Annotated in this window: 56 protein-coding genes (1 of these 56 only partly in view); 22 read left to right on the top strand and 34 right to left on the bottom strand. The window is 71.8% G+C overall.

Features of this window, described 5'->3' with window-relative positions; genetic code table 11:
- The coding region (locus OO54_RS46780; protein WP_209440899.1) for a hypothetical protein at positions 1-210 on the top strand (210 nt) is incomplete at its 5' end.
- Positions 211-358: 148 nt separating this feature from the next.
- Here the strand turns inward: OO54_RS46780 and OO54_RS17475 are convergent.
- A complete protein-coding gene (locus OO54_RS17475) occupies positions 359-1,021 on the bottom strand; it encodes a DNA-3-methyladenine glycosylase (protein WP_033204148.1) in 663 nt (220 codons plus the stop codon).
- A gap of 78 nt (positions 1,022-1,099) precedes the next feature.
- On the opposite strand from OO54_RS17475, the gene OO54_RS17470 reads away from it, so the two are divergent.
- The 3 genes from OO54_RS17470 to OO54_RS17460 all read left to right on the top strand — a co-directional run bounded on the left by OO54_RS17470 (position 1,100) and on the right by OO54_RS17460 (position 3,149).
- Positions 1,100-1,882: a sporulation protein gene (locus OO54_RS17470; RefSeq protein ID WP_017238509.1), complete on the top strand. Its 783-nt coding sequence runs from the start codon at positions 1,100-1,102 to the stop codon at positions 1,880-1,882.
- A gap of 56 nt (positions 1,883-1,938) precedes the next feature.
- The gene (locus tag OO54_RS17465) at positions 1,939-2,478 is read left to right on the top strand and encodes a YbhB/YbcL family Raf kinase inhibitor-like protein (RefSeq protein ID WP_033204147.1); all 540 of its coding nucleotides are present in this window, start codon (positions 1,939-1,941) and stop codon (positions 2,476-2,478) included.
- Between the two features lie 164 nt (positions 2,479-2,642).
- The gene (locus tag OO54_RS17460) at positions 2,643-3,149 is read left to right on the top strand and encodes an HNH endonuclease (RefSeq protein WP_017238511.1); all 507 of its coding nucleotides are present in this window, start codon (positions 2,643-2,645) and stop codon (positions 3,147-3,149) included.
- Positions 3,150-3,227: 78 nt separating this feature from the next.
- Here the strand turns inward: OO54_RS17460 and OO54_RS17455 are convergent, their stop codons facing one another.
- From OO54_RS17455 to OO54_RS17440, 4 genes are all read right to left on the bottom strand, one after another.
- On the bottom strand, positions 3,228-4,001 hold the full coding sequence (locus OO54_RS17455; protein ID WP_200146639.1) for a sulfite exporter TauE/SafE family protein: 774 nt from the start codon (positions 3,999-4,001) through the stop codon (positions 3,228-3,230).
- Between the two features lie 92 nt (positions 4,002-4,093).
- The gene (locus OO54_RS17450; protein ID WP_033204144.1) at positions 4,094-5,035 is read right to left on the bottom strand and encodes an SPFH domain-containing protein; all 942 of its coding nucleotides are present in this window, start codon (positions 5,033-5,035) and stop codon (positions 4,094-4,096) included.
- 93 nt (positions 5,036-5,128) lie between these two features.
- Complete coding sequence (locus OO54_RS17445; RefSeq protein WP_033204143.1) at positions 5,129-5,557, bottom strand: NfeD family protein; 429 nt, start codon at positions 5,555-5,557, stop codon at positions 5,129-5,131.
- 76 nt (positions 5,558-5,633) lie between these two features.
- Positions 5,634-6,431: an ABC transporter ATP-binding protein gene (locus tag OO54_RS17440; RefSeq protein WP_017238514.1), complete on the bottom strand. Its 798-nt coding sequence runs from the start codon at positions 6,429-6,431 to the stop codon at positions 5,634-5,636.
- Between the two features lie 135 nt (positions 6,432-6,566).
- On the opposite strand from OO54_RS17440, the gene OO54_RS17435 reads away from it, so the two are divergent.
- A complete protein-coding gene (locus tag OO54_RS17435; RefSeq protein WP_017238515.1) occupies positions 6,567-7,358 on the top strand; it encodes a hypothetical protein in 792 nt (263 codons plus the stop codon).
- A gap of 625 nt (positions 7,359-7,983) precedes the next feature.
- Here OO54_RS17435 and OO54_RS17430 read toward each other — a convergent pair.
- The 3 genes from OO54_RS17430 to OO54_RS17420 all read right to left on the bottom strand — a co-directional run bounded on the left by OO54_RS17430 (position 7,984) and on the right by OO54_RS17420 (position 10,162).
- Entirely contained in the window at positions 7,984-8,226 is a 243-nt protein-coding gene (locus OO54_RS17430) for a chaplin (protein ID WP_017238516.1), read from the bottom strand.
- A gap of 153 nt (positions 8,227-8,379) precedes the next feature.
- A complete protein-coding gene (locus OO54_RS17425) occupies positions 8,380-9,024 on the bottom strand; it encodes a response regulator (RefSeq protein WP_033204141.1) in 645 nt (214 codons plus the stop codon).
- Complete coding sequence (locus tag OO54_RS17420; protein ID WP_033204139.1) at positions 9,017-10,162, bottom strand: GAF domain-containing sensor histidine kinase; 1,146 nt, start codon at positions 10,160-10,162, stop codon at positions 9,017-9,019. Before OO54_RS17420 ends, OO54_RS17425 begins: the two co-directional genes overlap by 8 nt.
- A gap of 434 nt (positions 10,163-10,596) precedes the next feature.
- Here OO54_RS17420 and OO54_RS17415 point away from each other — a divergent pair, with 434 nt between their 5' ends.
- Positions 10,597-11,394: a transglycosylase SLT domain-containing protein gene (locus OO54_RS17415; protein ID WP_033204137.1), complete on the top strand. Its 798-nt coding sequence runs from the start codon at positions 10,597-10,599 to the stop codon at positions 11,392-11,394.
- A 100-nt stretch (positions 11,395-11,494) separates the two neighbouring features.
- Here OO54_RS17415 and OO54_RS17410 read toward each other — a convergent pair whose 3' ends face one another.
- On the bottom strand, positions 11,495-14,071 hold the full coding sequence (locus OO54_RS17410) for an ABC transporter ATP-binding protein/permease (protein ID WP_033204136.1): 2,577 nt from the start codon (positions 14,069-14,071) through the stop codon (positions 11,495-11,497).
- Between the two features lie 197 nt (positions 14,072-14,268).
- Here OO54_RS17410 and serB point away from each other — a divergent pair, with 197 nt between their 5' ends.
- Positions 14,269-15,483, top strand: a complete 1,215-nt coding sequence (gene serB, locus OO54_RS17405; protein ID WP_033204135.1) for a phosphoserine phosphatase SerB — start codon at positions 14,269-14,271, stop codon at positions 15,481-15,483.
- 190 nt (positions 15,484-15,673) lie between these two features.
- On the opposite strand, the gene OO54_RS17400 is transcribed toward serB, so the two are convergent.
- The 4 genes from OO54_RS17400 to OO54_RS17390 form a co-directional block, all read right to left on the bottom strand.
- Positions 15,674-16,192: a SixA phosphatase family protein gene (locus OO54_RS17400; RefSeq protein ID WP_033204134.1), complete on the bottom strand. Its 519-nt coding sequence runs from the start codon at positions 16,190-16,192 to the stop codon at positions 15,674-15,676.
- 35 nt (positions 16,193-16,227) lie between these two features.
- Positions 16,228-16,431, bottom strand: coding sequence for a hypothetical protein (locus tag OO54_RS17395; protein ID WP_026058080.1), 204 nt, complete (start codon positions 16,429-16,431; stop codon positions 16,228-16,230).
- A gap of 158 nt (positions 16,432-16,589) precedes the next feature.
- Positions 16,590-16,706: an SGM_5486 family transporter-associated protein gene (locus OO54_RS48330; RefSeq protein ID WP_267888962.1), complete on the bottom strand. Its 117-nt coding sequence runs from the start codon at positions 16,704-16,706 to the stop codon at positions 16,590-16,592.
- A gap of 17 nt (positions 16,707-16,723) precedes the next feature.
- A complete protein-coding gene (locus tag OO54_RS17390; protein ID WP_033204133.1) occupies positions 16,724-18,073 on the bottom strand; it encodes a CynX/NimT family MFS transporter in 1,350 nt (449 codons plus the stop codon).
- A gap of 63 nt (positions 18,074-18,136) precedes the next feature.
- Between OO54_RS17390 and OO54_RS17385 the strand changes: the two genes are divergently transcribed.
- Complete coding sequence (locus tag OO54_RS17385; RefSeq protein ID WP_017238526.1) at positions 18,137-18,838, top strand: FadR/GntR family transcriptional regulator; 702 nt, start codon at positions 18,137-18,139, stop codon at positions 18,836-18,838.
- Here the strand turns inward: OO54_RS17385 and OO54_RS17380 are convergent.
- The 3 genes from OO54_RS17380 to fabG form a co-directional block, all read right to left on the bottom strand.
- Positions 18,795-19,190 carry a hypothetical protein gene (locus tag OO54_RS17380; protein WP_033204132.1) on the bottom strand — a complete coding sequence of 132 codons (396 nt, stop codon included), beginning with the start codon at positions 19,188-19,190 and terminating at the stop codon, positions 18,795-18,797. The genes OO54_RS17385 and OO54_RS17380 overlap by 44 nt on opposite strands.
- Before the next feature lie 163 nt (positions 19,191-19,353).
- Positions 19,354-20,130, bottom strand: coding sequence for an enoyl-ACP reductase FabI (fabI, locus tag OO54_RS17375; protein ID WP_017238528.1), 777 nt, complete (start codon positions 20,128-20,130; stop codon positions 19,354-19,356).
- Positions 20,131-20,135: 5 nt separating this feature from the next.
- Positions 20,136-20,852 (bottom strand): 3-oxoacyl-[acyl-carrier-protein] reductase, encoded by a 717-nt coding sequence (fabG, locus tag OO54_RS17370; RefSeq protein WP_033204131.1) that lies wholly within the window; start codon positions 20,850-20,852, stop codon positions 20,136-20,138.
- Positions 20,853-21,080: 228 nt separating this feature from the next.
- On the opposite strand from fabG, the gene OO54_RS17365 reads away from it, so the two are divergent.
- The 3 genes from OO54_RS17365 to tyrS all read left to right on the top strand — a co-directional run bounded on the left by OO54_RS17365 (position 21,081) and on the right by tyrS (position 25,408).
- On the top strand, positions 21,081-22,604 hold the full coding sequence (locus tag OO54_RS17365; protein WP_033204130.1) for a TldD/PmbA family protein: 1,524 nt from the start codon (positions 21,081-21,083) through the stop codon (positions 22,602-22,604).
- An 82-nt stretch (positions 22,605-22,686) separates the two neighbouring features.
- Positions 22,687-24,078, top strand: a complete 1,392-nt coding sequence (locus OO54_RS17360; protein ID WP_033204129.1) for a metallopeptidase TldD-related protein — start codon at positions 22,687-22,689, stop codon at positions 24,076-24,078.
- A gap of 55 nt (positions 24,079-24,133) precedes the next feature.
- A complete protein-coding gene (gene tyrS, locus OO54_RS17355; RefSeq protein ID WP_017238532.1) occupies positions 24,134-25,408 on the top strand; it encodes a tyrosine--tRNA ligase in 1,275 nt (424 codons plus the stop codon).
- Between the two features lie 120 nt (positions 25,409-25,528).
- On the opposite strand, the gene OO54_RS17350 is transcribed toward tyrS, so the two are convergent.
- Entirely contained in the window at positions 25,529-25,804 is a 276-nt protein-coding gene (locus tag OO54_RS17350; protein WP_033204163.1) for a GlsB/YeaQ/YmgE family stress response membrane protein, read from the bottom strand.
- A gap of 169 nt (positions 25,805-25,973) precedes the next feature.
- On the opposite strand from OO54_RS17350, the gene OO54_RS17345 reads away from it, so the two are divergent.
- Both OO54_RS17345 and OO54_RS17340 read left to right on the top strand, forming a co-directional pair.
- On the top strand, positions 25,974-26,318 hold the full coding sequence (locus OO54_RS17345; protein ID WP_033204128.1) for a DUF3099 domain-containing protein: 345 nt from the start codon (positions 25,974-25,976) through the stop codon (positions 26,316-26,318).
- A gap of 125 nt (positions 26,319-26,443) precedes the next feature.
- Positions 26,444-26,776 carry a hypothetical protein gene (locus OO54_RS17340; protein ID WP_234439480.1) on the top strand — a complete coding sequence of 111 codons (333 nt, stop codon included), beginning with the start codon at positions 26,444-26,446 and terminating at the stop codon, positions 26,774-26,776.
- 4 nt (positions 26,777-26,780) lie between these two features.
- Here the strand turns inward: OO54_RS17340 and moaA are convergent, their stop codons facing one another.
- From moaA to OO54_RS17325, 3 genes are all read right to left on the bottom strand, one after another.
- Positions 26,781-27,770: a GTP 3',8-cyclase MoaA gene (gene moaA, locus OO54_RS17335; RefSeq protein WP_033204127.1), complete on the bottom strand. Its 990-nt coding sequence runs from the start codon at positions 27,768-27,770 to the stop codon at positions 26,781-26,783.
- A gap of 165 nt (positions 27,771-27,935) precedes the next feature.
- Positions 27,936-29,576, bottom strand: coding sequence for a solute symporter family protein (locus OO54_RS17330; protein WP_033204126.1), 1,641 nt, complete (start codon positions 29,574-29,576; stop codon positions 27,936-27,938).
- Positions 29,573-29,947 (bottom strand): DUF485 domain-containing protein, encoded by a 375-nt coding sequence (locus OO54_RS17325; RefSeq protein WP_033204125.1) that lies wholly within the window; start codon positions 29,945-29,947, stop codon positions 29,573-29,575. Before OO54_RS17325 ends, OO54_RS17330 begins: the two co-directional genes overlap by 4 nt.
- A 271-nt stretch (positions 29,948-30,218) precedes the next feature.
- Between OO54_RS17325 and OO54_RS17320 the strand changes: the two genes are divergently transcribed.
- Both OO54_RS17320 and OO54_RS17315 read left to right on the top strand, forming a co-directional pair.
- The gene (locus tag OO54_RS17320; protein WP_033204124.1) at positions 30,219-31,754 is read left to right on the top strand and encodes a S8 family peptidase; all 1,536 of its coding nucleotides are present in this window, start codon (positions 30,219-30,221) and stop codon (positions 31,752-31,754) included.
- An 84-nt stretch (positions 31,755-31,838) separates the two neighbouring features.
- Positions 31,839-33,137, top strand: a complete 1,299-nt coding sequence (locus OO54_RS17315; protein WP_033204123.1) for a CoA transferase — start codon at positions 31,839-31,841, stop codon at positions 33,135-33,137.
- A gap of 296 nt (positions 33,138-33,433) precedes the next feature.
- Here OO54_RS17315 and OO54_RS17310 read toward each other — a convergent pair whose 3' ends face one another.
- The 8 genes from OO54_RS17310 to OO54_RS17275 all read right to left on the bottom strand — a co-directional run bounded on the left by OO54_RS17310 (position 33,434) and on the right by OO54_RS17275 (position 41,192).
- Entirely contained in the window at positions 33,434-34,477 is a 1,044-nt protein-coding gene (locus OO54_RS17310; protein WP_017238541.1) for a zinc-dependent alcohol dehydrogenase family protein, read from the bottom strand.
- Between the two features lie 17 nt (positions 34,478-34,494).
- The gene (locus OO54_RS17305; protein ID WP_033204122.1) at positions 34,495-35,145 is read right to left on the bottom strand and encodes a lysoplasmalogenase; all 651 of its coding nucleotides are present in this window, start codon (positions 35,143-35,145) and stop codon (positions 34,495-34,497) included.
- A gap of 65 nt (positions 35,146-35,210) precedes the next feature.
- Positions 35,211-36,101: a sterol desaturase family protein gene (locus OO54_RS17300; protein ID WP_033204121.1), complete on the bottom strand. Its 891-nt coding sequence runs from the start codon at positions 36,099-36,101 to the stop codon at positions 35,211-35,213.
- 114 nt (positions 36,102-36,215) lie between these two features.
- On the bottom strand, positions 36,216-36,941 hold the full coding sequence (locus OO54_RS17295; RefSeq protein WP_033204120.1) for a VIT1/CCC1 transporter family protein: 726 nt from the start codon (positions 36,939-36,941) through the stop codon (positions 36,216-36,218).
- A 24-nt stretch (positions 36,942-36,965) separates the two neighbouring features.
- Positions 36,966-38,189, bottom strand: coding sequence for an amidohydrolase family protein (locus OO54_RS17290; protein ID WP_234439479.1), 1,224 nt, complete (start codon positions 38,187-38,189; stop codon positions 36,966-36,968).
- Between the two features lie 14 nt (positions 38,190-38,203).
- Entirely contained in the window at positions 38,204-39,484 is a 1,281-nt protein-coding gene (locus tag OO54_RS17285; protein WP_033204116.1) for an amidohydrolase family protein, read from the bottom strand.
- Positions 39,485-39,496: 12 nt separating this feature from the next.
- Positions 39,497-40,381 carry an SDR family NAD(P)-dependent oxidoreductase gene (locus OO54_RS17280; RefSeq protein WP_033204114.1) on the bottom strand — a complete coding sequence of 295 codons (885 nt, stop codon included), beginning with the start codon at positions 40,379-40,381 and terminating at the stop codon, positions 39,497-39,499.
- Positions 40,368-41,192, bottom strand: coding sequence for an acetoacetate decarboxylase family protein (locus OO54_RS17275; protein WP_017238547.1), 825 nt, complete (start codon positions 41,190-41,192; stop codon positions 40,368-40,370). Before OO54_RS17275 ends, OO54_RS17280 begins: the two co-directional genes overlap by 14 nt.
- Before the next feature lie 96 nt (positions 41,193-41,288).
- Here OO54_RS17275 and OO54_RS17270 point away from each other — a divergent pair, with 96 nt between their 5' ends.
- The 6 genes from OO54_RS17270 (at position 41,289) to OO54_RS17245 (ending at position 46,716) form a co-directional block, all read left to right on the top strand.
- Positions 41,289-41,957: a TetR/AcrR family transcriptional regulator gene (locus OO54_RS17270; RefSeq protein WP_033204112.1), complete on the top strand. Its 669-nt coding sequence runs from the start codon at positions 41,289-41,291 to the stop codon at positions 41,955-41,957.
- Positions 41,954-42,928 (top strand): DEDDh family exonuclease, encoded by a 975-nt coding sequence (locus OO54_RS17265; protein WP_033204110.1) that lies wholly within the window; start codon positions 41,954-41,956, stop codon positions 42,926-42,928. Before OO54_RS17270 ends, OO54_RS17265 begins: the two co-directional genes overlap by 4 nt.
- Before the next feature lie 64 nt (positions 42,929-42,992).
- On the top strand, positions 42,993-43,226 hold the full coding sequence (locus OO54_RS17260; RefSeq protein ID WP_078905232.1) for a hypothetical protein: 234 nt from the start codon (positions 42,993-42,995) through the stop codon (positions 43,224-43,226).
- Positions 43,227-43,321: 95 nt separating this feature from the next.
- Complete coding sequence (locus OO54_RS17255) at positions 43,322-44,137, top strand: SURF1 family cytochrome oxidase biogenesis protein (RefSeq protein ID WP_033204106.1); 816 nt, start codon at positions 43,322-43,324, stop codon at positions 44,135-44,137.
- Positions 44,138-44,171: 34 nt separating this feature from the next.
- Complete coding sequence (locus OO54_RS17250; RefSeq protein WP_033204104.1) at positions 44,172-45,956, top strand: glycoside hydrolase family 15 protein; 1,785 nt, start codon at positions 44,172-44,174, stop codon at positions 45,954-45,956.
- A gap of 4 nt (positions 45,957-45,960) precedes the next feature.
- Entirely contained in the window at positions 45,961-46,716 is a 756-nt protein-coding gene (locus tag OO54_RS17245; RefSeq protein ID WP_017238553.1) for an SDR family oxidoreductase, read from the top strand.
- Positions 46,717-46,899: 183 nt separating this feature from the next.
- On the opposite strand, the gene amaP is transcribed toward OO54_RS17245, so the two are convergent.
- Genes amaP through OO54_RS17220 form a run of 5 tightly spaced genes read right to left on the bottom strand, consistent with a single transcriptional unit; the run spans position 46,900 to position 49,349 of the window.
- Positions 46,900-47,487 carry an alkaline shock response membrane anchor protein AmaP gene (gene amaP / locus OO54_RS17240; protein WP_033204102.1) on the bottom strand — a complete coding sequence of 196 codons (588 nt, stop codon included), beginning with the start codon at positions 47,485-47,487 and terminating at the stop codon, positions 46,900-46,902.
- A 36-nt stretch (positions 47,488-47,523) separates the two neighbouring features.
- On the bottom strand, positions 47,524-48,291 hold the full coding sequence (locus OO54_RS17235) for a DUF6286 domain-containing protein (protein ID WP_033204100.1): 768 nt from the start codon (positions 48,289-48,291) through the stop codon (positions 47,524-47,526).
- Positions 48,288-48,632, bottom strand: a complete 345-nt coding sequence (locus OO54_RS17230; RefSeq protein ID WP_033204098.1) for an Asp23/Gls24 family envelope stress response protein — start codon at positions 48,630-48,632, stop codon at positions 48,288-48,290. Before OO54_RS17230 ends, OO54_RS17235 begins: the two co-directional genes overlap by 4 nt.
- Positions 48,633-48,638: 6 nt before the next feature.
- On the bottom strand, positions 48,639-48,830 hold the full coding sequence (locus OO54_RS17225; RefSeq protein ID WP_033204096.1) for a hypothetical protein: 192 nt from the start codon (positions 48,828-48,830) through the stop codon (positions 48,639-48,641).
- Positions 48,831-48,872: 42 nt separating this feature from the next.
- Positions 48,873-49,349 (bottom strand): Asp23/Gls24 family envelope stress response protein, encoded by a 477-nt coding sequence (locus OO54_RS17220; protein WP_033204094.1) that lies wholly within the window; start codon positions 49,347-49,349, stop codon positions 48,873-48,875.
- 93 nt (positions 49,350-49,442) lie between these two features.
- On the opposite strand from OO54_RS17220, the gene OO54_RS17215 reads away from it, so the two are divergent.
- On the top strand, positions 49,443-50,189 hold the full coding sequence (locus OO54_RS17215; protein WP_033204092.1) for a hypothetical protein: 747 nt from the start codon (positions 49,443-49,445) through the stop codon (positions 50,187-50,189).
- 13 nt (positions 50,190-50,202) lie between these two features.
- Here OO54_RS17215 and OO54_RS17210 read toward each other — a convergent pair whose 3' ends face one another.
- Positions 50,203-50,379, bottom strand: the end of a protein-coding gene (locus OO54_RS17210; protein ID WP_033204090.1) for an enoyl-CoA hydratase/isomerase family protein. The gene runs 624 nt beyond the window's last position; 177 of the gene's 801 nt are visible here — the last part of the coding sequence; its start codon lies beyond the right edge, outside the window — the gene reads right to left on this strand; it ends in the stop codon at positions 50,203-50,205.

The following is a 50,379-nucleotide window of genomic DNA, read 5'->3' as shown; positions in this document are numbered from 1 at the left end:
AATCTGGCGTTGATTTTTGGCACGCTGTTGAGTTCTCAAGGAACGGACGCTTCCTTCGTACTCACCCTCTCGGGCTTTCCTCCGGGCTTTCCCTTCGGTATTTCGTGTTTCCAACCTTACCAGATCGTTTTCCGTTCCGTTTCCGGTTCGGAGTTTGTATCCGGTGGCCTGTTGGCTGCCTTTCGCCTTTCGGCGTGGTCACTACTTTAGCTGATTTCCGTGGAGGCTCATAATCGAGTCATTCGAAACGAATTTCGGAATGCCGAAATGAACCCCGATCGGGGTGTCATCTTGAGTAGTGGATGGCCACTGCGGGGTGCTCGAACAAGCAGGCCCGGATCCAGCGGCTCGGGCTACGTTAGTCGGTCGGTCGGGCAGAGTCAAGGCGGCGCTTGCGGGGGGTGTGGGGGCGGTAGGGGCTGACGGTCGGGTCGTCGGTGAGCCAGAAGCGCCAGGGGTGGGAGGCCCCGTCGCCGCCGACGCCGGTACGGGGGCCGGTGAGGATGCGGTCCGGGAGCGCTGGGGTGCCGGTGAGGAGGGCGAGGGGGGCATCGGAGCCGGCGCAGACGTCGGTGCCGTTGAGGGAGAGGACGACGTCGAGAGACGTGGCCAGGCGGGCCGGGCCCTTGGCCAGCTCGCGGTCGGACCGGGCCGAGCGGCGGCGGGAGCGGGCCTGGTCGGCGCCGCGGAGGATTTCACCCGCGCGCAGCAGGACACCACTCGCGTGGCCCTCGGGTCCGCACACCAGGTTCAGGCAGTGCCACATGCCGTAGGTGAAGTAGACGTAGGCGTGACCGGGCGGGCCGAACATGACGGCGTTGCGCGCTGTGCGGCCGCGGAAGGCGTGGGAGCCGGGGTCGATCGCGCCGGCGTACGCCTCCACCTCCGTGAGGCGCAGCTCCATGCGGCCTTGCTCGGTGTTGCGGACGAGTGTGCGGCCCAGGAGATCGGGGGCCACTTCCAGAACGGGGCGGTCGAAGAAGGTCCGCGGGAGCGGCGTACGGTCTGAACTCTCGCTCATGGCGCCCGAGCGTAGTAGGGGAACCGGCTACGGTCGTCGCGCGTATGTAGGGGTCAGGACTGAGAAGGAGTGGAAGTCATGGGATTCAAGAAGCTGCTCGCGAGCCTCGGTGCCGGTGGGGCCAGTGTGGAGACGGTGCTCACCGAGGAGAACGTGGTCCCGGGCGGGGTCGTCCAGGGTGAGGTGCGGATCCAGGGCGGCAGCGTCGACCAGCAGATCGAGGGGCTGTCCATCGGGCTGCAGGCGCGCGTCGAGGTCGAGGGCGGCGATCAGGAGCACAAGCAGGACATCGAGTTCGTCAAGGTGCGCCTGGGTGGGGCCTTCGAGGTCAAGGCGGGAGCGGTGCACGTGGTGCCGTTCGGTCTGGACATCCCGTGGGAGACGCCGATCACGTCGGTCTCCGGGCAGCAGCTGCGCGGCATGAACATCGGTGTGACCACCGAGCTGGAGATCGCCCGGGCCGTGGACTCGGGTGACCTGGACCCGATCAACGTGCACCCGCTTCCGGCGCAGCAGGCGATCCTGGACGCCTTCCTCCAGCTGGGCTTCCGGTTCAAGAGCGCGGACATGGAGCGCGGGCAGATCCGGGGGACGCGGCAGAAGCTGCCGTTCTACCAGGAGATCGAGTTCTTCGCGCCGCAGCAGTACCGGGGGCTCAACCAGGTCGAGGTCAGCTTCGTCGCGGACGACCGTGAGATGGACGTCGTGCTGGAGATGGACAAGAAGCCGGGTCTGTTCGGAGAGGGCAGCGACTCCTTCCGTGCGTTCAAGGTGGGGCTGCACGACTTCCACACCACCGACTGGGCGGCGTACCTGAACCAGTGGCTCGCCGAGGTCGGTGGGCGGCGCAACTGGCTCTAGGCTCGGCCGGAGAGAGCTGCCGAGGCAGTAGCAACACGTGATTCGGAGGATTCGACGTGTCCGAGGGCAAGAGGGCGCCGCTCCCGCATGACTTCCATCCGCCGGTGGCGTCGTTCACCGTGGTGAGCGACGACGTCGCGCCGGGCGGGGTCCTGAAGGACGCTCAGGTGTACGCGGCGGGGAACACCTCGCCGCAGCTTCGCTGGGAGGGGTTCCCGGCGGAGACGAAGAGCTTCGCCGTCACCTGCTTCGACCCGGACGCCCCGACGGGGAGCGGGTTCTGGCACTGGGTGCTGTTCGACATCCCGGCGTCGGTGACGGAGCTGCCCGTCGGTGCGGGGTCGGGGTCGTTCGAGGGACTGCCGGCCGGTGCCGTGCACGTGCGGAACGACTACGGGTCGAAGGAGTTCGGCGGCGCCGCTCCCCCGGCCGGGGATCCGGCGCACCGCTATGTGTTCACGGTGTACGCGGTGGACAGCGAGAAGCTCGGTCCGGACGGTGACGCGTCGCCTGCGGCGATCGGCTTCAACCTGCGCTTCCACACGCTGGGGCGCGCCCAGTTGATCGGTGAGTACGCGGCTCCCGGGGCGGTCTGATCGTTCGTTTGTTGTTTGCCCGCTTCTGGTCTTGGAGAGATCAGAAGCGGGCACCTTTTGTTTCGCGAGAAATTGCGTTGTCCGACCCGGCCGGCCCGGCCATCGTTGATCCAAGCCCGCAGCCCCGCACCGGGACTGGGGCCGGCATACGGGAGGTGGGCAACATGCGGGACACGCTGGTTCTCAACGCGAGCTTCGAGCCGCTTTCGACGGTCACGCTCAATCGTGCGGTGGTGCTCGTCCTGCAGGACAAGGCCGTCGTCGAGCAGGCCCATCCCGAGCTCAGGGTGCGAGGTGCCGCCGTCGATCTTCCGGTGCCGCGGGTGATCCGGTTGTGCCGCTACGTCCGGGTGCCGTTCCGAAGACAGGCCCCGTGGTCGAGGAGGGGGGTGCTGGTCCGGGACCAGCACCGGTGCGCGTACTGCGGGCGGAGGGCGACGACCGTCGACCATGTCGTGCCTCGGGCGCAGGGCGGTGGGGACAGCTGGCTGAACACGGTCGCCTCGTGCGCCGAGGACAACCACCGCAAGGCGGACCGGACACCCGAGCAGGCCGGGATGCCGTTGCTTCACCAGCCGTTCGAGCCGACGCCGGCGGACGCCATGCTGCTCGCGTTGCGAGCGAGCGAGCGGTCGGAGCTGCCGGAGTGGCTGGCGAACTCGGCCGCGTAGACTCGTGATCCGCGGACAGGTGGAAGGGCCCGTCTCCCCGGGTGGGGAGGCGGGCCCTTCCCGTCGGCCGGACGCGGGCTACTTGAGCGTGAGTTGGAGGATCGCGACCACGCCGACCACGATGATCACTCCGCGCAGGACCGAGGGGGGCAGTCTCCGGCCGACCTTGGCGCCGATCTGGCCGCCGAGGGTGGAGCCGACGGCGATGAGGAGGACGGCGGTCCAGTCGAAGTCGGCGACGAAGAGGAAGAAGACGGCGGCGATGCCGTTGACGAGGGCGCCGAGGATGTTCTTGACGGCGTTGATCCGCTGCAGGCTGTCGTGGAGCAGCAGGCCCATGAGGGAGAGGTAGAGCACTCCCTGTGCGGCGCCGAAGTATCCGCCGTACATGCTGGCGAGGAAGAGGCCGACGAGGAGGACGGGGCCTCCGTCGGGGTGTGCCTCGGTGCCGGTCTGCTCGCGCCGGCGCTTCACCGCGGCGGAGATGCGGGGCTGGAAGAGGACCAGGACGAGGGCGAGGCCGATGAGGACGGGGACGATCGCGTCGAACGCCTTGGACGGCAGTGCGAGGAGCAGGATCGCGCCGATGAGTCCGCCGAGGAGGGCGACGCCGCCGAGTCGGATGATCCGGGCCTTCTGACCCTTGAGTTCGCGGCGGTAGCCGATGGCCCCGCTGACGGAACCGGGTACGAGGCCGAGGGCGTTGGAGACGTTCGCGGTGATCGGCGGGAGTCCGGTCGCGAGGAGGACGGGGAACGTGATCAGCGTGCCCGATCCGACGATGGTGTTGATGGTGCCGGCGCCGATGCCGGCGGCGAAGACCGCCAGTGCTTCCCAGATGGACAACGCCATCTCCTTACATGGTCAGTGGCTCGCCTCCCCGCCCTGAGGTCGTCAGGGTCGAGGGGCTCGCACCGATCATGCACGAGGATTACGTGTACGTGTCAGTCAACCTGCGGTTCGTCTCGCCGCGCGGACGGTACGTCGCCCTTGACGTTGAAGCCGGGGGCGCCGGGGGCCGCGTTGCCCAGGGCTCCGGAGAGGCCCTTGAGGGCGTCGCCGATCTCGCTGGGCACGATCCAGAGCTTGTTGGCGTCGCCTTCGGCGATCTTCGGGAGCATCTGGAGGTACTGGTACGACAGCAGCTTCTGGTCGGGGTCGCCCGCGTGGATGGCCTCGAAGACCGTGCGGACGGCCTGGGCCTCGCCTTCGGCGCGGAGGGCGGCGGCCTTGGACTCGCCTTCGGCGCGGAGGATCGCCGACTGCTTCTCGCCCTCGGCGGTGAGGATCGCGGACTGGCGCGTTCCCTCGGCGGTGAGGATCGCGGCGCGCTTGTCGCGCTCGGCGCGCATCTGCTTCTCCATCGAGTCCTGGATGGAGGTCGGCGGCTCGATCGCCTTCAGCTCGACGCGGTTGACGCGGATGCCCCACTTGCCGGTGGCCTCGTCGAGGACGCCGCGCAGGGCCGCGTTGATCTCCTCGCGGGAGGTGAGGGTCCGCTCCAGGTCCATGCCGCCGATGATGTTGCGCAGGGTGGTGACGGTGAGCTGCTCGATCGCCTGGATGTAGCTGGCGACCTCGTAGGTCGCGGCCCTGGCGTCGGTCACCTGGTAATAGATGACCGTGTCGATGTTGACGACCAGGTTGTCCTGGGTGATCACCGGCTGCGGCGGGAACGGGACGACCTGTTCACGGAGGTCGATCCGGTTGCGGATCGAGTCGATGAACGGGACGACGATGTTCAGTCCGGCGTTGAGAGTGCGGGTGTAGCGGCCGAAGCGCTCCACGATCGCCGCGCTCGCCTGCGGGATGACCTGGATCGTCTTGATCAGGGCGATGAAGACGAGCACCACCAGAATGATCAGGACGATGATGACTGCTGACATCGTGTTCCCCGTGCCCTTCGCTGCCTGTTGACTGCCGGGTGGCCTTGCATGATCGAGTTTCCCAGATGGCGTGGCGTCATGGGCGAGGTTCGGTCACATGACGACGGCTGTCGCCCCGTCGATCTCTACGACATCGACCTGTTCGCCCGGTTCGAAGCTCTGGCCCGTGTCGAGCGCCCGGGCGGACCAGACCTCGCCGGCGAGTTTGATGCGCCCTCCACTCCCGTCGACCCGTTCCAGGACGACGGCCTGACGCCCCCTCAGGGCGTCGACGCCGGTGGCGAGTCCGGGCCCGCCGTCGCGGTGCCGGGCCGCGATCGGTCGGACCACCGCGATGAGCGCCACCGAGACGACGACGAAGACGAGCACCTGAGGGACGACGCCGAAGCCGAGCGCGGCGGTCACCGCGCCGGCGACCGCTCCCACGGACAGCATGCCGAACTCCGGCATCGCGGTCAGGACCAGCGGAATGCCGAGCCCCACCGCGCCGATCAACCACCAGACCCATGCGTCGATGTCCACATGGTCATGGTAGGGCGGGTGGGGCTCTCCGGGACAGGGCGCGGGCGACTGTGCGGGACGCCGGCACTCCGCTCGGTCACTTCAGGGGCAGACCGTGGGCGGTCCAGCGGTCGCCGACGCGCTCGACGACGAGCGGCAGGCCGAAGCAGCGCGAGAGGTTCCGGGAGGTCAGCTCGGTCTCCACGGGACCGGCCGCGAGGACCTTGCCCTGACGGATCATCAGGACGTGGGTGAAGCCGGGCGCGATCTCCTCGACGTGGTGGGTCACCATGATCATGGAGGGGGCGTACGGGTCGCGGGCCAGGCGGCCGAGGCGGCGGACCAGGTCCTCGCGGCCGCCGAGGTCGAGACCGGCGGCGGGCTCGTCGAGGAGGAGGAGCTCCGGGTCGGTCATCATCGCGCGGGCGATCAGGGTGCGCTTGCGCTCGCCCTCGGAGAGCGTGCCGAACTTGCGGTCGAGGTACTCGTTCATGCCGAGCCGGTCGAGGAAGGCCTTGGCGCGGTCCTCGTCGACCGGGTCGTAGTCCTCGTGCCAGGTGGCGGTCATGCCGTACGCCGCGGTGAGGACGGTCTGGAGAACGGTCTGGCGCTTCGGGAGCTTCTCCGCCATCGCGATGCCGGCCATGCCGATGCGGGGGCGGAGTTCGAAGACGTCGGTGCCGACGCCGCCGAGCTGCTCGCCCAGGACGTGGGCGGTGCCCTTGGTGGGGAAGAGGTAGCTGGAGGCGATGTTCAGAAGGGTCGTCTTGCCGGCGCCGTTGGGTCCGAGGATCACCCAGCGCTCGCCCTCCTTGACCGACCAGGAGACCTCGTCCACCAGAGCCCGTCCGTCGCGGACCACGGATACGTCCACCAGCTCCAGTACATCGCTCATGAGCGCGTTGTCTCCCCTTGCGGTCGAGTCGTGTCGTCGCCTTGCGCCGATGGGCGCGGCGTCCAGGGGAAAACCTACGTTATCGACGGAGCGGGCCGGTCCTTAGGGCTTCCTTGGAGTGCCTAGTCTGGGGAGATGCTTTCGGAACCACGCTCAGGACGCCTGGCCGCTTGGGGCAATGCCCTGCTGGCCGGGGCGGTGTCGCCGGACGACGCGGCACTGGCCATTGTCGGGGAGGACGCGGTGCACCGCGTGGAGGGGCTGCCGGGTGAGGCGGGACCGGTGGGGCTGACGCTCGCCCTCGGCCGGCTGCGGCGGCTCGGGGTGACCGGCTGGCGGGTGGCGCTGCCCGCGCCGGGGCATCCGCTCGGGTTGAGCGGGCCGCCCGACTTCAACGCGCGCGCGTTGGAGGCGGAGGAGGCCGTGGTCGGCTTCGGCGCGCCCTACGGGCTCGTACCGGAAGTCTCGGAGGCCGGGCCGGACGGTGACGTGCACGTCTCGGTGGTCTGGCACTGCCTCGGCGTACGAGAGGCCCCGCCGGCGGACGTGCCGTCGCTCGGCGAGGCCGAACGGGAACTGGCGGAGGCCCTGCGGGACGCGACCGCGGTACTGACCCGGCTCGACGTGGCGGCCTCCGGGCCGGCCGCGGAGGCGGCGCGCGAGGCGTACCGGGCGCGGGCGGAGGTCGGGCGCGAAGTGCTGGCGCCCGGGTATCCGCCACGTGCCGTGCGGGTCCTGGAACTGGCGCAGCGGATCGGTCTGCTGGTGAACCTGGCGTACGGCCACGGGCACGGGGGTGCGGTGAGCGCGTCGGAGATCGCGGCGCGGGGGGAGGCGTTGCGGCCGGTGGAGAGGGTGGCGCGGAGGGCCCAGGTGGCGGCGTACAACGCGTATGTGGAGGAGAGGGAGCGGGAGCGGGGGGTCTGAGGTCGGCTGTGCGCGTCGCCCGCTGCCGTGGTCGTCGCCCACCGCCCCTTCGCGGGGGCTGCCGCGGCGCGACCCCGTGCGGGCCTGCGGCCGCTGCCGCGCGTGGCTGCCACGCCGCCGTGTGGGCCTTCGCCCACCGCACCCCCCGTGTGGGCCTTCGCCCGCGTGGGCCTGCGCCCACCGCCGTGTGGGCAATCGTCCCGCTGGGGCGGGACGGGTGGGCACACGGGACGGCGCGCTTGGCGGCGCCCCCGCCCCCTGCGCCCTGACCCGCACCGAGTTGCGCGCCGAGCATCGGGTGCGGGTTCAGGCGTGGAAGCCTGGGCCCGGCAAGGGGCGCCGTCCGTTGTGCCCACCCGTTCCGCCCCAGCGGAACGAATGCCCACAACGAGGCGGGGCCGGGGGTTGCGGGTGGGCACCGCCCCAGCGGAACGACTGCCCACAACGAGGCGGGGCCGGGGGGTGCGGGTGGGCACCGCCCCAGCGGAACGACTGCCCACAACGGGCGGGGCCGGGGGGTGCGGGTGGGCACCGCCACAGTGGAACGAATGCCCACAACGGGCGGGGCGCGGGCCCACAACGGGGTGGGCGGGCGCAGCTCGCAGTGGGGGGAGGGGGCCGGGGGTTAGTTGTTGAGGGCGGTGTTGCCGAAGGCGGGGTTGAGCAGGCCGATCACGTTGACCGTGTTGCCGGAGACGTTCACGGGGACGTGGACCGGGACCTGCACCAGGTTGCCGGAGGCGACGCCCGGCGAGTTGAGGGCCTTGCCCGAGGCCTCGGCGCCGTGGGCGGAGGCGACACCGGCACCGGCGGCGACGATGCCACCGGCGACCATGGTGAGGGCAGCGGCCTTCTTGAGGTTCTTCACTTGGTACATCCTCCTGGTCATCGCTGCGGCAGGTCCGCCGCAGCACGCTCTGGAGAACGCCTGATCCCCCGCCGGGTTGCGCCGAACGGGGGATATACACACGACGGTATGAAGTACTGAACGGTCGTGCGCCCGGCGCATGAGGGGGGCGCGTCAGTCGGTGAGGCCGTGGCGTACGGCCCAGAGGGCGGCCTGGGTGCGGTCCGCCAGGTCGAGCTTCATGAGGATGTTCGAGACGTGCGTCTTGACGGTCTTCTCGGAGAGGACGAGGGCGCGGGCGATCTCGCGGTTGGAGCGGCCGTCGGCGATCAGGCCGAGGACCTCGCGCTCCCGCTCGGTGAGGGTGGTGCCCCGGCCCGTACCCCCCGGTGAGTCGTCCTGGGCGAGGAGCGCGCCGGCGACCTCGGGCTGGAGGAGGACGTGCCCGGCGTGGACGGAGCGGATCGCGGCGGCCAGGGCGTCGGGGTCGATGTCCTTGTATACGTAGCCGCAGGCTCCGGCGCGGAGCGCGGGAACGACGGTGCGCTGCTCCGTGAAGCTGGTGACGACGAGGACCCTGGCGGGGTTGGCGTGCTCACGGAGCCGTCTGAGCGCCTCGATGCCGTCCGTGCCGGGCATCTTCACGTCCATGAGGACGACGTCGGGGCGGAGCTCCTCGGCGCGTGCGACGCCTTCGGCGCCGTCGGAGGCCTCCCCCACCACCTCTATGTCGTCCTGCACCTCCAGGAAGGTGCGCAGGCCTCGGCGGACGACCTGGTGGTCGTCGACCAGCAGGACTCGGATCGGTCGGTCAGCCACCGGGAACCTCCATCTCGATCGTGGTGCCCTCGCCGGCGGCCGAGGTCACGGTGAGCGCGCCGCCGACGCCGCTCGCCCGGTCCCGCATGGAGACCAGGCCGAGGTGGCGGCCGGCACTGCGGACCGTACGCGGGTCGAACCCCTTGCCGTCGTCGGTGACGGTGAGCCGGGCGCCCTGGCCGCTGCGGGCGAGGGTGACGGTGACGAGCTCGGCGTCCGCGTGCCGCAGGGCGTTGTGCAGGGCCTCCTGGGCGACCCGGAGCACGGCCTCCTCCTGGGCTGCCGGCAGGGCCCGGGCGCCCTGGCCGTCGAAGGTGACCCGGGCGGTGTGGGCGCGGTCGAGGACCTGGATCTGGGTGCGGAGGGTGTGGACGAGGCCGTCCTCGTCGAGGGCCGCGGGGCGGAGCTCGACGACGGCGGCGCGCAGTTCGTCGGCGGCCTCGGCGGCGAGCACGGCGACCTGCTGGAGCTCACCCTTGGCACGGACCGGGTCCCGGTCGACGAAGGCGGCCGCGGCCTGGGCGGTCAGCCGGAGCGAGAAGAGCTTCTGGCTGACGGCGTCGTGCAGCTCGTGGGCGAGGCGGGAGCGTTCCTCGGCGATGGTGAGTTCGCGGCTGCGCTCGTAGAGGCGCGCGTTGGTGAGGGCGATGGCCGCGTGCTGGGCGAGGATCGAGAGCAGTTCCTCGTCCTCCGCGGTGAAGCCGCAGCCGCCGTCCTCCTTCGGACAGCGCTTGTTGGCGAGGAAGAGGGCGCCCAGGATCTCGTCGCCGTCCCTGACGGGGAGGCCGAGGAAGTCGGACATCTCGGGGTGGGCGGCCGGCCAGCCCTCGAAGCGGGGGTCGAGGCGGACGTCGGCGAGCCGTTCGGTCTCGGCCTTCTGGAGCATGGCGGCGAGGATGCCGTGCTGCCGTGGGAGAGGGCCGATCGCCTTCCACTGCTCCTCGCTCACCCCGTCGACCACGAACTGGGCGAAGCCGCCGTGGTCGTCGGGGACGCCCAGGGCCGCGTACTCGGCGTCGAGCAGCTCGCGGGCGGAGGCGACGATCGTCTTGAGGACGTCGCGGACCTCCAGGTGGCGGCTCATCGCGAGGAGGGCGGTGCTCACGGCGGCCAGGCCGGAGCTGGGTCGATGGCTCATGTGTTCACCGTACCGGCGGGGTGTGACCCTCCGTATCCGTCCGGGGACCACGCCCGGGGGGGGTCTCGCGACCTAGGTCCGACGGCCTGGGAGGGCGGTCTCGTCCCTGGGGAGGAGACCTGCTCACCGTGCGCATTGCCGGTGCAACGCCCGGTGAGTTCGTTACGTGGCCGATGTGAGCCCGCGCATAGGACCCACATCACTTACGAAGCGGCCTAGTGGATGCGGTCAGACCAGGCAGAGGCGGTGGGGGCTGGCCTCGAAGGGGTGCCGGGGGTCCGGGCACACGCCGCTGATCCACTACCCGGGATCGTACGTCACACCTTTGCCACAGGATTTTGCGGCCGCTAAGAATTGCCCCCGTCGCCGTCGAGTAAGGCGCAGCAGCACCGCCGCCGGCGGAGCGACCCCCAGCGATTCGAAGAGGTTTCTGCATGTCTGCGAACACCCCTGGCCACAGTCGTGGTCTGAAGAAGACCCACAAGGCCACGATCGCCGGCGTCGCCGCTCTGGGCGCCGCAGCTCTCACCCTCTCCCTGGTGCCGGGCAACGGCGCCACCGAGACCGAGCCGCAGGCCCTCTCGGGCACGCAGCAGGTCGCCTGGTCCTACGACGCCGCGAGCCCGCAGGCGAAGGCGCTGGCCGCCAGCGTCACCGAGCAGCACACCACCGTCGGCCTGAAGGCCAAGCAGGAGGCCGAGGCGAAGGCCAAGGCCGAGGCCGCCGCCAAGGCGAAGGCCGCGAAGGCCAAGGCCGACGCGAAGGCGAAGGCCGCCGCCAAGGCCAAGGCGGACGCCAAGGCCAAGGCCGCCGCCAAGGCGAAGGCGGAGGCGAAGGCCAAGGCCGCGGCGAAGAAGCGTGCCGCGGAGAAGGCGGCCGCGAGCCGTTCCGTCGCCCGCACCCCCGTCTTCGCGAACAACCTCGACGGCTGGATCCGCGAGGCGCTGTTCATCATGGACAAGCACAACATCCCGGGCTCGTACAACGGCCTGCACAAGAACATCATGCGCGAGTCCAGCGGCAACCCGCGGGCCATCAACAACTGGGACATCAACGCCATCAACGGCGTCCCGTCCAAGGGTCTGCTCCAGGTCATCTACCCGACCTTCAAGGCCTACCACGTGCCCGGCACCGCGTTCGACCAGTACGACCCGGTCGCCAACATCGTCGCCGCCGCCAACTACGCGGCCGACCGCTACGGCTCGATCGACAACGTCAACAGCGCGTACTGATCCGCTGTCGCACCGCGGTACGCCTCCCGTACGGCTCCCGTACGCCGAAGGGCGGCACCCCCACTGGGGGTGCCGCCCTCGGGCGTACTGCCGTGCGTGACTACTTGCGCATGACCTCGGGCTCGTGGCGGCGCAGCAGACGCGCCACGGCGACGCAGCAGACGGTGGCCATGAACAGCTGGATGCCGAGGTCGAGGCTCCACTGGCCGACCGTGTGCTCCCACAGCGGGTCGGTGTTCGTGGGGTCCTTGTGGTCCCACGGCGGCATCAGGTGCGCCAGGTCCAGGGTGGCGCCGGCACCGGCGATGCCCCAGCGGGAGGGCATGAGCCAGGCGAACTGCTCAAGGCCGGGCGAGTCGTACACCTGGAAGAGGATGCCGGTGAACACGACCTGGATGATCGCGAACATGACGAGCAGCGGCATGGTCTTCTCGGCGGTCTTCACCAGCGCGGAGATGACCAGGCCGACCATCATCGAGGTCAGGCCGAGCCCGATGACCTGGATGCACAGCTCGACGGCCGGCGGCATGAGCAGGCCCTCTTCGGGCAGCGCGCGCGTGGAGAAGCCGATGGCGCAGATGATCACGCCCTGGAAGGCCGTGATCAGGCCGAGGACGATGACCTTGGACATCAGGTACGCGGAGCGGGACAGGCCGACGGCACGCTCCCGCTCGTAGATGACCCGTTCCTTGATCAGCTCACGGACCGAGTTGGCCGCGCCGCTGAAGCACATGCCGACCGCGAGGATCAGCATGATCGTGCCGGCGTCGCCGTTGAACCGGGACGGGGGCGTGGGCTTGCCGAGGCCGAAGTCGGCGGGGATGACGACGGACACCGCGCCGAGGACGGCCGGCAGGATCACCATCAGGGCCATGAAGCCCACGTCGGAGGCGATCACGGAGACGTAGCGGCGGATCAGGGTCCACAGCTGGGAGCCCCAGCCCTGCGGCTTGGGCGGCCGGGACATCGCCTGCTGCGGCATCTGGACGGGCTGGGCGGCGACGGCGTCGATGTCCGCGGCGTACATCTGGTAGTGCTGCGAGCCCTTCCAGCGGCCCGCCCAGTCGTAGTCGCGGTAGTTCTCGAAGGCGGAGAACACGTCGGCCCAGGTGGAGTAGCCGAAGAAGTTCAGCGCCTCCTCCGGCGGACCGAAGTACGCCACCGAGCCGCCGGGGGCCATGACGAGGAGCTTGTCGCACAGGCCGAGCTCGGCCACCGAGTGGGTGACGACGAGGACCGTGCGGCCGTCGTCCGCGAGGCCGCGCAGGAGCTGCATGACGTCGCGGTCCATGCCGGGGTCGAGGCCGGAGGTCGGCTCGTCCAGGAAGATCAGCGAGGGCTTGGTGAGGAGCTCCAGGGCGACGGAGACGCGCTTGCGCTGGCCACCGGAGAGGGAGGTGACCTTCTTCTCCTTGTGGATGTCGAGCTTGAGCTCGCGCAGCACCTCGTCGATGCGGGCCTCGCGCTCGGCGGTGGCGGTGTCGCCGGGGAAGCGGAGCTTGGCCGCGTAGCGCAGCGCCTTCTGGACGGTCAGCTCCTTGTGGAGGATGTCGTCCTGCGGGACCAGACCGATGCGCTGGCGCAGCTCGGCGAACTGCTTGTAGAGGCTGCGGTTGTCGTAGAGGACGTCGCCCTCGTTGGCCGGGCGGTAGCCGGTCAACGCCTTGAGCAGGGTGGACTTTCCGGAGCCGGACGGGCCGATGACGCCGATCAGCGACTTCTCGGGGACGCCGAAGCTGACGTCCTTGAGGATCTGCTTGCCGCCGTCGACGGTGACGGTGAGGTGGCGGGCCGAGAAGGAGACGGAGCCGGTGTCGACGAACTCTTCCAGCTGGCCGCCGACGATCCGGAACGTCGAGTGGCCGACGCCGACGATGTCCTGCGGGCCGAGGAGGGCGGTGCCGCCCTTGGCGATCGGCTGACCGTTGACGTAGGTGCCGTTGTGGGAGCCGAGGTCGCGGATCTCGAAGCGGCCGTCGGGCGTCGCGTGGAACTCGGCGTGGTGCCGCGAGACCTGGAGGTCGGAGACGACCAGCTCGTTCTCGAGGGCACGGCCGATGCGCATGACGTGGCCGAGGGACAGTTGGTGGAACGTGGTCGGGCTGCGGTCGGCGTAGGCCGACGACGCCCCCGCGGCGCCGTGCCCGGGGTGACCGTGCCCGCCCTGGGGGGCGCCCTGCTGGTGCGGGAACTGCGGCTGCGCCTGCGGCTGCTGCCAGCCCGGCTGCTGCTGCGGCGGGCCCTGCGTGGCCCAGTCCGCCTGGGCGGCGGCCTGGTCGGCCGCCTGGTGCGCCGCCACGGGCTGGGCCACCGGCGGCTGCTGGGCCTGTGCCTGCTGGTGGGCCTGCGGCGCCGCCTGGGCTCCGGACTGGGCTCCGGCGGCGAGATTGAGCCGCGGGCCGTCGGTCGCGTTGCCCAGGTGGACGGCCGAGCCGGGGCCGATCTCCATCTGGTGGATCCGCTGCCCCTGGAGGAACGTACCGTTGGTGGAGCCGTGGTCCTCGATGACCCAGCTCCGGCCGCCCCAGCTGATGGTGGCGTGCCGCCACGAGACCCTGGCGTCGTCGATGACCAGGTCACCCTGCGGGTCCCTGCCCAGGGTGTACGACCGGGACGGATCGAGCGTCCAGGTCCTGCCGTTCAATTCCAGTACGAGTTCTGGCACTCCGAGCCCCACTACTTGTCCCCCGATGTACCCCCGCCTTCGGGAGTCCAGGGATGTCGAATCATCCTGGGGAACTATTTCAGGCCCGGTCCCGTCTCGGAAAGTCGGGCCGTGTGAAGACCTTCGGGGCAAGCCCTCGACCACTCGGGTGTCCGCTACGCGGGACGGGGGGTCAGGTGGCACGCGGTGCCCGATACGGTGGAACCACCATGAGCGCATCGCAGACCTCAGACGTTCCCACCCTTCTCGTCAAGATCTTCGGGAAGGACCGTCCCGGGATCACCGCGGGACTCTTCGACACCCTCGCCGCCTACTCCGTCGACGTCGTGGACATCGAGCAGGTGGTCTCCCGCGGCCGCCTCGTCCTGTGCGCGCTCGTCACGGAACCGACCGTCGCCTCGGCCGGCGAGCTCAGGGCCACGGTGCACAGCTGGGCCGAATCCCTGAAGCTCCAGGCCGAGATCATCTCCGGCACCGGTGACAACCGGCCCCGTGGCGAGGGGCGCTCCCACGTCACCGTGCTCGGCAACCCGCTGACCGCGGAGCAGACGGCGGCCATAGCGGCCAGGATCGCGGAGACCGGCGGCAACATCGACCGGATCTTCCGCCTGGCCAAGTACCCGGTGACGGCCGTCGAGTTCGCCGTCTCGGGCTGTGAGACCGAGCCGCTGCGGACGGCCCTGGCCATCGAGGCGCACTCCATCGGGGTCGACGTCGGCGTGGTGTCCGCCGGTCTGCACCGGCGCGCGCAGCGGCTGGTGGTGATGGACGTCGACTCGACCCTGATCCAGGACGAGGTGATCGAGCTCTTCGCGGCGCACGCCGGCTGCGAGGACAAGGTCGCCGAGGTGACGGAGGCGGCGATGCGCGGCGAGCTCGACTTCGAGCAGTCGCTGCACGCGCGCGTGGAGCTGCTGGCCGGCCTCGACGCCTCGGTGGTCGACAAGGTCCGCGCCGAGGTGCGGCTGACGCCGGGCGCGCGGACCCTGATCCGCACGCTGAAGCGGCTGGGCTACCAGGTGGGCGTCGTGTCGGGTGGGTTCACCCAGGTCACCGACGATCTGAAGGAGCGGCTCGGGCTGGACTTCGCCTCGGCCAACACCCTGGAGATCGTCGACGGCAAGCTCACCGGCCGGGTGACGGGCGAGATCGTGGACCGGGCGGGCAAGGCGCGGCTGCTGCGCCGGTTCGCCACGGAGGCGGGTGTGCCGCTGGCGCAGACGGTGGCGATCGGCGACGGTGCCAACGACCTGGACATGCTGAACGCGGCCGGGCTCGGGGTGGCGTTCAACGCCAAGCCGGTCGTGCGCCGGGCCGCCGACACCGCGGTGAACGTGCCCTTCCTGGACACCGTGCTGTACCTGCTCGGCATCACGCGGGAAGAGGTCGAGGCCGCGGACGGCGGCGAGGAGCTGCTGCACTGAGCCGTCGGGGCGGGTCCCCGCCCCACGCTGTCGGTACGGAGAAGGGCCCGGTCGTCGTGTGACGACCGGGCCCTTCGCGCACGTACGGGGCCGACGCACGGGTCGGACGTACGGGGCTGACGTACGGCTCGCAGTACGGGGCCGGCGTGCGGCTCGCAGTACGGGGCCGACGTGCGGCTCGGCGTCCTGGTCAGCCGTGGGGGGTCCAGAAGTCGACGAGGCGGCCGACGCCGTGCTCCACCGCCTTCCAGGAGCCGTTGAAGGTGAGGACGGCGAAGGCCGAGGTCGGGAAGCCGCTGCGGTTCATGTGGGGCAGGAGGTCCGCGTCGCTCTCGCCGGCGAGGGCGTCCGCGAGCGCGTGCATGCCGGGGTTGTGGCCGATGACCAGGAGGTTGGACACCTCGTCCGAGGTCTCGTTGAGCACGGCGATGAGCTCGCCGAGCGAGGCCTCGTACAGCCGGTCCTCGTACACGGTCCTGGGCCGCTGGGGCAGCTCGGGCACGGCCAGCTTCCAGGTCTCGCGGGTTCTGACGGCGGTCGAGCAGAGGGCCAGGTCGAAGGGGATGCCGGTCCCGGCGAGCCGGCGGCCCGCCACGGGGGCGTCCGCGCGCCCCCGGTCGGCGAGGGGACGCTCGTGGTCGGCCTCGTCGTTCCAGTCGGCCTTGGCGTGTCGAAGCAGCACGATCCTGCGGGGTGTATCGACGCTCATGGTCAACAGCTTCGCACGAAACGGCCTTCGGCGACTCAGAGAGGCAGCGTTTGCTGGAGGTGGTCCAGAACCCGGCCGACCCCCAGGTCACCAGCGGTCGCGTGGGCCTCACCCGGCCCCGTGATGAGCAGCAGAAGGGCTACGAAGGCGGCCACCGGGAGGGCCAGGGCCCACCAGGGGAGCCGGGTGTCGACACCTGCCGTGGTGGTCCGGATGCGGGGGTGCGTGGGGGCCGACATGGCCGCCTCCGTGGGTGAGTCGCTCGCTTTCGCCGTCGTCTCCAACGTACGGATCGCGGGGGTGGCGGCCCATCCGGTGATCCACCCACTTCACCCTGACACTCACCCCCTAGGGGATGCGGGGGTTTTCCCCACCCCGCGGCGGCCTCACGGCCGGGTCACGGCGAGAAGGCGGAGGCGACGACGGCGATCACGACCGTGATGCCGAGCATCGCGCCGAGCACGAGGAGCAGCTTCTTCTGGCCGTTCGGGGGGGTGGGTTCGAGGACTGGCATGGGACCAGTCTCGCATCTCAGCATTCGTCCTCGACGGTCCGGTCCCGTCCCGCCAGGCAGCCGATGATCATCTGCGGCACCATCAGACCGCCCATGAGCGCGATCGGCAGGCTCCAGCCGCCGCTGTGCTGGTAGAGCACGCCGACGAGGAGGGGGCCGGGGATGGAGATGAGGTAGCCGACGCTCTGCGCGAAGGCGGAGAGGCGGACGACGCCGGCGCCGGTGCGCGAGCGCAGGCCGATCATCGTGAGGGCGAGCGGGAAGGAGCAGTTGGAGACGCCGAGGAGCACCGCCCAGAGCCAGGCTCCGCCGGCCGGGGCGAGGAAGAGCCCGGTGTAGCCGGCGAGGCCGCACAGGCCGAGGGCGACGACGATCGGGCCCTGGTTCCTCATGCGGGTGGCGAGCCGGGGGATGACGAAGGCGAGCGGGACGCCCATGACCATCGTGACGGCGAGGAGGACGCCCGCGGTCGAGGCGGGGACCCCTGCGTCGCGGAAGATCTGCGGCATCCAGCCCATGGTGATGTAGGCACCGGTGGCCTGGAGGCCGAAGAAGCAGCCGAGGGCCCAGGCGGTGCGGCTGCGGGCGACGCGCGGCGCGGCGGTCTCGGCCGGGGCGGCGGGCTTGTCTCCCGTACCACCGCCGGCTCCGTCGCGGGCACGGTCGCGGAGGAGCGGGATCCAGGGCAGGACGGCGAGGGCGGCGAGGGCGGCCCAGACGCCGAGGCCCAGGCGCCAGTCCCCGCCGAGGGCGTCGGTCATCGGGACGGTGGCGGCCGCGGCGACGGAGGTGCCGAGGGCCAGCGCCATGGAGTAGAGGCCGGTCATGCTGCCGACGCGGTCGGGGAAGTACCGCTTGACGATGACGGGCATCAGGACGTTGCTGACGGCGATGCCCATGAGGGCGAGGGCGCTGGCGGCGAGGAAGCCGGCGGTGCCGGTGGCGAAGGGCCGGACGACGAGGCCGGTGAAGATCGCGGCCATGCCGGCGCAGACGACGGCGGCGGGGCCGAAGCGGCGGGCGAGGCGCGGGGCCGTGATGCCGAAGACGGCGAAGCAGAGCGGCGGGACGGAGGTCAGGACACCGGCGACGCTGCCGCTCATGTGGAGGCCGTCGCTGACGTCCGCCAGGAGGGCGCCGAAGCTGGTGATGGCCGGGCGGAGGTTGAGCGCGGCGAGGACGAGTCCGACGGTGACGAGCGCGAGGGACCAGCGGGGGCCGGGCGCGGCCGGTGGGGACTGGACCGCCGGGGAGGTACCGCCGCCGTGGGGTCGAGCGGGCGCGGAGGAGTCCGCGGTGGTGGCGGTCGAAGTGGCGGTCCGGGCCGGTGGTGCGGCGGGGTCGAGGGTCTGCGGCTCGTCAGGCATGGGGCCATCATAGAATCATGGGATGATTGGTTGTCCAATCTCGAACGAACAGGAAGGTGCTCCATGGCCCTCGGTCACCCCCGGCGCGCAGGCCTCTCCGATCAGGTGATCGCCGAGCTGCGGAACCAGATCACCTCCGGCGAATGGCCGGTGGGTTCGCGCATCCCGACCGAGCCCGAGCTGGTCGAGCAGCTGGGCGTGGCCCGCAACACCGTGCGCGAGGCCGTCCGGGCACTGGCGCACAACGGGCTGCTCGACATCCGGCAGGGTTCGGGGACGTACGTCATCGCCACCAGCGAGCTGGCCGGGGTGATGCACCGGCGCTTCGCCGGCTCCGATCCCCGCCACGTCGCCGAGCTGCGGTCGACGCTGGAGTCCGCCGCGGCCCGGTTCGCCGCCGGGCGGCGCACCGAGCGGGACCTGAAGCAGCTCGACGCCCTGCTCGAACGGCGCGAGCAGGCGTGGGAGTCCGGGGACGCGGAGCGGTTCGTGACGGTCGACGCGGCCTTCCACCACGCGGTCGTCGCGGCCTCGGGCAACGAGGTCCTGACGGAGCTCTACGCGGACCTGGGCGACCTGCTGCGGGACTGGCTGCGCGACGACGTGGGTCAGGAGCTGCGGCCGGAGAACCACATGGACCACGCGCGCCTGGTGGACGCGATCAGGGACGGCGACGCCGAGCGGGCCGGCACGGAGGCGGCCGGCTACCCCTTCATGTGCCTCAGGAGCCCGGAAGCGGAGCCCGGTCCGCAGGCTGGTGCGTGACCCAGGCGGACCGGACCTCCTTCCAGCAGCGGCCGGTCAGCTTGGCGTAGTCGGCGGGACCGACCTCCACGGGGGCGCTGTCGGTGTCGACGTCCCACCAGCGGTCGCACTCGACGTGGAGGCGGACGCTGTCGGTGGCGGGGTACGGGTTATGGCAGTAGGCGGTGACGCGGGAGCCCTGGACGACGGTGCGGCAGGAGGCCTCGAAGGCCTCCGGCCCCTCGGCCACCGGGGCGGCGGGAGCGTCTTCGGCCGGGGCGGGTGAGGAGCGCACCTCGTCGGCGACGGCGATCCCGGTGAGCAGGACGGCGACGGAGGCGAACGCGCCGAACCCCTGGCGTATCGCGCGCATACCCGTACCTCCTCCCCGTCAGCGGTAGGAACATCACGCTTCGCACCAGTCTGGGGCGATTCGCGCGACTTTTCGAGTCGGGCACGGGTTGCGGAACGGCGAGGGCCGTGTGTCCGCCTCCGGGAGGCGGACACACGGCCCTCGGTGCTGTCGCGTGAAGCCGTTACGCGCCGATCGCGTGCAGGCCGCCGTCGACGTGGACGATCTCGCCCGTCGTCTTCGGGAACCAGTCGGAGAGCAGCGCCACGACACCGCGGCCGGCCGGCTCGGGGTCGGCGAGGTTCCACTCCAGCGGGGAGCGGCTGTCCCAGACGGCGGCGAGCTCGCTGAAGCCGGGGATGGACTTGGCGGCCATCGAGCCGATCGGACCCGCCGAGATCAGGTTGCAGCGGATGTTCTGCTTGCCCAGGTCACGCGCCATGTACCGGCTGGTGGCCTCCAGGGCGGCCTTGGCCGGGCCCATCCAGTCGTACTGCGGCCAGGCGTACTGCGCGTCGAAGGTGAGGCCGACGACGGAGCCGCCCTCGGTCATCAGCGGCAGCAGGGCCGTCGTCAGCGACTTCAGCGAGAAGGCGGAGACGTGCATGGCCGTGGCGACGGACTCGAACGGCGTGTTGAGGAAGTTGCCACCGAGCGCGTCCTGCGGCGCGAAGCCGATCGAGTGCACGATGCCGTCGAGACGGTCGCCGAGCTGCTCGCGGACCTGGCCCTCCAGGCGCGCGAGGTGCTCGTCGTTGGAGACGTCGAGCTCCAGGACCTTCACGTTCTCGGGCTTGGGGAGCTTCTTGGCGATGCGCTCGGTCAGCGACGGCCGCGGCCAGGCGGTGAGGATGATCTCCGCACCCTGCTCCTGGGCCAGCTTCGCGGTGTGGAAGGCGATGGAGGACTCCATCAGCACACCGGTGATCAGGATGCGCTTGCCCTCGAGAATTCCGCTCATGGTGATCAGTGACCCATGCCCAATCCGCCGTCAACCGGGATGACGGCTCCAGTGATGTACGAGGCGTCGTCGGAGGCGAGGAAGCGCACCGCGGCGGCGATCTCCTCCGGCTGCGCGTAGCGGCCCAGCGGCACCTGGGACACGATGCCCGCACGCTGCTCGTCGGTGAGCACCGCGGTCATGTCGGTGTCGACGAAACCGGGGGCGACGACGTTGAAGGTGATGTTGCGCGAGCCCAGCTCACGCGCGAGGGAGCGGGCGAAGCCGACGAGGCCGGCCTTGGAGGCGGCGTAGTTGGCCTGGCCCGCGGAGCCCAGCAGACCGACGACCGACGAGATCAGGACGACGCGGCCCTTCTTGGCGCGCAGCATCCCGCGGTTGGCCCGCTTCACGACCCGGAAGGTGCCGGTGAGGTTGGTGTCGAGGACGGACGTGAAGTCCTCCTCGGACATGCGCATGAGGAGCTGGTCCTTCGTCACGCCCGCGTTGGCCACGAGGACCTCGACCGGGCCGTGCTTCTCCTCGATCTCCTTGTAGGCCTGGTCGACCTGCTCGGAGTCGGTGATGTCGCACTTGACGGCCAGGAGACCGGCCTTCTCCAGCTCAGCGGGATCGCCGGAGCGGTACGTGATCGCGACCTTGTCGCCGGCCTCGACGAACGCGCGGGCGATGGCGAGGCCGATGCCCCGGTTTCCTCCGGTGACGAGAACCGAGCGGCTCAACGGATCACCCTTTCGATAGCGGTCTGAACACCGAAAACCTATCGGGCCGGTGCGCCATACAGAGAATCGGGCCCCGACAGTGCGGCGAGGCCCACCCTGTCGGGTCTCTACAGACCGCCTGGTCGGCACACCACGAAACGGCGGGTTCGTGTCCGGGAAACGTGTGGCAGCCCATAAGGAAGGGCCCGCATGATTCACTGCGGACACAAATCGAGAAGGGGAGACTTCGTGGCCCATCAGGTCGATCAGACGTTTCTGGCGCTGCCGTTGAGGGCGCTCGCGGACGCGGCGCTCGCGCGGGCGAGGGCGCTGGGTGCCGAGCACGCGGACTTCCGCCTGGAGCGGGTGCGGAGCGCCTCGTGGCGACTGCGGGACGCCAAGCCGTCCGGATCGTCGGACACCACGGACCTCGGCTACGCGGTGCGGGTGGTGCACGGCGGCGCCTGGGGGTTCGCGTCCGGAGTGGACCTGACCATGGACGGGGCCGCGCGGGTGGCCTCGCAGGCGGTCGCCATGGCCAAGCTGTCGGCGAAGGTGATCGCGGCGGCGGGTTCGGACGAGCGCGTGGAGCTGGCCGATGAGCCGGTGCACGAGGAGCGCACGTGGGTCTCCTCTTACGAGATCGACCCGTTCTCCGTCCCCGCCGAGGAGAAGAGCGCGCTGCTCGCCGACTGGAGCTCGCGGCTGCTGGGTGCGGAGGGCGTGGCGCACGTGGACGCCTCGCTGCTCACCGTGCACGAGAACAAGTTCTACGCGGACACGGCCGGCACCGTCACCACGCAGCAGCGCGTCCGGCTGCACCCGCAGCTCACGGCGGTCGCCGTCGACGAGACGACCGGCGAGTTCGACTCGATGCGGACGATCGCGCCGCCGGTCGGCCGCGGCTGGGAGTACCTGACCGGGACCGGCTGGGACTGGGACAAGGAGCTCGACGAGATCCCGGCGCTGCTCGCCGAGAAGATGCGGGCGCCGAGCGTCGAGGCGGGCCGGTACGACCTGGTCGTGGACCCGTCGAACCTGTGGCTGACGATCCACGAGTCCATCGGGCACGCCACCGAGCTGGACCGGGCGCTCGGCTACGAGGCCGCGTACGCGGGCACCTCCTTCGCCACCTTCGACCAGCTGGGCAAGCTGGCGTACGGCTCCTCGATCATGAACGTGACGGGTGACCGGACCGCCGAGCACGGTCTCGCGACCATCGGGTACGACGACGAGGGCGTCGAGGCGCAGTCCTGGGACCTGGTGAAGGACGGCACGCTGGTCGGCTACCAGCTGGACCGGCGGATCGCGAAGCTGACGGGCCTCGGCCGCTCGAACGGCTGCGCCTTCGCGGACTCCCCCGCGCACGTGCCGGTGCAGCGGATGGCGAACGTCTCCCTCCAGCCGGACCCGGGCGGTCTGTCGACCGAGGACCTGATCGGCGGCGTGGAGCGCGGCATCTACGTGGTCGGCGACCGGTCCTGGTCGATCGACATGCAGCGCTACAACTTCCAGTTCACGGGTCAGCGCTTCTTCCGCATCGAGAACGGCCGGCTCGCCGGGCAGCTGCGGGACGTGGCCTACCAGGCGACCACCACCGACTTCTGGGGCTCCATGGAGCAGGTCGGCGGCCCGCAGACGTACGTGCTCGGCGGCGCCTTCAACTGCGGCAAGGCCCAGCCGGGCCAGGTCGCCGCCGTCTCGCACGGCTGCCCCTCCGCCCTCTTCCGGGGCGTCAACATCCTGAACACGACGCAGGAGGCCGGTCGATGAGCGCGCACCACCAGATTTGCCGGGGGTCCGGGGGTCGCCTCCCGGGTCAGCACAGCCTGAACACGACGCAGGAGGCCGGTCGATGAGCCGCGTCAGCAAGCCGTACGAGATCGTCGAGCGGGCGCTCGAGCTGTCCCGCGCCGACGGATGTGTCGTGATCGCCGACGAGGAGTCGTCGGCGAACCTGCGGTGGGCGGGGAACGCGCTCACCACGAACGGTGTGACCCGGGGCCGTACGCTCACGGTGATCGCGACCGTCGACGGCGCGCAGGGCACGGCCTCCGGTGTGGTGTCCCGGTCGGCGGTGACCGTCGACGACCTGGAGCCGCTGGTCCGGGCGGCGGAGGCGGCCGCGCGGGCCGCGGGGCCCGCCGAGGACGCGCAGTCGCTGGTGGAGGGCGTGCCGGCGTCGCCGGACTTCACGGACGCGCCGGCGGAGACGTCCTCCGCGGTGTTCGCCGACTTCGCGCCCGCGCTCGGCGAGGCCTTCGCCCGGGCCAAGGCCGGCGGCCGCGAGCTGTACGGGTTCGCGAACCACGAGCTGACCTCCACCTACCTGGGTACGTCGACGGGGCTGCGGCTCCGCCACGACCAGCCCAACGGGACGCTGGAGCTCAACGCGAAGTCGCCGGACCGCTCACGGTCCGCCTGGGCCGGCCGCTCGACGCGGGACTTCAAGGACGTGGACCCGGGCGCGCTCGACGCGGAGCTGGCGACGCGCCTGGGCTGGGCGGAGCGGCGGATCGAGCTGCCCGCCGGGCGTTACGAGACGCTGCTGCCGCCGACGGCCGTGGCCGACCTGATGATCTACCAGCTGTGGTCCTCCGCGGCCCGGGACGCGGTGGAGGGCCGTACGGTCTTCTCCAAGCCCGGCGGTGGCACCCGGCTGGGCGAGTCCCTCTCCCCGCTGCCGCTGACGCTGCGCAGCGATCCGAACGAGCCGGGCCTGGAATCCGCGCCGTTCGTGATCGCGCACTCCTCCGGCGACGACTCCTCCGTCTTCGACAACGGCCTGCCGGTCGGGCCGATCGACTGGATGAAGGCCGGAAGCCTGGCGCACCTGATCACCACCCGGCACACGGCGGGACTCACCGGGCTGCCCGTGGCGCCCGGCGCGGGCAACCTGGTCCTGGACGGCGGTGGCGAGCGCTCCCTGGAGGAGATGGTCGCCTCGACCGAGCGGGGCCTGCTGCTGACCTGCCTCTGGTACATCCGCGAGGTCGACCCGGCGACGCTGCTGCTGACCGGTCTGACCCGGGACGGCGTCTACCTCGTCGAGAACGGCGAGGTGGTCGGCGAGGTGAACAACTTCCGGTTCAACGAGTCGCCGGTGGACCTGCTGTCGCGGGCCACGGAGGCGGGCCGTACGGAGAAGACGCTGCCGCGCGAGTGGAGCGACTGGTTCACCCGTGCCGCGATGCCCGCCCTGCGGGTGCCGGACTTCAACATGAGCTCGGTCAGCAAGGGGGTCTGACCCGCCTAGACTGAGTGGCCGTAGTACTGACGACTTTCTGAGGAGACGGACGATCGTGACGGACATCGTCGACGAGCTGAAGTGGCGCGGGCTCTTCGCCCAGTCCACCGATGAGGACGCACTGCGCAAGGCTCTCGCGGACGGTCCCGTCACGTTCTATTGCGGTTTCGACCCGACCGCGGCCAGTCTCCACGTCGGTCACCTGGTCCAGGTGCTCACCGTGCGCCGGCTCCAGCAGGCCGGGCACCGGCCGCTGGCGCTGGTCGGCGGGGCCACCGGCCAGATCGGCGACCCGCGCCCGACGGCCGAGCGCACCCTGAACGACCCCGAGACGGTCGCGAACTGGGTGAACCGGCTGCGGACTCAGATCGAGCCGTTCCTCTCCTTCGAGGGGGAGAACGCGGCGGTCATGGTGAACAACCTGGACTGGACCGCCGGCATGTCGGCGATCGAGTTCCTGCGGGACATCGGCAAGCACTTCCGGGTCAACAAGATGCTGACCAAGGACTCCGTCGCCCGGCGCCTGGAGTCCGAGCAGGGCATCAGCTACACGGAGTTCAGCTACCAGCTGCTCCAGGGCATGGACTTCCTGGAGCTGTACCGCCGCTACGGCTGCACGCTCCAGCAGGGCGGCTCGGACCAGTGGGGCAACCTGGTGGCCGGGCTCGACCTGATCCACCGCCTTGAGCCGGGCGCGCAGGCGCACGCGCTGGCGACCCCGCTGATGGTCAAGGCGGACGGCACCAAGTTCGGCAAGACCGAGGGCGGGGCCGTCTGGCTGGACCCGGAGATGACCACGCCGTACGCGTTCTACCAGTTCTGGCTGAACGTGGACGACCGGGACATCTCGACGTACATGCGGATCCTGTCCTTCAAGTCCCGCGAGGAGCTGGAGGAGCTGGAGGCGCAGACCGCCGAGCGGCCGCAGGCGCGCGCCGCCCAGCGGGCGCTGGCCGAGGAGCTCACCACCCTGGTGCACGGCGCCGACCAGTGCGCGGCCGTCATCAACGCCTCCAAGGCGCTGTTCGGCCAGGGCGAGCTGGCGGAGCTGGACGAGGCGACGCTGGCCGCCGCCCTGTCCGAGCTGCCGCACGCCCGGGTGACCGAGCTGGGCCAGGTCGTGGACCTGTTCACCGAGGTCGGTCTCGCGCCGAGCAAGTCGGGCGCGCGCCGCACGGTGAAGGAGGGCGGGGCCTACGTGAACAACGTGAAGGTCACCGCCGAGGACGCCGAGGTGTCGGCGGACGAGCTGCTGCACGGCCGCTGGCTGGTGCTGCGGCGCGGCAAGAAGAACCTGGCGGCGATCGAGTTCGCCGGCGCGGAGGGCTGACCCGCCCGCTCCGCACGCCGGAGGCCCGGTGCGGCACACCACGTCGTGTGCCGCACCGGGCCTCCTCGCGTTCGACACCGGGTCGGGGCGCTCTCCCGGCGGATCGGGGTCGGACAGGGCCTAGGTGCGCTGCCTGCTGCCCCTCATCGAGGTCCACAGCATGTCGCCCACTCCGACCACGGCGACGGCGCCGATCAGCTGGAGCAGGTGGCGGGTCCAGTCGATGCCCTTGGTGTCGTTGACACCGATCCAGGTCGCGACCGCGTTTCCGAGCACGCTGCCGAGAATGCCGAACACGGTCGTCAGCCAGAGCGGGATCTGCTGCTTCCCCGGCAGGATCGCCTTCGCGATCAGGCCGAGGACGAATCCCACGATGATCGCCCACAACCAACTCATCGTCGCCTCCTTGTACGCATGTGCGCCCAGTCTCGGCCCGTCGACCAAACGGCGCATGTCGGACAGCGCCATACGTGCCCCGGTCTCGTCCGCGCGGAGGGGCGGGCGTACGGTGGAAGAAGGTCCGGACCGGGGAGGGTCCGGCGCGAGCGGTGGGTGGTGGACGGCGATGCCGAAGCGTGGCGGAACCGAAGTCTTCCGCATCACGGGAGCCCGGCAGGGGCTCGCGGACGACGTGCGGGGACGGCAGCGGCGGTACGTCATCTCGATGACGGTGCGGACGCTCTCCGTGATCGCGGCCGCGGTGCTGTGGAACGTCGAGCGGCACGTGGCCATCGTGGCGCTGGCCCTGGGGATCCTGCTCCCCTACATCGCCGTGGTCATCGCCAACGCGGGACGGGAGTCGACTCCGTCCCTTCCCTCCACCTTCGTGCCGACTCCGACGCGGCCCGAGCTCGGCGCGGCCGAGGCGGAGGACGACGCGGACGCGGACCGGCCGCAAGGCCGGAAGTGATCACGCACAGTGGCCGGAAAGCTCAAGAAAAGCTCAGATCAATCATGAAGTTCCTGTGCACCACACCCCATGTGCCGTGACATACTTCCTACGCGCTCCGCATCCCCCGTCGGAGCGACGGACCGATGCCGGGCAGCTCCCCCCGTGGCTGCTCGGCATCGCCCTTGCTGGACAATGATCAGGTGAGCGAAGAGAAGCCGATCTGTTCCGCGAAGGGCTGCCGCGCCGACGCCGTCTGGGTCCTCGCGTGGAACAACCCGAAGCTGCACACGCCCGAGCGGCGCAAGACCTGGCTCGCGTGCGAGGAGCACCGCGAGCACCTCTCCCAGTTCCTGGGCGTACGGGGTTTCCTGAAGGACGTCGTCCCGCTCGCCGAGTGGGAGTCGGGCTCCGAGGACGGGCGGAACCCCCAGAACCCCGAGGATCCGCAGGACTCCCAGGACTTCCGGGCTTCCTAGAAGGTCAGCCGCCGATCGCCGACATGGGGCGGTCGGGCTGGAGGAAGCTGGGGTCGTCGAGGCCGGAGCCGGCCTTCTTGCCCCACATGGCCTTCTTCCAGAGCTCCGCGACCGTCTCGTCGGGGGCGTCCGAGCGGAGGGCGGCCCGCAGGTCCGTCTCCTCGGTGGCGAACAGGCACGTGCGGACCTGCCCGTCGGCGGTGAGGCGGGTGCGGTCACAGGCCCGGCAGAACGGGCGGGTGACGGAGGCGATGACGCCGACCGTGTGCGGCCCGCCGTCGACGACCCAGCGCTCCGCGGGCGCCGAACCGCGCTCGTCGGCACCCTCGGCGGTCAGCGTGAAGCGGGTGCGCAGCGACTCCAGGATGTCACCGGCTGTGATCATGCCGTCGCGCTTCCAGCCGTGCTGGGCGTCGAGCGGCATCTGCTCGATGAAGCGGAGCTCGTACCCCTCGTCGATCGCCCAGGCGAGGAGGTCGGGTGCCTCGTCGGCGTTGAGCCCGGGCATCAGGACGGCGTTGACCTTGACCGGGGTGAGGCCGGCGTCCCGGGCGGCGGCCATGCCGTCGAGGACGTCCTGGTGACGGTCACGGCGGGTGAGGGTCTTGAAGACGTCGGGGCGCAGGGTGTCGAGGGAGACGTTCACCCGGTCGAGCCCGGCGGCCTTGAGTGCGGTCGCGGTGCGCTTCAGCCCGATGCCGTTGGTGGTGAGGGACATCCGGGGGCGGGGCTCGAGGGCGGCGCAGCGCTCGACGATGCCGACGATGCCGGGCCGGAGCAGCGGTTCGCCGCCGGTGAAGCGGACCTCGGTGACGCCGAGGTCGGTGACCGCGATCCGGATCAGCCGCACGATCTCGTCGTCGGTGAGCAGGTCCGGCTTGGCCAGCCACTGGAGGCCCTCTTCGGGCATGCAGTAGGTGCAGCGCAGGTTGCAGCGGTCGGTGAGCGAGACGCGCAGGTCGGTGGCCACCCTGCCGTAGGTGTCGATGAGCACTGTGGGCCCCCTCCCCGTCGTGTGGATGCGTGTGCTCCGAGCCTACGTGAGCTCACGCCTGACGAGCAGGGTGGATTGTCACGAGGAAGGGCGCGGCCGCGTCGTAGAACTCTACGACGCGGCCGTCCGGTGGTCGCTGACCGTATACGGTCCGGTGCGCTGGGGTCAGTGCCGGACCGCGGCGGCGACCCCCACACCGGTGAGCGACTTGACCTCGAGTTCCGCGTACTTGCCCGCGTCCGGCTCCTCCTTGGAGAGGAGCGAGCCGAGCCAGCCGAGGAGGAAGCCGAGCGGGATCGAGACGAGGCCGGGGTTCTCCAGGGGGAACCAGTGGAAGTCCACGCCCTTGAACATCGAGGCCGGGCCGCCGGAGACGACAGGCGAGAAGAGGACGAGGACGACGGAGGAGATCAGTCCGCCGTAGATCGACCACAGCGCGCCCTGGGTGGTGAACCGCTTCCAGAAGAGCGAGTAGAGGATCGTCGGCAGGTTGGCCGAGGCGGCGACCGCGAAGGCGAGGGCGACCAGGCCGGCGACGTTGAGGTCGCGGGCGAGGGCTCCGAGCGCGATCGACACGATGCCGATGAGGACGGTGGACCAGCGGGCGGCCCGCATCTCCTCGCGCTCGGTGGCCTTCCCCCGCTTGATCACGTTCGCGTAGATGTCGTGCGCGAAGGACGAGGAGGAGGCCAGGGTCAGGCCGGCGACCACGGCGAGGATGGTGGCGAAGGCGACGGCGGAGATGACGGCGAGGAGGATCGCGCCTCCGGTGGAGCCGGCGCCGCCGCCGACTTCGAGGGCGGTCAGCGGGGCCGCCGTGTTGCCCGCCTTGTTGGACGCCTTGATGGTGTCGCCGCTGAGCAGGGCGGCGGCGCCGAAGCCGAGGACGATCGTCATCAGGTAGAAGGCGCCGATGATGCCGATCGCCCAGTTGACCGACTTACGGGCGGCCTTGGCGGTCGGCACCGTGTAGAAGCGGATCAGGATGTGGGGCAGGCCGGCGGTGCCGAGGACGAGGGCGATGCCGAGGGAGATGAAGTCCAGCTTCGAGAGGGCGGTGGCGCCGTACTTGAGGCCGGGCTCCAGGAAGGCGTCGCCCTTGCCGCTGTTGGTGGCGGCGGCGCCGAGCAGCTGCGAGAGGTTGAAGTCGAACTTCAGGAGGATGAGGAAGGTGATGAGGAGCGTGCCCGCGATGAGCAGGACGGCCTTGACCATCTGCACCCAGGTGGTGCCCTTCATGCCTCCGATCGTCACGTAGACGATCATCAGGACGCCGACGAGGGCCACGATCGCGATCTTGCCGCCGTCGCTGGTGATGCCGAGGAGCAGCGAGACGAGGACGCCGGCGCCCGCCATCTGGGCCAGCAGGTAGAAGATCGAGACGACGATGGTGGAGGTGCCGGCGGCGGTGCGGACGGGCCGCTGGCGCATCCGGTAGGCGAGGACGTCGCCCATGGTGAAGCGGCCGGAGTTGCGCAGCGGTTCGGCGACCAGGAGCAGGGCGACGAGCCAGGCGACGAGGAAGCCGATCGAGTAGAGGAAGCCGTCGTACCCGTAGAGGGCGATGGCGCCGCTGATGCCGAGGAAGGACGCGGCGGACATGTAGTCGCCGGAGATGGCGAGGCCGTTCTGGAAGCCGGTGAACTGGCCGCCGCCGGCGTAGAAGTCGGCGGCGCTGCGGGTCTGCCGCCCCGCCCAGACGGTGATGACCAGGGTGGCGACGACGAAGGCCCCGAAGAGGGCGATGATCAGGGGCCGGTGCTCGCTGGTGGCGTTGCCCGCCGCGAGCAGGACGGGGGTGCTCATGCGTCGCCCTCCATACGGTGTCGGATGGCCTCGGCCTGGGGGTCGAGGCGGTTCGCCGCGTGCCGTGAGTAGAGCCAGGCGATGAGGAAGGTGGTGAGGAACTGGCCGAGGCCGAGGACGAGCGCCACGTTGATGTTGCCGAAGAGCTTGGTCCCCATGAAGTCGCCGGCGTAGTTGGAGAGGAGGACGTACAGCAGGTACCAGGCGATGAAGGCGAGGGTGAGGGGGAAGGCGAAGGAACGGTACGTACGGCGCAATTCGCCGAATTCCGCTCCTTCCTGCACCTCGACGAACTGCTCCGTCGTGGGCGACGCGGGACCGTGGTCGGTCTCCGTCCCGTTCCTGGGCGGCGGCGGTGCTTCGGTAGCCACGGAATCTCCTCGTGACGCGGGGGCGGACGGCATGGTCAAGGGGGCCTCACCGGGGTGCGAGAGCGGCGCTCCGAGCGGAGCTCCTCCCCTGACCAACGGCACGGAGCCGGAAGCGAAGCGGTTCACGCAGGGGAATTCCTTGAACAGATCTTCATGAAGTCTTCTCAACTCATTGAACGTTCGGGAAGATCAGCGATAGCTTCACTCGTCATGCACCTGTCCGCGCGTAAACCCGCGCGCGAGCAGTACATACGGATGATGTGGAGAACCCATGGCTCATCTGGGATCGAGGCGCGGCCGAGCACTCGCTCTGCCGGTTGGTCTCGCGCTCACGGCCTCGCTCGGCTTCCTTGCCCCCGGCGCCGCCTCCGCCGCGGAACTGAGTGGTGCCTCGGCCACCGTGGCGACGAACGGCCCGAAGCTGTCGTACGTCGTCAACATCGAGGGCGGTCACTGGACGGCCGCCTCGGTGAAGAAGGCGATCGCCGCCGCGGGCGGCGAGGTGGTCATCTCGTACGACCAGATAGGCGTGATAGTCGTCCACTCGCAGAACCCCGAGTTCGCGAAGACGATCCGTCAGGCGCGTGGCGTGGTGTCGGCCGGTTCGACCCGTACCGCCCCGCTGTCCGTCCAGTCCGACGACTCCGTCGACGAGGGCGCGCAGACGCTGTCCGCGGCCGAGGCCAAGGCCGCCGCCGCCAGCGCCACGGACGGGCAGGACCCGCTGGAGCCCCTGCAGTGGGACCTCCCGGCGATCAAGGCCGACAAGGCCCACCAGAAGACGCTCGGCAGCAAGCGCGTCACCGTCGGCGTCATCGACACGGGTGTCGACGACACCCACCCGGACCTGGCGCCCAACTTCGACGCCGCCGCGTCCGCCAACTGCGTGTCCGGCAAGCCGGACACGACCGCCGGGTCGTGGCGCCCCAACCCGGGCGAGAGCGACCACGGCACGCACGTCGCCGGCACCATCGCCGCCGCCAAGAACGGCGTCGGCATCACCGGTGTCGCCCCGGGCGTCAAGGTCTCCGGCATCAAGGTGTCCACCCCCGACGGCTTCTTCTACACCGAGGCCGTCGTCTGCGGCTTCGTGTGGGCGGCCGAGCACGGCGTCGACATCACGAACAACAGCTACTACACCGACCCGTGGATGTTCGCCTGCAAGAACGACGAGGACCAGAAGGCCCTCATCGAGGCGGTCACCCGCGCGAGCCGGTACGCGGAGAAGAAGGGCACGGTCAACGTCGCCGCGGCCGGCAACTCCAAGTTCGACCTGGCTGCCGACTCGATCGTCGACAACAGCAGCCCGAACGACACCACTCCGGGCGACCGGGTCATCGACCCGAAGGAGTGCTTCGACTACCCGGCCATGCTGCCGGGCGTCGTGACGGTCTCCGCGACCGGTGCCAAGGACCTCAAGGCGTCCTACTCCAACTACGGTCTCGGCGTGATCGACATCGCCGCCCCCGGCGGTGACCGCACCGAGTACCAGACGCCGGACGCCCCGGCGGTCAACGGCCGCATCCTGTCGACCACGGTCAACGGCGGCTTCAACTACAAGGCCGGCACCTCGATGGCCGCGCCGCACGCGGCGGGCGTCCTGGCGCTCCTGAAGTCGACGCACCTCCACGCGAGCCCGGCGGCGCTGAAGGCGCTGCTGTACGCGCAGGCCGACGACCGCGCCTGCACCAACCCGTACGACATCAACGGCGACGGCACCGTCGACGCCGTCTGCGAGGGTGGCAAGGACAAGAACGGCTTCTACGGGGCCGGTCTGATCGACGCGCTCGACGCCGTCCGCCGCTAGTCGCGGAGGTCAGGTGACGGAGGGCCCCGGTGTGCTGTGCCACACCGGGGCCCTTTGCGTGGCACTCAGTGCCATAGTGCGGTCATGGACAACGGAGTACGCACGGGTACGGAGTTGCTGTGGTCGGCCCTGGGCGGCGATCCCGCCCTCGTCGACCGGGTGGAGTACGGCGGGGTGTCCGGGCTGCTGCCCGCGCGCCTGCCGGTGATGGACCTGGCCCGGGCCGCGGTCGCGGTCTGCGCGCTCGCCGCGGTGGAGCACGAGGGCCTTCCGGGGCCGGTGCGGGTCGACGACGGGGCCGTCGCCACCGCCTTCGTCAGTGAGCGCCATCTGCGGATCGACGGGCGGACGCCGGTGAACTTCGCGCCCCTGTCACGGTTCTGGCGGGCGGCCGACGGCTGGGTCCGCACCCACGCCAACTACCCGCACCACAAAGCGGCGTTGCTCGCCGCGCTGAACGCGGCCGACTCGGTCGAGGCCGTCGCGGCGGCGATCGGCGAGCGCAAGGCCGTCGAGGTCGAGGCGGCGGTGTACGCGGCCGGGGGCCTGGCCGTCGCCCTGCGCACGCCCGGCGAGTGGGCCGCGAGCGAACAGGGCCGGGAGGTGGCGGCGCGGCCGCTGCTGACCCGGGAGCGGCTCGACGACGCCCCGCCCCGGCGCCGCACGGGGCCGCTGCGGATCCTCGACCTGACCCGGGTCATCGCCGGGCCCGTCGCCACCCGGACCCTCGCGTTGCTCGGCGCGGACGTGCTGCGGATCGACCCGCCGGACAACCCCGAACTGCCGGACCAGCACGCGGACACGGACGTCGGCAAGCGGACGGCCGCGCTCGATCTGGACCGGCCGTCCGACCGGCGCACCTTCGACGAACTCCTGGACTCCGCCGACGTGTTGGTCACCGGCTACCGTCCGGGCGCGCTCGACCGCTTCGACCTGGACCGGCCGGGCCTCGTGACCGCCCGGCTGTCGGCCTGGGGCGACTACGGGCCGTGGGCCGGGCGGCGCGGCTTCGACTCCCTGGTGCAGGTCGCGACGGGGATCGCCGCCGTGGAGGGGTCGGCGGAGGAACCGGGGGCGCTGCCGGCGCAGGCGCTGGACCACGGGACGGGTTATCTGCTGGCGGCGGCGGTGCTGCGGGCGCTGACGGAGCAGGCCTCGGAGGGCGGCACCCGGCTCGTCCGCCTGGCCCTCGCCCAGACCGGTCACTGGCTGTCCCACGGGCTGCCGCGGTATGAGGCGGGGCGGTATCTCGGCGAGTCCGAGGGGCCGTTGGGGCGTCTGCGGTACGCGTTGTCGCCGGTGTCCTACGAGGGCGGGGCTGCGGGGTGGTCACGGCCGCCGGGCCTCGCGGGGGCGGATGCGCCGGAGTGGCTCGGGGCCTGACGGGGGGCGGGCCGTACGGGCGGAACGGGCCGGGACTGGCAACCGGCAACGGGGCGTGTGCCCACCCGTTCCGCCCTGCGGAACGATTGCCCACACGGGGGGGTGCGACCACGCGGGGGCCACGCGCGGGGTCCGCGCGGGGATCCACGCGGGGATCCGCGCGGAGGTTCCACGCGGGGATCCACGCGGAGGTCCGCGCGGAGGTTCCACGCGGGGATCCACGCGGGGGGGGTGCGACCACGCGGAGGCCCGCGCCGGGCCCGCGCCGGGCCCGCGCGTGGGGTACCCCGTGAGGGTTACGGCTTGATGAGGACCTTGAGGGCGGTGCGGTCGTCCATGGCCTTGTAGCCGGTGGGGACGCCGTCGAGGGCGACGGTGAGGTCGAAGACCGGGGAGGGGTCGATGGTGCCGTCGAGGATGTCGGGGAGGAGCTCGGGGATGTAGGCGCGGACGGGGGCGACGCCGCCGCGGAGGGCGATGTTGCGGTCGAACATGACGTCGAGGTCGAGACCGGTGCCGCTGCCGTGGGGGACGCCGACGTAGCCGATGGAGCCGCCGTCGCGGGTGATGGCGACGGCGGTGCGCATGGACTGCTCGGTGCCGACGGCCTCGATGACGCCGTGCGCGCCCTGGCCTCGGGTGAGCTCGCGGACGGCGGCCTCGGCGGCCTCGCCGCGCTCGGCGACGACGTCGGTGGCGCCGAAGAGACGGGCGATGTCGGTGCGGGCGGTGTGCCGGCCGAGGGCGATGATCCGCTCGGCGCCGAGGCGCTTGGCCGCGAGGACGCCGCAGAGGCCGACGGCGCCGTCGCCGACGACCGCGACCGTGGAGCCGGGCCTCACTCCGGCGCCGAGGGCGGCGTGGTGGCCGGTGCCCATGACGTCGGAGAGGGCGAGCAGTGCGGTGAGGAGCCGGTCGTCGGAGGCGGCCTCGGCGGGCAGCTTGACGAGGGTGCCGTCGGCGACGGGGACGCGGACGGCCTCGCCCTGGCCGCCGTCGGAGCCGCCCGAGCCCCAGAAGCCGCCGCGCGGGCAGGAGGTCTGGAGGCCCTCGGCGCAGTATTCGCACGTGCCGTCGGACCAGACGAAGGGGGCGACGACGAGGTCGCCCGGGACGAAGCCGGTGACCTCGGAGCCGGCCGCCTCGACGATGCCGAGGAACTCGTGGCCGATCCGCTGGCCGGGCTGCCGGGCGGACTCGCCGCGGTAGGCCCAGAGGTCGCTGCCGCAGATGCAGGCGCGCAGGACCCGCAGGACGACGTCCGTGGGTTCCTGGATCACCGGGTCGGGCACGTCCTCCACGCGCATGTCGAACGGGGCGTGGATGGTGGTGGCGCGCATGGCTGCGGTCCTCGCTGTCAGACGGTTGTACGACGTTCACCGTATATCGCGCGGAGCGCTCCCGCCGCCAGCAGGTATTGCGCCGCGATGTACGTCAGCATGACCCAGAAATCGGCCACGGGCAGCTGGGGCCATCCGGCGACGCCAGTGGCGATGAGGGTGTCGGACAGCAGGAACAGGGCGCCGCCGAGGCCGGCCAGGGGTCCGAGGGCGCTCGCGCGGTAGGCCATCGCGGCGAGCAGCAGCGAGTACCCGGCGACGGGGATCCGAAGGTCGGCGGGGAGGTCGGGCCAGAGGAGGACGACGGTGCCGGCGAGGGCCGCCGCGTACAGGGCGCCGAGTGCCGGGGACGTACGCCTGCGGCCGAAGAGGACCAGGTAGCAGACGTGTCCGACGGCGAAGGAGCCCATGCCGGCGAGGAACGCCCAGTCGGCATCGGAGAGCAGGAGGACGTCGCCGCCCCAGCCGAAGAGCAGCGCGGCGGTGAGCGGCTTCGGGGCGCCGAGGGTGACGGCGTACGCGGCGAGCAGCGGCATCAGGAGCGGCTTGGCGATCTGGTGGCCGAGCTCGGCGCCGGCGAGCAGCGCGCCCAGGTCGACGGCGGCCGCGAGGGCGAAGGCGACGAGCAGCGCGCGGGAGACGGCGGCCGGGACGGGGCGGGCGGCCACGGGTACGGGTGCGGATGCGGATGCGGATGCGGATGCGGATGCGGATGCGGATGCGGATGCGGTGCTCACGCGGCGGCCTCCGGGGCGGTCGTGGTGCCCGCGACGGGGCTCGTCCCGCCGGTGGCGGGGGCGGGTTGCCAGCCCGGGCCGCGGAAGAGGCGGCCGGCGCGCTCGCGCCAGGTGCGGGCGGCGCGGACGTCGCGGGCGATGGCGGCGTACTCGTGGGTGGCGACGCGCAGCGGGTTGTAGGTCTCGATGTTCTTGGTGAGGCCGTAGACAGGCCGGTCGGTCTCGCCCACCCAGGAGCCGAACATCCGGTCCCAGACGATGAGGATGCCGCCGAAGTTCCGGTCCAGGTAGCCGCCCTGGGAGGCGTGGTGGACGCGGTGGTGCGAGGGCGTGTTGAGGACGTACTCGAAGGGCCGGGGCAGTTTCCCGATGCGCTCGGTGTGGATCCAGAACTGGTAGACGAGGTTGACCGAGTAGCAGAAGGCGACGGCCGCGGGGTGGACGCCGAGGGCGATCATCGGCAGGTAGAACGGCCAGCCCGTCACGCCGGTCCACGGCTGGCGCAGGGCGGTGGTGAGGTTGAACCTGCGGCTGCTGTGGTGGACGACGTGGCAGGCCCAGAGGATCCGGACGACGTGGTGGCCGCGGTGCTGCCAGTAGTAGAGGAAGTCCTGGGCGAGCAGCATGAGCGGGACCGTCCACCACAGGAAGGGGACGCGGAGCGGGGTCAGCTCGTAGACGGCGGTGTAGATCGCGACCACGGGGATCTTCCACAGCGCGTCGAAGGCGAGGCTCCCGAGCCCCATGCCGACGCTGGTGGCGGCGTCCTTGGTCTCGTACCCGGCGGCGTCCTCGTCGGGGCGGACCCGGTGGCTGACCATCTCCAGGACGGTGAGCAGGACGAACGCCGGTATGGACCAGAGCACGACATCGGGCAGGTTGGGCATGCCGTCGACGGTAGGGGCGCCGGGCGGACGCGACTAGACGTGATTGCTTACAAGTAAGTGAGACAGCTTGTCAGCAAGCTTTGGCACCTTCCGACAACACCTCGGCGACCTCGCCTACACCCCGGCCGCCCCCAGCAGGGAGCCCGCCCCGTAGGTGACCGCCATCGCGAGGGCGCCGCCGGCCACGTTGCGGAGGATCGCCGGGCCCGTGGGGGCGCTGCCGAGGCGGGCGCTCCACCAGCCGGTGAGGGTGAGGGCGGCGAGGACGGAGAGGACCGTGACCCAGAGGCGCGCGGAGGCCGGGGGGAGGACGATGGCGAGGAGCGGGAGCAGGGCGCCGACGGTGAAGGCGAGGAAGCTGGCACCGGCCGCGTGCCAGGGGTTGGTGAGGGCGTCGGGGTCGATGCCCAGCTCCACGCGCGCGTGGGCACGCAGGGCGTCGCGCTCGGTGAGCTGTTCGGCGGCCTCCCTGGCCACGTCCGGGGAGAGGCCGCGGGAGGCGAGGAGGCCGGTCAGTTCGCGGAGTTCGGCCTCCGGCCGTTCGCGCAGCTCGCGCTTCTCCTGGGCGAGCGCCGCCTTCTCGGAGTCGCGCTGGGTGGAGACCGAGACGTACTCCCCCGCGGCCATCGACATCGAACCGGCGAGCAGCCCGGAGAGGCCGGCCGTGAGCAGGGCGGCCTGGGACTGGGTGGCACCGGCGACGCCGACGACGAGGCCGGCGGTGGAGACGACTCCGTCGTTGGCTCCGAGCACGGCGGCGCGGAGCCAGTTGAGACGGGAGCCGAGGCCTCCGCCGTGGGCCTCGTCGTGCACGGCGTCCGGTGCGGGGGATGACGTCACGTCAGGAGGGTCGCACCCGGCGGGTCACCAGACGCGGACCGACCCGCCCGGGGCGAACGCCGGGCTGGTGGCGCCCTCGGGCACCTCCTTCAGCGGCTCGGCGATCTCCTCGACGGTCGGGCCGTGGACGGCGGCGAGCCGGTCGAGGAAGGCGAGGTCGAAGCCGTAGACGCGGGCCGCGTTGCCGCCGACCATGGCGGCGACCTCGTCCCTCGGCAGGCCCGCGTAGGCGATGCGGAGGCCTTCGCGGGAGTACGGGGTGGTGCCCTCGTCGTGCGGGTAGTCGGTGCCCCACATGATCTTGTCGAGACCGATCCGCTCGCGCAGCGGCACCTCGTGGGGCCGCATGAAGCTCGCGCCGACGAAGCAGTTGTCGCGCCATACCTCGCTGGGCCCCTTGCCCATGGACTCGGCGAGCCCGGCGCCGAACTTGGACTCGGCGGTGGAGGCCTTCGTCGCGGCCGACACCAGGCGCCCGTGGTAGTAGTCCAGCATGTCGAGCACGCCCGGGATCCAGCCCGAGCCCTGCTCGGTCAGGACCAGCTTGAGGTTCGGGTGCCGCCGGAAGGCGCCGCCGAAGACCAGGTGCCACAGGGCCCGGTGGGAGAACCAGGTCGTCTCCACCATGAAGACCGCCCGGGCGGCCGGTTCGTCGCCCAGCGGCGGCGACGCGGAGCCGCCGTGGTGGTTGACCGGCACGTCGAGCTCGGCGCAGACCGCCCAGATCGGGTCGTACGTCGCCGAGTACAGCTCGGGGACGGGCGAGCCAGGGGGGACCCCGGGGAGCAGGATGCCCCCGGTCAGGCCCGCCTCGCGGGTCCGGCGGATCTCGGCGACCGCCGCGTCCACGTCGTTGAGGAGGATCTGCGCCACGCCCGCCCTGCGTCCCGGGGCGTCGGCGCAGAAGTCGGCCAGCCAGCGGTTGTGCGCCTGGAGGCCGGCCCAGCGCTGTTCGTACTCGGCGCGGGTGGGCGGCTGGGCCATCAGCGAGGCCTTGGGGAAGAACGGCGGGATCGTGTTGGGGAAGACGACCTCGGCGACGACGCCGTCCTCTTCGAGTTCGCGCAGCCGCCGCCGCGAGTTCCAGTTGCGGTCGGCGGTGTCGGCGAGGAGGTCCTCGTACGGATTGACGTACGTCGCCGCCCAGGCGTCGAAGTCGTCGTGGTGCTTCCTCTCCAGGTAGGGCCGGTAGTCGAGGAGGTCGGCGCCCGCGTGGCAGTCGGCCGAGACGACGGTGTACCTGTCCATCGGTTCGCCCCCCATCAGTTCGTTCCGATGACCGGGAAGTCGTGGTCCGTCAGCCAGTGGCGGCCGACCTCGCGCGAGCGGGCCCAGGAGGCCTCCACGGCGGCCTGGTCGGCGGGCTGGCCGAGTTCGGCGGGGGTGGGGCCGATCCGGCGGGCGATCGGCGCCAGGGCGCCGAGGTCGAAGCCGAAGACCTCCGCCGCCGCCAGGCCGAGCATCCGCCGGGTCTCCTCGACCGGGATGTCGTGGAACGTCCTCCGCAGCCACGCGCGCGTGTCGGGCCAGGTGCCCTCCGGGTGCGGGAAGTCGGATCCCCACAGGATGTTGTCGACGCCGATCTCGTACCGCTGGGCCAGTTCGCGCCGCTTGGTGTTGGTGGCGCAGACGAAGACCTGCCGGTCCAGGTACTCGCTCGGCGGCCGCTTCAGCTCCGCGAACGGGGACAGCTTCTTGCCGCCGTGCGCGCCGAGGTAGAGCCGGTCCATGAACCAGAGGAGGTTCGGCAGCCACCAGCAGCCGGACTCGGCGACGCCGAACCTGAGGCCGGGGTGGCGCTCGAAGGCCCCGGACCAGAGCAGGAACCAGAGCGGCCTGGCCGGCCACCAGGTGACCTCGGAGACGTAGATCCCGAGGTGGTCGCCGTACTCCTCGCGGGGTGCGGCCCCCGAGTGGGTGACGACCGGCATGCCGGTCTCGGCGGCGGCCGCCCACACCGGGTCGTAGTGCCGGTCGTGATAGGGGGTCTTGTCGACCCACATGGAGGGGATCATCAGCGCGCCGAGCCCGGACTCCTTGGCCCGGTGGATCTCGGCGACGACCTCGCGGACGTCGGCGGTGACGGGGAGCAGGGCGACCCCGCAGTGCCGCTCCGGGTTCTGTCCGACGAACTCGGCGAGCCAGCGGTTGTGGGCCTTCGCGCCCGCCATGCCGAGCTCCGGGTCCTGGTCGCCGGAGAGGCCGAGGCCGACGCCGAAGGGCGCGGCGGTCTGGCTGTCGACGGCGTCCGCGTCGGGGAAGACGACCTCGGCGGCCACCCCGTCGCCGTCGAGCTCCTTGATCCGCTGGGCGGCGTCCCAGCCGCCGCGCAGGCCCTCCTCGTTGTCGCTGAACCACTTGCTCGCGAAGGCCTCGTTGCGCACCCCGAGCCGGGTCATGGCCTCCCGGCGGGCCTCGCGCCCGGCCAGGAAGTCGTCGAAGTCCCGGTGGAAGCGGGGGTCGAGATAGGGCCGGTACTCCTCGGTGGGGAGGCCGGCGTGACAGTCGGAGGAGATGATCAGATACGGGTCCTCATGGCTCATGGTGCCGCTCCCTCAGTCGAGGATGAAGCTCTCCAGGTAGGACGGGTTGGCGCGGTCGAGCATCGCCTGCGAGCGCGCCCTGATCTGGCGGTCGCTGTGCTCGCTCGCCGGCAGCATCCAGAAGCGGTCGGCGCGGATGCCGTCGACGACGTGCTCGGCGACCTCCTCCACGGGCGTGAAGGCCACTTCGTGCCCGGCCTCCTTCATGGCGGCCTCCCACTGGTCGAGGCTGCGGTACGGGGTGCGGCGCGGCCGCTGCTTGGCGTACCGCTCGGGCCGGTTGCGGTGCGACTCCCACAGGCCGGTGCGGAGCATGTGCGGTCCGGGGAAGAGCACGGACGCCCCCACACGCGCGTGCTCGGCCCTGAGGTGGGCGTAGAGCGACTCGGTCATGGTGACGACGGCCGCCTTGGTGACCGCGTACACGGAGGCGGTGGGCAGCGGGGCGATGCCGCCGTCGCCCGAGGAGGTGTTGACGACGTGGCCGGGCTCGCCGCTCGCGAGCATGCGCGGGACGAAGGCCTGGATGCCGTGGAAGACGCCCCAGACGTTGACCGAGAAGGCCCACTTCCAGTCGTTGGGCTCGTGCTCCCACATGCGGCCCTCGGCGCCGGAGCCGACGCCGGCGTTGTTGCAGAGGACGTGGACGGCGCCGAAGGTGTCGTACGCGGCGTCCGCGAACGCCCGGACCTCGTCGGGGTCGGAGACGTCGACGGTGCGGGCGAGGACCTGCGCCCCGCTCGCCATCAGCTCGTCGGCGGCCTCTTCGAGGGCGCCCCGCTCGACGTCCCCGAGGACGACGGCGAGTCCTTCGGCGGCGAAGCGGCGGGCCATGGCGAGGCCGATGCCGCTCGCCGCGCCGGTGACGACGGCGACCTGTCCCTCATGCAGCTCCATCGGACGCCCCCTTGCGGACGCTCGTGTCGGGGGGTCCGTCGAGGATCTGGAGCGGGTCGTCGTACCGCTGGTGGACGAAGGGCAGCAGGTCCCGGGCGGAGACGCGTTCGGCGACCGTGCCCTTCTGGTCGGTGGTCTTCTCGCCGATCGTGATCTCGACGAGCCGGCGTACGGGGAGGTCGGCGACCGGGTCGTACATGGACTCGCGCAGCACGACGTCGCCGGTGACCCGCTCCAGCTTCCGCACCCTCTCGTTGCGGACGCAGTGGACGAGGACGGGGTCGGCGTCGAAGCCGGAGCCCTCGACGCCGGGCAGGAACTTGAAGTAGAAGTCGGTCTTCTCGACGGGTTCCGGCAGCGGCAGCGGGCCGGAGACCGCGCCGCGCACCTCCACGAAGGCGATGCCGTGCCGGGCGAGGGCCGCGCGGACGACGAGTCCGTCGCGCTCGACCGTGACCTCGCCCAGTTTCTTCGGCTCGCCGAAGACCTCGCGGCCGCCGATCAGGGCCCGCTCGTGGGTCATCGGCATGACCAGCGGGTACCAGCCCTCCCGGTCCCCGTGGGCCGCGGCGACCGCCACGGAGCCGGCGCCGAGGGGGTAGCCGGGCAGGTCCACCTGGCTGATGTTGGCGCGCACGAGGGGGCGCGCGGTGGGTTTCAGCGGGGGCGGCAGGACCGCCGCGACGACGTCCGGATCGGTCTCCCAGACGGCGACCACACCGGTGGACCAGATGTCGGGGAGCCTGGCGGACCGCTCGCGTGCCGCCGCCGCCTCCGCGTCGCTGCGCGCCCCGTACCGTACTCGTGCCATGACGTACCACCCTTCGGGATCGTCGGCCTGTAACACAGTTACACCGATGGCGATGAACGGTAAAGACCCGTGCACGCAGAGGAGTTGGGGGATGCGATGGCGCGCTCCGCACTGAGCCGCGACGAGGTGCTGGACGCCGCCGCCGCCCTGGTGAGGGAGCACGGCCCGGCCGCCCTGACCATGCGCAGGCTGGCGGCCGAACTCGGCACCGCCGTCACCTCGATCTACTGGCACGTCGGCAACCGCGAGTCGCTCCTCGACGCGCTCGTCGCCCGTACGGTCGCCGACCTCGGCACCATCCGCCCGCAGGGGGCGACCCCGGCCGAGCGGATGGTGTCCGTGGCCCGCTCCCTGCGGCGTGCCGTGCGCGAGCGCCCGCACCTCGTCGCGATGGTCCACGAACGGGGCCTCACCGAGCGGATGTTCCTGCCGGCCCAGCGCGCCCTGGTCCACGAGGCCCATGCCGCGGGCCTCCGGGGCGCGGCCGCCGCCCGCGCCGTCCGCGCCGTCCAGTTCCAGGTCGTCGGCTACGTCCTCGTCGAACGCAACCGCGAACGCGCCCCGGTCCAGTCACCCGCCGAGGAGGAGCTGTGGCGCGGGGAGGACGCGGAGGCGGACGGGCCGCTGGCCCGCGCCCTGTCGGCGCCGATCGACACCGAGCGGCTCTTCGTGGACTCCGTACGGGCGCTGGTGGACGGGCTGCTCGCCGGCGCCTCCGGGGACACCGGGGACGGAGCGGTCGGCCGCGGGCCGTATTCTCAGTGACCGTGTTTGACGACCGTACGACAGCAGCGACGTGGCCGGCCGCCTACCCCCAGGGGTACGCGGTCGTCGACGTGGAGACCACCGGACTCGCCCGCGACGACCGGATAGTGTCGGCTGCCGTCTACCGGCTGGATGCCCAGGGCAACGTCGAGGACCACTGGTACACGCTGGTGAACCCGGAGCGGGACCCCGGCCCGGTGTGGATCCACGGGCTGACCAGCGACGTCCTGGAGGGCGCTCCGCTGTTCCCGGAGATCGCGGCGGAGTTCGCGGCGCGGCTCGACGGGCGGGTGCTCGTCGCGCACAACGCGATGTTCGACTGGCAGATGATCGCCAGGGAGTACGCGCGCGCGGAGTCGGCGGCGCCGGTGCGGCAGCGGCTGTGCACGATCGCGCTCGCCAAGGAGCTGTCGCTGCCGCTGCCCAACCACAAGCTGGAGTCGCTCGCCGCGCACTTCGGCGTGGTGCAGCAGCGCGCGCACAACGCGCTGGACGACGCGCGGGTCCTCGCGGAGGCGTTCCGGCCGAGCCTGCACGCGGCGGCGGAGCGGAACGTCCGACTGCCGCTCCTGGAGTGCCGGCCGCTGACGGAGTGGGCCTCGACGCCCGCGCAGCCCCGCATCGGCCACCAGTCCTCCTACCGGGCGAACAGCTGGCGCCCCTCTCGGAAGCGCCCGGCGTGCCCGTACCCCAACCCCGGCCGTTACGAGTCGGACAAGCCGCTCAAGCAGGGGATGCGGATCGCGTTCTCCGGGGACACCTCCGTCGACCGGGAGCTCCTGGAGGACCGCACGGTCGAGGCCGGACTGCACGTCGCCACCAGCGTGTCCCGGCTGACGAGCCTGCTCGTCACCAACGACCCGGACTCGGCGACCTCCAAGACGGTGAAGGCGAAGTCCTTCGGCACTCCGGTCGTCGACGAGGCCGCCTACACGCAGCTGCTGCGGGACGTGACCCCGGCAGACGGGTGACACCCCCGCTCCGGCGGGCGTGCCGTGCTGCGCGCGCCCGCCGGGGAGCCCCACCCTGTGGCGCATGGCACGTTGTGAGGTCTGCGGAAACGATTACGGCATGTCCTTCGAGGTGCACGCGCAGGGCGCGGTGCACGTCTTCGACTGCTTCAGCTGCGCCATTCACCGCATGGCGCCCATCTGCGAGCACTGCCGGGTCCAGATCATCGGACAGGGCGTCGAGGTCGAGGGCAGCTGGTACTGCGGCGGCCACTGCGCCCGCGCGGAGGGAAAGGTGGGCATCGTCGACCGGGTCTGATCGGGACAGGACGTGAGGAAACGATCCTGGGCTCGCCCGCGGGCGAGCCGAACCCCCCTGCGTGCACCCCGTGACCCCGGATGTACGGTCATGGGGTGTACCGCTTCCTGTTGTCCCGGCAGTGGGTGATCCTCACCCTCCTCGCCGCCGTCCTCGTCCCGACGATGATCGAGCTGGGCTTCTGGCAGTTCCACCGGCACGAGCGCCGGGTCGCCCAGAACGCCCTGATCGCGGACAACATCGCGGCGGCGCCGGTACCGGTCGAGGAGCTCACCGCCCCCGGTCACACCGTCCCGCGCGCCGACTACTGGCGCCGGGTCACCGCCACCGGCACGTTCGACACCGCGCACGAGGTGGTCGTCCGCCGGCGGACCTCGTCCGAGGACCGGGTGGGCGTGCACGTCCTCACCCCGCTGGTCCTGCGGGACGGCAAGGTCGTCCTGGTCAACCGGGGCTGGGTGCCGGCCGCCGCCGACCAGCACGCGTTCCCCGCGGTGCCACCCGCCCCGAAGGGCGAGGTCACCGTCACCGGCCGGCTCAAGGCGGACGAGACGACCGGCGCCAGCGGGATCAAGGACCTGAAGGGCCTGCCGGACCGCCAGGTGATGCTGATCAGCAGCCGGCAGCAGGCCGAGCTGATCGGCCGCGAGGTGCTCGGCGGCTACCTCGAACAGATCGCGCCCGCCGCCGCGAACGGCACCCCCGAGCAGATCGCCGAGCCCGACCACGACTCGATCGGCGCGCACATGGCGTACGCCGTCCAGTGGTGGCTGTTCGCCGCCGGAGTACCCGTCGGCTGGGTGATCCTCGTACGCCGGGAGAAGCACGACCGGCAGGCCGGACAGGCCTCCGGCGTCCCCGGTTCCCCGCAGGACGACACGGAGCCGGTCGAGGCCGTCCCGTCTCCCTGATTGACAGGCGCCGCTTCCGGGAACAGCCCAAAGCGTGACGCAACGTATCGACGACTACGCCCTCATCGGCGATCTCCAGACCGCCGCGCTCGTCGGCCGCGACGGGTCGGTCGACTGGCTGTGTCTGCCCCGCTTCGACTCCGCCGCCTGCTTCGCCGCGATCCTCGGCGACGAGAACAACGGCCACTGGCGGATCGCCCCCAAAGGTGCCACGACCTGCGCGAGCCGCGGCTACGCCGAGGACTCCCTGGTCCTGGAGACGTACTGGGAGACCCGCACGGGCACCGTCAGGGTCGTCGACTTCATGCCCCAGCGGGACCGGTCCCCCGACCTGATGCGGATCGTCGAGGGGATCAGCGGAAGCGTCGAGATGAGCGCCGTCCTGCGGCTGCGCTTCGACTACGGCTCGATCGTGCCCTGGGTGCGCCGCGCCGACGACCACCGGGTCGCGATCGCCGGCCCCGACTCGGTCTGGCTGCGCAGCGAACCCCACGTCAAGACCTGGGGCCAGCAGTTCTCCACCTGCTCCTCCTTCACCGTCGACGCCGGCGAGCGGGTCGCCTTCGTGCTGACCTGGCACCCCTCGCACGAGCCGCGCCCCGCCCTCGTCGACCCCTACGAGGCCCTGGAGCAGACCCTGGCGGACTGGCGGGAGTGGTCCGCCCGCTGCACCTACGAGGGCCCCCACCGGGACGCGGTGATGCGCTCCCTGATCACCCTCAAGGCCCTCACGTACGCCCCCACGGGCGGGATCATGGCCGCCCCCACCACCTCGCTGCCGGAGGAGCTCGGCGGCATACGCAACTGGGACTACCGCTCCTGCTGGCTGCGCGACTCCTCCCTCACCCTCGGCGCCCTGCTCGCCGCCGGATACGTCGAGGAGGCCGCCGCCTGGCGGGACTGGCTGCTCCGCTCCGTCGCCGGCGACCCCGCCGACCTCCAGATCATGTACGGCCCCGCCGGGGAGCGCCGACTCCCCGAGACGAGCCTGCCGTGGCTGCGCGGCTACGCCGACTCGGCGCCGGTGCGGACCGGGAACGCGGCCGTGGACCAGTTCCAGCTCGACGTGTACGGCGAGGTCATGGACTCGCTCTACCGCGCCCGCGAGGCCGGGATCCCGCCGGAGCGGCACGCCTGGAACCTCCAGCTGAGCCTGCTCGGCTTCCTGGAGTCGACCTGGCGGGAGCCCGACGAGGGACTGTGGGAGGTGCGCGGGCCGCGCCGCCACTTCACCCACTCGAAGGTGATGGCCTGGGTGGCCGCCGACCGCGCGGTCCGCACCCTGGAGTCCGACCCCTCGCTGCCGGGGGACGCCGCGCGGTGGCGGGCCATGCGGGACGAGATCCACGCCCAGGTGTGCGCCCGGGCGTACGACCCGGTGCGGAACGCCTTCACCCAGTCCTACGGCTCGCGGGAGCTGGACGCCGCCACCCTGCTCATCCCGCGCGTCGGCTTTCTGCCGCCGGACGACCCCCGGGTGGTGGGAACGGTGGACGCGGTACGGGCGGAGCTGACGCAGGACGGGTTCGTGCGGCGCTACAGCGTCGACTCCGGGGCCGTCGACGGGCTGCCGGGGCAGGAGGGGACGTTCCTCGTCTGCTCGTTCTGGCTCGCGGACGCCCTGCGGATGACCGGGCGGGCCGACGAGGCCCGCGAGCTCTTCGACCGGCTGGTCGAGCTCACCAGCGACGTGGGACTGCTCGCGGAGGAGTACGACCCGGCGACCGGGCGCCAGCTGGGCAACTTCCCGCAGGCGTTCAGCCACATCGGCCTGGTGGGGACCGCCTTCACGCTCGCCGCGGCGGAGACGGCAGGATAGGGCCATGGATCTTGGACTGAAGGACCGTGTGTACGTGGTGACCGGCGCGACGCGAGGGCTCGGCCGGGCCTCCGCCGAGGCGCTGCTCGCGGAGGGCGCCCGGGTGCTGATCACCGGGCGCGAGGAGAAGGCGGTCGCCGACGCGGTGGCCGAACTGGGCGAGGGCGCGGCGGGGATCGCCGCCGACAACGCCGACCCGCAGACCCCGGCCCGGCTGATCGCCGAGGCCCGGGCCCGGTTCGGCGCCTTCGACGGCATCCTGATCAGCGTCGGCGGCCCGGCGCCCGGCTTCGGGGCGGACAACACCGACGAGCAGTGGACCGCCGCGTTCGACACCGTCTTCCTCGGTGCGGTGCGGCTGGCCCGCGCGGCGGCCGAGACGCTCACCGAGGGCGGGGTCATCGGTTTCGTGCTGTCCGGCTCGGTCCACGAGCCCATCCCCGGCCTGACCATCTCCAACGGGCTGCGCCCCGGCCTCGCCGGCTTCGCCAAGTCCCTCGCCAACGACCTGGGCCCGCGCGGCATCCGGGTCATCGGCCTGCTGCCGAGCCGGATCGACACGGACCGGGTCCGCTCGCTCGACGCGCTCTCCGGCGACGCGGAGGCGTCCCGGGCGGCGAACGAGGCCCGGATCCCGCTGCGCCGCTACGGCACGCCGGAGGAGTTCGGGCGGACCGCGGCCTTCCTGCTCTCGCCGGCCGCCTCGTACCTGACCGGGCTGATGCTCCCGGTGGACGGCGGAGCGCGCAGCGGCTTCTGAGCCCCCGCGCGGCCGGGCGCGACGGTGAGGGGCCGTCGTGCACGGGCCGGGTCGGTGCGGGCCGGGCCGGTGCGGGCCGGGCCTACTCGGTGGGGGTCGGGCCGGTGCGGCCGGCCCGGCGGGGCCGGATCGAAGCGGCCCTGGTGGAACGGGCCGCACGCAGCCGAGCCCGCCGATGTGGTGTCAGTTCACGCGGCGGGCGCGGTGCTTGACCGCGCGGAGGCGTGCCTCGGTCGGCAGTGCGGGCAGGCCCGTCGACGTACGGGCGTGGGCGAGGGCCTTGGTACTGAGGGCGGTCAGGGTGTCCCCCGGGGAGGCGTACGGCTCGAGGAGCAGGGAGACCCGGGTCCGGGGCTCGGTGCGCCGACCGGTGAGGGCGACCCGGGCCTTGGCCACGCCCTCCTGGGCGGCGGCGTCCGCCTCCAGGACGCTCTCCAGCGCCCGGCCGCGCAGGACCGCCGCCTCGCCGTCCCCGGTCTCCACGAGGACCTCGGCGAGCCGGGCCCGCCGGAACTGGACGAGCAGCCACCACAGGGCGAGCAGGACGACGACCCCGAGGACGGCGATGACCACCGGCCACCACCAGCCCTCGTCGCGCCAGCGCTGCCGGCCGGCGGCGGACAGCAGCACGTCGGCGGGGCCCGACCAGGGCCACCAGGACGGCACGGGCAGGTCGAGGGCGGCGGCGAGGACCGCCCCGCCGCCGAGGACGAGGAGCAGCCCGGCGAGTCCGAGCAGGATTCGGTTGACACGGCGGAGGACGACGGTCACCGGCCTCTCCCTTCACGGTCCCGAGGGCTCATCGGCTCATCCCTTCTTGGGCGGGCGGGCCACCCGCACCGTCAGCGCGGGCGGGTGGGCGAGGCCGAGTTCGTCGACTCCCGTGGCGAGTGCCTGCTCGACGTCGGCGCGGACCTCGTCGAGCGCCCGGAAGTGCGAGACCGCCCGGACCGTGGCCTTGGACCGGCGTACGCGCACGTGGACCGACTGCACACCGGAGACCTCCATCGCCCGGTCGCGCAGGGTCAGGGCCGCGGCCTCGCGGTCGAGCCCGGCCCGTACGTCGGCGTGCTCGCGCCGCATGGGGAGCACGGACCGCAGTCCGGGAGTGGCGGCCAGGAGCAGCAGCCAGATGCCGAGGACCACGGCGACGGCCGCGCCGATGACGACGCCCGTGCTGTCGAGCGGCCGGGTCGCGAGCGCGTCGGCGAGCTCCCGCCGCCACGCCATCGCCGAATGGTCGGCTCGCACGGCGGCCACGTCGTACAGGAGCAGCCCCGTCCCGCCGAGGACGACGGCCGCGAGAAGCGCCGCGGGAATGCGGCGCACCGCCCAGAAGCGGCGGACGGGAGCCGCCGGGGCGTCCGCGAGGACGGGTACGGGACCGGGGGCGCCGGGGCCGGCGTCTCCCGGATCGGGTGCGCCGGGTGCGGGGCCTCCGGGACCGGGGGTGCCGGGTGCGGAGCCTTGACCGGCGGACCCCGTGCGGGCGGGGCCGGGCGCGCCGGCGTCGGGACTCGCGGGGTTCGTGGGACGGGAGTCGTCGGCGGGGGGCGGTTGCGGAGTGGTGGTCATGAGAGGCGGTCCCGGTGGGCGGCCTGGCGGGTGAGTGGGGAGTGGAGGCGCTCGACGTGGACGGCCACCTCGTGGACCTCCATGCCGGCGAGCTCCTCCACGCGGTTGCGGACCCTTCCCCGGACGGCCCCGCACTGGCGGCCGACGTCGGAGGGGTAGTCGAGTTCGAGGTTGACCGAGACCCGGGCGACGTCCCGGTGGACGACGACCGAGGCGTGCGGCCGGGAGCCGCCCTCGGGTAGGGCGTCGAGGGCCTCTCTGGCCGCCTGGGCGGCGATCTTCGCGACGACCCGGTCGGCGATCTTCGTCGCCCCCCGGTCGCGGACCAGGTCCGTCACCACCCCGCGTCACCGCCGCCGGTCGCCGCGTTCGCGGCCCCTGAACAGGTCGCCGGGTTCCAGGTCGCCTTCGATGAACCGACCGGCCACGAAGCCGATCGCGCCCAACGCCGCGACCAGGAGAAACGCCCCGAAGCCGCCGAAGTACCCGGCGAACCCGAGGGCCATGCCGGCCATGAGGCCGACCATCGCCATGCTCATCCTGAGCCCCTTCCGTGCCCGTGCCGACCGCACTGTCGGCGACTACTGGAGCCGGGACTCCGGCTCCTCGTCCTCTTCGTCGGGCAGCTTCACGTCGCTGACCGCGATGTTGACCTCGACGACCTCGAGGCCGGTCATCCGCTCCACGGCGGCGATGACGTTCTCCCTGACGTCGCCCGCGACCTCGGCGATCGAGACGCCGTACTCGATGACGATCTCCAGGTCGAGTGCGGTCTGTACCTCGCCGACCTCGGCCTTGACCCCTCGGGTGGCGTTCGCCTTGGCGCCGCCACCGCCCGGCACACGGTCTCGTACGGCACCGAAGGTGCGGGAGAGTCCGCTGCCCATGGCGTGGACGCCGGTGACGTCGCGTGCGGCGAGACCGGCGATCTTCTCGACGACGCCGTCGGCGATCGTCGTCTTGCCCCGGGTGGCCGGGGCGCCGCCGCCTCGCTTGGTCACGCTGGTCCGACGCTGTTCGTCGGTCCCGAGGTTCCCGGAGGAAGTGGTGTCAGTCATCAGCTTTCGCCCCTTCTGTGATGTTTCGGGGTTCTTCGCCCACACTAAGGGCGCTTGCCCCGATTTGCCCCGGGGATACGGCAGGCTGGGGGAATGACGACTGCTGAGGGTTGGACGACGGCGGTACGGGACCGCCTCGCTCCGGGCAGGCTGCTGCCCCTGGGAGCGCCGGAGGACGGCGCGTGGATCACCGAGCGGGCCGCGCGGACGGTCCTGGACCGGGCCGCTTCGGCCGTACGGGGAGTGGTGCCCGGCAGACTCAGGGTCGGGCCCGACCCGGACGCCGATTCGGAGGCCGCTCCGGGCGGCGATTCGGACGCCGCTCCGGGCGGCGAGCACGCGGCCGGGACGGCGACGACTCCGGAGGAGCTACCGGTCCCGCCGGGCGGCCTGCCTCCGGGGCCCCTGCGGATCACCGCGGACTTCGCGGTGGTGACGGGCCGCCCGCTGCCGGAGGTGGCCGAGGAGCTGCGGTCGGCGCTGCTCGGGGCCGCGACGGACGGGCTCGGTCTCTCCGTGGCGCACGTGGACCTGCGGGTGACGGAGCTGCTCGACGCGGCGCCGCCGCCGGCCGGACCGGCCGCTCCCCCGCCGGGTCGGACCTCGCCGGCGACGGACGACCCGGTGGCCCTCGCGGTCCTGCGCGTCGAGGGCGTCGCGGGCGTGACGGACGCCCTGGGGCACCCGGTGCACCGACGCCCGGACGGCAGCGTGCGGATCGAGCTGGCCGTCACGGCGGGCAGGCGGCCGCTGGACGTCGCCCGTGCCGCCCGGAACGCCGTGACCGCGGCCGCCGGCGGGGCGACCGCGGTCACGGTTCTCGTGTCGGAACTGCGCTGAACGCGCGCGTGCGTCAGTCGCCGAGCCCCGCGAGGTCGCGCAGGCGGCGCGCCTGGGCGGCACGCTCGGCGGTGCGCTGCTCCTCGTAGGAGCGGCCGGAGACGCCCTGGAGGAGCGCCTTGGTCTCGGTGACCGCGTCGCGGGGCGCCGCGGTCAGGGCGGCGCTGAGGTCCCGTACGGCCGCGTCGAG

Source organism: Streptomyces wedmorensis (genome assembly GCF_000716445.1).
Taxonomy (GTDB): domain Bacteria; phylum Actinomycetota; class Actinomycetes; order Streptomycetales; family Streptomycetaceae; genus Streptomyces; species Streptomyces wedmorensis.
This window is presented reverse-complemented; position numbering and strand designations above follow the sequence as displayed.

Coding starts and splice junctions, on each gene's coding strand:
- OO54_RS17475 (WP_033204148.1), bottom strand. CDS start 1,021: ATGAGCGAGAGTTCAGACCGTACGCCGCTCCCGCGGACCTTCTTCGAC.
- OO54_RS17470 (WP_017238509.1), top strand. CDS start 1,100: ATGGGATTCAAGAAGCTGCTCGCGAGCCTCGGTGCCGGTGGGGCCAGT.
- OO54_RS17460 (WP_017238511.1), top strand. CDS start 2,643: ATGCGGGACACGCTGGTTCTCAACGCGAGCTTCGAGCCGCTTTCGACG.
- OO54_RS17455 (WP_200146639.1), bottom strand. CDS start 4,001: ATGGCGTTGTCCATCTGGGAAGCACTGGCGGTCTTCGCCGCCGGCATC.
- OO54_RS17450 (WP_033204144.1), bottom strand. CDS start 5,035: ATGTCAGCAGTCATCATCGTCCTGATCATTCTGGTGGTGCTCGTCTTC.
- OO54_RS17440 (WP_017238514.1), bottom strand. CDS start 6,431: ATGAGCGATGTACTGGAGCTGGTGGACGTATCCGTGGTCCGCGACGGA.
- OO54_RS17435 (WP_017238515.1), top strand. CDS start 6,567: ATGCTTTCGGAACCACGCTCAGGACGCCTGGCCGCTTGGGGCAATGCC.
- OO54_RS17420 (WP_033204139.1), bottom strand. CDS start 10,162: ATGAGCCATCGACCCAGCTCCGGCCTGGCCGCCGTGAGCACCGCCCTC.
- OO54_RS17415 (WP_033204137.1), top strand. CDS start 10,597: ATGTCTGCGAACACCCCTGGCCACAGTCGTGGTCTGAAGAAGACCCAC.
- serB (WP_033204135.1), top strand. CDS start 14,269: ATGAGCGCATCGCAGACCTCAGACGTTCCCACCCTTCTCGTCAAGATC.
- OO54_RS17400 (WP_033204134.1), bottom strand. CDS start 16,192: ATGAGCGTCGATACACCCCGCAGGATCGTGCTGCTTCGACACGCCAAG.
- OO54_RS17395 (WP_026058080.1), bottom strand. CDS start 16,431: ATGTCGGCCCCCACGCACCCCCGCATCCGGACCACCACGGCAGGTGTC.
- OO54_RS48330 (WP_267888962.1), bottom strand. CDS start 16,706: ATGCCAGTCCTCGAACCCACCCCCCCGAACGGCCAGAAGAAGCTGCTC.
- OO54_RS17390 (WP_033204133.1), bottom strand. CDS start 18,073: ATGCCTGACGAGCCGCAGACCCTCGACCCCGCCGCACCACCGGCCCGG.
- OO54_RS17385 (WP_017238526.1), top strand. CDS start 18,137: ATGGCCCTCGGTCACCCCCGGCGCGCAGGCCTCTCCGATCAGGTGATC.
- OO54_RS17380 (WP_033204132.1), bottom strand. CDS start 19,190: ATGCGCGCGATACGCCAGGGGTTCGGCGCGTTCGCCTCCGTCGCCGTC.
- fabI (WP_017238528.1), bottom strand. CDS start 20,130: ATGAGCGGAATTCTCGAGGGCAAGCGCATCCTGATCACCGGTGTGCTG.
- OO54_RS17360 (WP_033204129.1), top strand. CDS start 22,687: ATGAGCCGCGTCAGCAAGCCGTACGAGATCGTCGAGCGGGCGCTCGAG.
- OO54_RS17350 (WP_033204163.1), bottom strand. CDS start 25,804: ATGAGTTGGTTGTGGGCGATCATCGTGGGATTCGTCCTCGGCCTGATC.
- OO54_RS17345 (WP_033204128.1), top strand. CDS start 25,974: ATGCCGAAGCGTGGCGGAACCGAAGTCTTCCGCATCACGGGAGCCCGG.
- OO54_RS17340 (WP_234439480.1), top strand. CDS start 26,444: ATGCCGGGCAGCTCCCCCCGTGGCTGCTCGGCATCGCCCTTGCTGGAC.
- OO54_RS17330 (WP_033204126.1), bottom strand. CDS start 29,576: ATGAGCACCCCCGTCCTGCTCGCGGCGGGCAACGCCACCAGCGAGCAC.
- OO54_RS17320 (WP_033204124.1), top strand. CDS start 30,219: ATGGCTCATCTGGGATCGAGGCGCGGCCGAGCACTCGCTCTGCCGGTT.
- OO54_RS17315 (WP_033204123.1), top strand. CDS start 31,839: ATGGACAACGGAGTACGCACGGGTACGGAGTTGCTGTGGTCGGCCCTG.
- OO54_RS17310 (WP_017238541.1), bottom strand. CDS start 34,477: ATGCGCGCCACCACCATCCACGCCCCGTTCGACATGCGCGTGGAGGAC.
- OO54_RS17300 (WP_033204121.1), bottom strand. CDS start 36,101: ATGCCCAACCTGCCCGATGTCGTGCTCTGGTCCATACCGGCGTTCGTC.
- OO54_RS17290 (WP_234439479.1), bottom strand. CDS start 38,189: ATGGACAGGTACACCGTCGTCTCGGCCGACTGCCACGCGGGCGCCGAC.
- OO54_RS17285 (WP_033204116.1), bottom strand. CDS start 39,484: ATGAGCCATGAGGACCCGTATCTGATCATCTCCTCCGACTGTCACGCC.
- OO54_RS17280 (WP_033204114.1), bottom strand. CDS start 40,381: ATGGAGCTGCATGAGGGACAGGTCGCCGTCGTCACCGGCGCGGCGAGC.
- OO54_RS17275 (WP_017238547.1), bottom strand. CDS start 41,192: ATGGCACGAGTACGGTACGGGGCGCGCAGCGACGCGGAGGCGGCGGCG.
- OO54_RS17270 (WP_033204112.1), top strand. CDS start 41,289: ATGGCGCGCTCCGCACTGAGCCGCGACGAGGTGCTGGACGCCGCCGCC.
- OO54_RS17260 (WP_078905232.1), top strand. CDS start 42,993: ATGGCACGTTGTGAGGTCTGCGGAAACGATTACGGCATGTCCTTCGAG.
- OO54_RS17245 (WP_017238553.1), top strand. CDS start 45,961: ATGGATCTTGGACTGAAGGACCGTGTGTACGTGGTGACCGGCGCGACG.
- OO54_RS17235 (WP_033204100.1), bottom strand. CDS start 48,291: ATGACCACCACTCCGCAACCGCCCCCCGCCGACGACTCCCGTCCCACG.
- OO54_RS17225 (WP_033204096.1), bottom strand. CDS start 48,830: ATGAGCATGGCGATGGTCGGCCTCATGGCCGGCATGGCCCTCGGGTTC.
- OO54_RS17220 (WP_033204094.1), bottom strand. CDS start 49,349: ATGACTGACACCACTTCCTCCGGGAACCTCGGGACCGACGAACAGCGT.
- OO54_RS17215 (WP_033204092.1), top strand. CDS start 49,443: ATGACGACTGCTGAGGGTTGGACGACGGCGGTACGGGACCGCCTCGCT.